The organism is Pseudomonas sp. 7SR1 (assembly GCF_900156465.1).
GTDB lineage: Bacteria > Pseudomonadota > Gammaproteobacteria > Pseudomonadales > Pseudomonadaceae > Aquipseudomonas.
Genome location: NZ_LT707064.1, coordinates 836,583 through 893,093 on the forward strand (window position 1 = coordinate 836,583; position 56,511 = coordinate 893,093).

Annotated in this window: 53 protein-coding genes (2 of these 53 running past the window's edge); 36 read left to right on the forward strand and 17 right to left on the reverse strand. The window is 63.1% G+C overall.

Annotation, left to right across the window (positions count from 1 at the left end; translation table 11 throughout):
• Together BW992_RS03950 and BW992_RS03955 are read left to right on the forward strand one after the other, a co-directional pair.
• On the forward strand, positions 1 to 2,686 hold the 3' portion of the coding sequence (locus BW992_RS03950; protein WP_072397833.1) for a hybrid sensor histidine kinase/response regulator. 86 nt of this gene lie to the left of the window's left edge; only the last 2,686 of its 2,772 coding nucleotides appear in the window; the start codon falls outside the window, past its left edge; it ends in the stop codon at positions 2,684 to 2,686.
• A gap of 62 nt (positions 2,687 to 2,748) precedes the next feature.
• On the forward strand, positions 2,749 to 3,345 hold the full coding sequence (locus tag BW992_RS03955; protein WP_072397834.1) for a MarC family protein: 597 nt from the start codon (positions 2,749 to 2,751) through the stop codon (positions 3,343 to 3,345).
• A gap of 12 nt (positions 3,346 to 3,357) precedes the next feature.
• Here BW992_RS03955 and BW992_RS03960 read toward each other — a convergent pair whose 3' ends face one another.
• Entirely contained in the window at positions 3,358 to 4,176 is an 819-nt protein-coding gene (locus BW992_RS03960; RefSeq protein ID WP_072397835.1) for a hypothetical protein, read from the reverse strand.
• Between the two features lie 214 nt (positions 4,177 to 4,390).
• Here BW992_RS03960 and BW992_RS03965 point away from each other — a divergent pair, with 214 nt between their 5' ends.
• Positions 4,391 to 5,041: a hypothetical protein gene (locus BW992_RS03965; RefSeq protein ID WP_072431723.1), complete on the forward strand. Its 651-nt coding sequence runs from the start codon at positions 4,391 to 4,393 to the stop codon at positions 5,039 to 5,041.
• Between the two features lie 36 nt (positions 5,042 to 5,077).
• On the opposite strand, the gene BW992_RS03970 is transcribed toward BW992_RS03965, so the two are convergent.
• The 5 genes from BW992_RS03970 to cobG all read right to left on the reverse strand — a co-directional run bounded on the left by BW992_RS03970 (position 5,078) and on the right by cobG (position 16,804).
• A complete protein-coding gene (locus BW992_RS03970; RefSeq protein WP_076405642.1) occupies positions 5,078 to 12,148 on the reverse strand; it encodes a TcdA/TcdB pore-forming domain-containing protein in 7,071 nt (2,356 codons plus the stop codon).
• A 289-nt stretch (positions 12,149 to 12,437) separates the two neighbouring features.
• Positions 12,438 to 14,138: a precorrin-3B C(17)-methyltransferase gene (cobJ, locus tag BW992_RS03975; protein ID WP_076405644.1), complete on the reverse strand. Its 1,701-nt coding sequence runs from the start codon at positions 14,136 to 14,138 to the stop codon at positions 12,438 to 12,440.
• Positions 14,135 to 14,866 carry a precorrin-2 C(20)-methyltransferase gene (locus BW992_RS03980; protein ID WP_072397839.1) on the reverse strand — a complete coding sequence of 244 codons (732 nt, stop codon included), beginning with the start codon at positions 14,864 to 14,866 and terminating at the stop codon, positions 14,135 to 14,137. The genes cobJ and BW992_RS03980 overlap by 4 nt, the downstream gene beginning before the upstream one ends.
• Positions 14,866 to 15,492, reverse strand: a complete 627-nt coding sequence (locus tag BW992_RS03985) for a precorrin-8X methylmutase (RefSeq protein WP_072397840.1) — start codon at positions 15,490 to 15,492, stop codon at positions 14,866 to 14,868. The genes BW992_RS03980 and BW992_RS03985 overlap by 1 nt, the downstream gene beginning before the upstream one ends.
• Entirely contained in the window at positions 15,485 to 16,804 is a 1,320-nt protein-coding gene (cobG, locus tag BW992_RS03990) for a precorrin-3B synthase (protein WP_076405646.1), read from the reverse strand. The genes BW992_RS03985 and cobG overlap by 8 nt, the downstream gene beginning before the upstream one ends.
• 331 nt (positions 16,805 to 17,135) lie before the next feature.
• On the opposite strand from cobG, the gene BW992_RS03995 reads away from it, so the two are divergent.
• The 9 genes from BW992_RS03995 to BW992_RS04035 all read left to right on the forward strand — a co-directional run bounded on the left by BW992_RS03995 (position 17,136) and on the right by BW992_RS04035 (position 26,528).
• Positions 17,136 to 18,047 (forward strand): zeta toxin family protein, encoded by a 912-nt coding sequence (locus tag BW992_RS03995; RefSeq protein WP_072397842.1) that lies wholly within the window; start codon positions 17,136 to 17,138, stop codon positions 18,045 to 18,047.
• Between the two features lie 118 nt (positions 18,048 to 18,165).
• Positions 18,166 to 19,377, forward strand: a complete 1,212-nt coding sequence (gene cbiE / locus BW992_RS04000; protein ID WP_076405649.1) for a precorrin-6y C5,15-methyltransferase (decarboxylating) subunit CbiE — start codon at positions 18,166 to 18,168, stop codon at positions 19,375 to 19,377.
• Complete coding sequence (locus BW992_RS04005; protein ID WP_072397844.1) at positions 19,370 to 20,467, forward strand: cobalt-precorrin-5B (C(1))-methyltransferase; 1,098 nt, start codon at positions 19,370 to 19,372, stop codon at positions 20,465 to 20,467. Before cbiE ends, BW992_RS04005 begins: the two co-directional genes overlap by 8 nt.
• Positions 20,464 to 21,192 (forward strand): cobalt-precorrin-6A reductase, encoded by a 729-nt coding sequence (locus BW992_RS04010; protein ID WP_072397845.1) that lies wholly within the window; start codon positions 20,464 to 20,466, stop codon positions 21,190 to 21,192. The genes BW992_RS04005 and BW992_RS04010 overlap by 4 nt, the downstream gene beginning before the upstream one ends.
• Positions 21,193 to 21,361: 169 nt before the next feature.
• On the forward strand, positions 21,362 to 21,760 hold the full coding sequence (locus BW992_RS04015) for a DUF2946 domain-containing protein (protein WP_072397846.1): 399 nt from the start codon (positions 21,362 to 21,364) through the stop codon (positions 21,758 to 21,760).
• A gap of 46 nt (positions 21,761 to 21,806) precedes the next feature.
• Complete coding sequence (locus BW992_RS04020) at positions 21,807 to 22,286, forward strand: copper chaperone PCu(A)C (RefSeq protein ID WP_072397847.1); 480 nt, start codon at positions 21,807 to 21,809, stop codon at positions 22,284 to 22,286.
• 57 nt (positions 22,287 to 22,343) lie between these two features.
• A complete protein-coding gene (locus BW992_RS04025) occupies positions 22,344 to 22,760 on the forward strand; it encodes a DUF2946 domain-containing protein (RefSeq protein ID WP_072397907.1) in 417 nt (138 codons plus the stop codon).
• Between the two features lie 83 nt (positions 22,761 to 22,843).
• Positions 22,844 to 24,958, forward strand: coding sequence for a TonB-dependent copper receptor (locus BW992_RS04030; RefSeq protein WP_072458619.1), 2,115 nt, complete (start codon positions 22,844 to 22,846; stop codon positions 24,956 to 24,958).
• Positions 24,959 to 25,148: 190 nt separating this feature from the next.
• Positions 25,149 to 26,528, forward strand: coding sequence for a PepSY-associated TM helix domain-containing protein (locus BW992_RS04035; RefSeq protein WP_072458620.1), 1,380 nt, complete (start codon positions 25,149 to 25,151; stop codon positions 26,526 to 26,528).
• Positions 26,529 to 26,536: 8 nt separating this feature from the next.
• Here BW992_RS04035 and BW992_RS04040 read toward each other — a convergent pair whose 3' ends face one another.
• Together BW992_RS04040 and BW992_RS04045 are read right to left on the reverse strand one after the other, a co-directional pair.
• The gene (locus BW992_RS04040; protein WP_076405650.1) at positions 26,537 to 26,881 is read right to left on the reverse strand and encodes a hypothetical protein; all 345 of its coding nucleotides are present in this window, start codon (positions 26,879 to 26,881) and stop codon (positions 26,537 to 26,539) included.
• A 178-nt stretch (positions 26,882 to 27,059) separates the two neighbouring features.
• Positions 27,060 to 27,365 (reverse strand): hypothetical protein, encoded by a 306-nt coding sequence (locus BW992_RS04045; protein WP_072397851.1) that lies wholly within the window; start codon positions 27,363 to 27,365, stop codon positions 27,060 to 27,062.
• Between the two features lie 306 nt (positions 27,366 to 27,671).
• Between BW992_RS04045 and BW992_RS04050 the strand changes: the two genes are divergently transcribed.
• From BW992_RS04050 to ureC, 14 genes are all read left to right on the forward strand, one after another.
• The gene (locus BW992_RS04050; RefSeq protein WP_072458621.1) at positions 27,672 to 28,460 is read left to right on the forward strand and encodes an ABC transporter ATP-binding protein; all 789 of its coding nucleotides are present in this window, start codon (positions 27,672 to 27,674) and stop codon (positions 28,458 to 28,460) included.
• The gene (locus tag BW992_RS04055; protein ID WP_072397853.1) at positions 28,457 to 29,404 is read left to right on the forward strand and encodes an ABC transporter substrate-binding protein; all 948 of its coding nucleotides are present in this window, start codon (positions 28,457 to 28,459) and stop codon (positions 29,402 to 29,404) included. The genes BW992_RS04050 and BW992_RS04055 overlap by 4 nt, the downstream gene beginning before the upstream one ends.
• The gene (locus BW992_RS04060) at positions 29,401 to 30,411 is read left to right on the forward strand and encodes a FecCD family ABC transporter permease (protein WP_072397854.1); all 1,011 of its coding nucleotides are present in this window, start codon (positions 29,401 to 29,403) and stop codon (positions 30,409 to 30,411) included. The genes BW992_RS04055 and BW992_RS04060 overlap by 4 nt, the downstream gene beginning before the upstream one ends.
• Positions 30,412 to 30,783: 372 nt before the next feature.
• Positions 30,784 to 32,049 carry an urea ABC transporter substrate-binding protein gene (gene urtA / locus BW992_RS04065; RefSeq protein ID WP_072397855.1) on the forward strand — a complete coding sequence of 422 codons (1,266 nt, stop codon included), beginning with the start codon at positions 30,784 to 30,786 and terminating at the stop codon, positions 32,047 to 32,049.
• A 157-nt stretch (positions 32,050 to 32,206) separates the two neighbouring features.
• Entirely contained in the window at positions 32,207 to 33,709 is a 1,503-nt protein-coding gene (gene urtB, locus BW992_RS04070; RefSeq protein ID WP_072397856.1) for an urea ABC transporter permease subunit UrtB, read from the forward strand.
• Positions 33,709 to 34,788, forward strand: a complete 1,080-nt coding sequence (gene urtC, locus BW992_RS04075; protein WP_072397857.1) for an urea ABC transporter permease subunit UrtC — start codon at positions 33,709 to 33,711, stop codon at positions 34,786 to 34,788. The genes urtB and urtC overlap by 1 nt, the downstream gene beginning before the upstream one ends.
• Entirely contained in the window at positions 34,785 to 35,654 is an 870-nt protein-coding gene (urtD, locus tag BW992_RS04080) for an urea ABC transporter ATP-binding protein UrtD (RefSeq protein ID WP_072431716.1), read from the forward strand. The genes urtC and urtD overlap by 4 nt, the downstream gene beginning before the upstream one ends.
• Positions 35,655 to 35,699: 45 nt before the next feature.
• Positions 35,700 to 36,398, forward strand: a complete 699-nt coding sequence (gene urtE / locus BW992_RS04085; RefSeq protein ID WP_072397859.1) for an urea ABC transporter ATP-binding subunit UrtE — start codon at positions 35,700 to 35,702, stop codon at positions 36,396 to 36,398.
• Between the two features lie 30 nt (positions 36,399 to 36,428).
• Positions 36,429 to 37,280, forward strand: coding sequence for an urease accessory protein UreD (locus BW992_RS04090; RefSeq protein ID WP_072431715.1), 852 nt, complete (start codon positions 36,429 to 36,431; stop codon positions 37,278 to 37,280).
• A gap of 86 nt (positions 37,281 to 37,366) precedes the next feature.
• On the forward strand, positions 37,367 to 37,669 hold the full coding sequence (gene ureA / locus BW992_RS04095; protein WP_003197350.1) for an urease subunit gamma: 303 nt from the start codon (positions 37,367 to 37,369) through the stop codon (positions 37,667 to 37,669).
• A gap of 9 nt (positions 37,670 to 37,678) precedes the next feature.
• Positions 37,679 to 38,209, forward strand: coding sequence for a GNAT family N-acetyltransferase (locus BW992_RS04100; protein WP_072397861.1), 531 nt, complete (start codon positions 37,679 to 37,681; stop codon positions 38,207 to 38,209).
• Between the two features lie 7 nt (positions 38,210 to 38,216).
• Positions 38,217 to 38,750, forward strand: a complete 534-nt coding sequence (locus BW992_RS04105) for a GNAT family N-acetyltransferase (RefSeq protein ID WP_072431714.1) — start codon at positions 38,217 to 38,219, stop codon at positions 38,748 to 38,750.
• Positions 38,747 to 39,052: an urease subunit beta gene (locus BW992_RS04110; protein WP_072397863.1), complete on the forward strand. Its 306-nt coding sequence runs from the start codon at positions 38,747 to 38,749 to the stop codon at positions 39,050 to 39,052. The genes BW992_RS04105 and BW992_RS04110 overlap by 4 nt, the downstream gene beginning before the upstream one ends.
• A gap of 140 nt (positions 39,053 to 39,192) precedes the next feature.
• Positions 39,193 to 40,893 carry an urease subunit alpha gene (gene ureC / locus BW992_RS04115; RefSeq protein ID WP_072397908.1) on the forward strand — a complete coding sequence of 567 codons (1,701 nt, stop codon included), beginning with the start codon at positions 39,193 to 39,195 and terminating at the stop codon, positions 40,891 to 40,893.
• 272 nt (positions 40,894 to 41,165) lie between these two features.
• On the opposite strand, the gene BW992_RS04120 is transcribed toward ureC, so the two are convergent.
• Both BW992_RS04120 and BW992_RS04125 read right to left on the reverse strand, forming a co-directional pair.
• A complete protein-coding gene (locus BW992_RS04120; RefSeq protein WP_072397864.1) occupies positions 41,166 to 41,465 on the reverse strand; it encodes a chaperone modulator CbpM in 300 nt (99 codons plus the stop codon).
• Positions 41,466 to 41,520: 55 nt separating this feature from the next.
• Complete coding sequence (locus BW992_RS04125) at positions 41,521 to 42,459, reverse strand: DnaJ C-terminal domain-containing protein (protein WP_072397865.1); 939 nt, start codon at positions 42,457 to 42,459, stop codon at positions 41,521 to 41,523.
• Between the two features lie 342 nt (positions 42,460 to 42,801).
• Between BW992_RS04125 and BW992_RS04130 the strand changes: the two genes are divergently transcribed.
• Positions 42,802 to 44,067: an Hsp70 family protein gene (locus BW992_RS04130; RefSeq protein ID WP_076405652.1), complete on the forward strand. Its 1,266-nt coding sequence runs from the start codon at positions 42,802 to 42,804 to the stop codon at positions 44,065 to 44,067.
• Between the two features lie 50 nt (positions 44,068 to 44,117).
• On the opposite strand, the gene BW992_RS04135 is transcribed toward BW992_RS04130, so the two are convergent.
• The 6 genes from BW992_RS04135 to BW992_RS04160 form a co-directional block, all read right to left on the reverse strand.
• The gene (locus BW992_RS04135) at positions 44,118 to 44,444 is read right to left on the reverse strand and encodes a thioredoxin family protein (RefSeq protein WP_072431712.1); all 327 of its coding nucleotides are present in this window, start codon (positions 44,442 to 44,444) and stop codon (positions 44,118 to 44,120) included.
• Positions 44,445 to 44,559: 115 nt separating this feature from the next.
• Positions 44,560 to 45,573 carry an AI-2E family transporter gene (locus tag BW992_RS04140; protein WP_072431711.1) on the reverse strand — a complete coding sequence of 338 codons (1,014 nt, stop codon included), beginning with the start codon at positions 45,571 to 45,573 and terminating at the stop codon, positions 44,560 to 44,562.
• Positions 45,574 to 45,749: 176 nt separating this feature from the next.
• A complete protein-coding gene (locus tag BW992_RS04145) occupies positions 45,750 to 46,043 on the reverse strand; it encodes a PsiF family protein (RefSeq protein ID WP_072397868.1) in 294 nt (97 codons plus the stop codon).
• A 75-nt stretch (positions 46,044 to 46,118) separates the two neighbouring features.
• On the reverse strand, positions 46,119 to 47,009 hold the full coding sequence (locus tag BW992_RS04150; RefSeq protein WP_076405654.1) for an esterase/lipase family protein: 891 nt from the start codon (positions 47,007 to 47,009) through the stop codon (positions 46,119 to 46,121).
• A 72-nt stretch (positions 47,010 to 47,081) separates the two neighbouring features.
• The gene (locus tag BW992_RS04155; protein ID WP_072397870.1) at positions 47,082 to 47,387 is read right to left on the reverse strand and encodes a DMT family transporter; all 306 of its coding nucleotides are present in this window, start codon (positions 47,385 to 47,387) and stop codon (positions 47,082 to 47,084) included.
• Positions 47,387 to 48,025 (reverse strand): FMN-dependent NADH-azoreductase, encoded by a 639-nt coding sequence (locus tag BW992_RS04160; RefSeq protein ID WP_072431708.1) that lies wholly within the window; start codon positions 48,023 to 48,025, stop codon positions 47,387 to 47,389. Before BW992_RS04160 ends, BW992_RS04155 begins: the two co-directional genes overlap by 1 nt.
• Before the next feature lie 135 nt (positions 48,026 to 48,160).
• Between BW992_RS04160 and BW992_RS04165 the strand changes: the two genes are divergently transcribed.
• Positions 48,161 to 49,084 carry a LysR substrate-binding domain-containing protein gene (locus BW992_RS04165; protein ID WP_072397872.1) on the forward strand — a complete coding sequence of 308 codons (924 nt, stop codon included), beginning with the start codon at positions 48,161 to 48,163 and terminating at the stop codon, positions 49,082 to 49,084.
• Positions 49,085 to 49,228: 144 nt separating this feature from the next.
• Entirely contained in the window at positions 49,229 to 49,759 is a 531-nt protein-coding gene (locus BW992_RS04170; RefSeq protein WP_072397873.1) for a ferritin-like domain-containing protein, read from the forward strand.
• Positions 49,760 to 49,859: 100 nt separating this feature from the next.
• Here BW992_RS04170 and BW992_RS04175 read toward each other — a convergent pair whose 3' ends face one another.
• The gene (locus BW992_RS04175) at positions 49,860 to 51,935 is read right to left on the reverse strand and encodes an AsmA family protein (RefSeq protein ID WP_072431707.1); all 2,076 of its coding nucleotides are present in this window, start codon (positions 51,933 to 51,935) and stop codon (positions 49,860 to 49,862) included.
• 359 nt (positions 51,936 to 52,294) lie between these two features.
• On the opposite strand from BW992_RS04175, the gene BW992_RS04180 reads away from it, so the two are divergent.
• The 7 genes from BW992_RS04180 to BW992_RS04210 all read left to right on the forward strand — a co-directional run.
• The gene (locus tag BW992_RS04180; protein ID WP_076405656.1) at positions 52,295 to 52,762 is read left to right on the forward strand and encodes a hypothetical protein; all 468 of its coding nucleotides are present in this window, start codon (positions 52,295 to 52,297) and stop codon (positions 52,760 to 52,762) included.
• 154 nt (positions 52,763 to 52,916) lie between these two features.
• Positions 52,917 to 53,549 (forward strand): TetR family transcriptional regulator, encoded by a 633-nt coding sequence (locus BW992_RS04185; RefSeq protein WP_072397875.1) that lies wholly within the window; start codon positions 52,917 to 52,919, stop codon positions 53,547 to 53,549.
• Between the two features lie 209 nt (positions 53,550 to 53,758).
• Positions 53,759 to 54,259 (forward strand): urease accessory protein UreE, encoded by a 501-nt coding sequence (ureE, locus tag BW992_RS04190; RefSeq protein ID WP_072397876.1) that lies wholly within the window; start codon positions 53,759 to 53,761, stop codon positions 54,257 to 54,259.
• Positions 54,256 to 54,930, forward strand: coding sequence for an urease accessory protein UreF (locus BW992_RS04195; RefSeq protein ID WP_076405658.1), 675 nt, complete (start codon positions 54,256 to 54,258; stop codon positions 54,928 to 54,930). The genes ureE and BW992_RS04195 overlap by 4 nt, the downstream gene beginning before the upstream one ends.
• Before the next feature lie 9 nt (positions 54,931 to 54,939).
• On the forward strand, positions 54,940 to 55,554 hold the full coding sequence (gene ureG, locus BW992_RS04200; protein WP_072397878.1) for an urease accessory protein UreG: 615 nt from the start codon (positions 54,940 to 54,942) through the stop codon (positions 55,552 to 55,554).
• Positions 55,555 to 55,600: 46 nt separating this feature from the next.
• Positions 55,601 to 56,173, forward strand: a complete 573-nt coding sequence (locus tag BW992_RS04205; RefSeq protein ID WP_072431704.1) for a HupE/UreJ family protein — start codon at positions 55,601 to 55,603, stop codon at positions 56,171 to 56,173.
• A 130-nt stretch (positions 56,174 to 56,303) separates the two neighbouring features.
• Positions 56,304 to 56,511, forward strand: the beginning of a protein-coding gene (locus BW992_RS04210; protein WP_076405660.1) for an AGE family epimerase/isomerase. It continues 926 nt past the right edge of the window; 208 of the gene's 1,134 nt are visible here — the first part of the coding sequence; it begins with the start codon at positions 56,304 to 56,306; its stop codon lies beyond the right edge, outside the window.

The window sequence follows — 56,511 nt, forward strand, 5'->3', positions numbered from 1 at the left end:
TGGTTGGGCGGTATTGCTCGACGAACAGGGCGACCTGAAGCTGAGCGACATCCGCTCCGCCCGCTACACCAATCAATTCAGCCCCATCGACCTGGACCGCCTCAAGGCGGCCGAACCGGGGGGCGCGCTGTGGTTGCGCTTTCGCCTGGCGCCCGACAAACATGAACAGATCCTGCGTATCTTCGCGCCCGACCTGTCGCGCCTGAACCTCTACGTACTGGACGGCGACGCACTGATCGACCAGCAGATCGGCGGTAATGCCCAGCCTCGCACCGAGCCTTCGGTGCCCAGCAGCGACGTCATGCTGGCCCTGCCCCGCAGCGACAAGCCCCTGGATGTCTACCTCAGGCTGGCATCGCGGCACGAACTGCGTCCCTATATCACACTGCAACCGGCAATCATGGCCGCCGCCGACCAGAACCAGACCCTGATCTATGGGCTGCTGTTCGGCTGCATCGCCATGCTGATCCTGCACAACCTCACCCGCTACGCCTACACCCGCTCACGCAGTTGCCTGTGGCTGGCGGCCTGTGAAGGGCTGCTGATGCTAAGCCTGGTGCTGTTGCTGAACCTTGCGGGAGGCTGGCTACCGGACTGGCCAGCGGTGCAGACGCCTGGCGCCTACCTGGCCCTGCTGCTGACCGCGCCCTGCGGGCTGATGTTCGCCTACCGCTTTTTCGCGCCCCTGGGGCCGCACCCGCTGAATCGGCTGCTGCTGGGGGACATCGTCTTCATCATGCTGTGCTGCCTGTTGCTGCTGTTCGTCAACACGCTGCCGCTCAACATCATGACCTATGCGCTGGTGGCCCTGGCCGGCCTGAGCATGCTGTTCGTCAGCGCCTGGCACTGGCAGAAGGGCTACCGCCCGGCCCGGCTGTTCGTCGCGGCCATGGTGGTCTTCAACCTCGGCACGCTGATCATCCTGCCCGCGCTGCAAGGCCTCACCGAAGTGGCACCCCAGGGCCTGATCGTCACGTTGCTGGTGTTCATCTGCATCAGCGGTCTGCTGATGAGCGTCGCCCTGGGCGAGCGCCAGCGCTCGATCAACGAAAGTCGTTTCAGCATCAGCCGCGACCTGGCTGCCAGCAACGCCGAGATCAATGCCAAGGCGGAATTCCTGGCCAAGATCAGCCACGAGATCCGCACCCCGATGAACGGCGTGCTGGGCATGACCGAACTGTTGCTGGGCACGCCACTGTCGGTCAAGCAACGCGACTACGTGCAGACCATCCACAGCGCCGGTAACGAGCTGCTCACCCTGATCAACGAGATTCTCGACATCTCCCGGCTTGAATCCGGCCAGATCGAGCTGGACGACGTACAGTTCGATCTCAACGCGCTGATCGAGGATTGCCTGAGCATCTTCCGCGCCAAGGCCGAACAGCAGAATGTCGAACTGATCAGTTTCATCCAGCCCCAGGTACCCCGGGTAATCAGCGGCGACCCGACGAGGCTGCGCCAGGCGTTGCTGAGCCTGCTGGAAAATGCCCTGAAGAAGACCGACGAAGGCGAAGTACTGATCGTCGTGGCCCTCGACGAGCGCAGCAAGCAGCCGCGCCTGCGCATCGCGGTGCAGGACAGCGGATCGCCCATGGATGCCGAGGAGCGCGACACGCTGATGCACGCCGAATTGCACAGCAAGAACTTCCTCTCGGCCACGCGCCTGGGTGGAAACCTGGGCCTGGTCATCGCCCGCCAGCTGATCATGCTGATGCACGGCGAGTTCGGCATCAAGAGCGGCAACCAGGGCAGCACCCTGTGGCTGACCCTGCCATTGGACCCGGACCGCCTCGAACACCCGACCTCCGACCTCGACAGCCCACTGCAAGGCGCACGGGTGCTGGTGGTCGACGACAACGAAACCTGCCGCAAGGTACTGGTGCAGCAATGCAGCGCCTGGGGCCTGAACGTCAGCGCGGTGCCATCGGGCAAGGAGGCCCTGGCGCTGCTGCGCACCAAGGCGCACCTGCGCGATTATTTCGACGTGGTCCTGCTGGACCAGAACATGCCAGGCATGACCGGCATGCAACTGGCGGCCAAGATCAAGGAAGATCCGAGCCTGAACCACGATATCCTGCTGATCATGCTCACCGGCATCAGCAACGCGCCGAGCAAGATCGTGGCACGCAACAGCGGGGTCAAGCGCATCCTCGCCAAACCGGTGGCCGGTTATACCCTCAAGACCACCCTGGCCGACGAGCTGAACCAGCGCAACAGGGGCCACGCCCCCAGTTCCCCGGCAAGCGCGGGGCCTACCGCCCCGGTGAAGGTACCCAGCGACTTCCGCATCCTGGTGGCCGAGGACAACAGCATTTCCACCAAGGTCATCCGCGGCATGCTCGGCAAGCTCAACCTGCAACCCGACACCGCCAGCAACGGCGAAGAAGCCCTCAAGGCGATGAAGGAGCAACGCTACGACCTGGTCCTGATGGATTGCGAGATGCCGATCCTCGACGGTTTCTCCGCCACCCAGCAATTGCGTGCATGGGAGATGGGCAACCAGCGGACCCGCACGCCGGTGGTCGCCCTGACGGCGCACATCCTGGCCGAACACAAGGAACGGGCCCGCCAGGCAGGGATGGACGGTCATATGGCCAAGCCGGTGGAACTGTCGCAACTGCGTGAGCTGATCGAACACTGGGTGGCCCAGCGCGAACAGCAGAACCGCACGGCGCAAACGTCCTGAGCCGACAGACGTCCCATCGCCTGATAGACTCCCGTCGTCCTTCTCTGCCTTGAGCCTCGACCATGCTCCATGTGCTGTTCAGCGTTTACCTGAAGATGCTGGTGCTCTACAGCCCCTTCTTCGTGTTGTCCTGTTTCATCAGCCTGACGCGTGGCTATTCGCGCAAGGAACAACGGCGCCTGGCCTGGAAGGTCGCGATCGCAACGCTGGTCTCCAGCGTCTTGCTGTATTTGTTCGGGCGGGTGATTTTCACTGTGTTCGGCATTACCGTGGATGCGTTCCGTATCGGCGCTGGCAGCGTGCTGTTCATCTCGGCGCTGGGGATGGCCCAGGGCAAGTCGGCCGTACAGACCGACAACGTTCAGCAGGACGTGACCATCGTCCCGCTGACCATTCCCCTGACTGTCGGCCCTGGCACCATCGGCGCCTTGCTGGTGATGGGCGTGAGCCAGCCGCACTGGGACGACAAACTCACCGCCATCGTCAGCATCGCCCTGGCCAGCTTCACTGTCGGCGTCGTGCTCTACCTGTCCAGCCGCATCGAGCGGATCCTGGGTGACCAGGGCTTGCAGATCGTCAGTCGCTTGATGGGGCTGTTTGTCTGCGCGCTGGCGGCGCAGATCATCTTCACAGGGGTGAAAGGCTATCTGGGGCCATAGCCCGACGCCCCTTCACCCCAGCCTGCGACGGTTGAATCGCTGGCGCAGGACTTCCCTGCGGTGCTCGCCCAGGTACTCTTCGATGTCCTGCCGGAACTCTTCGTAGCGCGCCGGATTGAAGGTCACCAACGATTTGCCGCGAAAGATTTCCCGCGCCGAGGACTGCCAGTTCACGAACAGTACGCCGCCGTTACTCGAAGTACCGACCTGCCTGATCGAGGCAGACGAAGCGATCAGGGTACCGTTGGCCAACTGCTCGCAAGGGATGACCGACAGGCGCGCCCCTTCGGGCGTCTTGACCTGGCTGTTGAACAGGTTGAGGGTGTTGTTGTCCTGCTTCAGGCCGTCGATCGTGGTGTTCACCACGGCACCGAGCACCGAAGCCGCCGGCACGCTGGCCTTCACCCCGTCGATGATCCCCTTGACGATATCGCTGATGACATTGTCCATGTCCACCCGCTGGGAGCTTTCGGAGTAGCGGGTGTAGCCATCATCGGCCACGAAACACCCCAGGTCCCGCAGACAGTGAATAAAGGCGTCGTACCAGGCCAGGGTGTTCTTGCCGCGAGGCACTTCGTAGTTGGCCTCCATGATCGCCATGGTCATCAGGTTTTCCATGATCGCCATGTTGGTGAGCGACATGTTCGTGCCGTAGCCCAGCAACGCATCCCCCAGCATCAGTGCATCCAGGGCCTTGGTAGGGCTGTCATGCATTTCTGCGGAACGACGCACGCGTCGATGGGCAGAAGCCAGCGCCTTGCGCCTGTCGATACGGGCGCCGATCAGTTCAATACTTTGTTCAACGCTGATTTTACTTTCAAACTGTTCCATATAACTTTCCTTGGTTATTCAATGACCGCTCCTGCGGACCAGCGTCAATCTAATTTATTATTCAAACGCACTACAACTCCGCCCCATTACAGCGTATGTAGTTACAACCGCTCATTACAATAAAATATTCAGCCTCAAAATAAGCGGCGTTAGCCATACACACTTTTCTCCTTGCACTGTATTTATAAAAAAACATTCCCAAGGAGAATCTTCCATGAACGACGAATCATTGACCGGACTGGTCACAGGCCCCAATCTGCTGTCTTATATCGAAACGCTGTCCCTGCAGGACCACAACGATATTGCCGATTGCAACAACATCGCCACCCAATCGGCGGACCTCGGCCATGACCGCTACACCGACGCCAAGGGCTGGTTCGAAGAATATGCCCGCACCCTGAACTTCCTCGGCTGGGCGCTACATGGCGACTCCATCTTCACCCGCACGCAACATCTCGTATCGGGCTCCGTGGCCGACTTCCTGGTCCAAAGCGCCTGGTCCATGAGGGATTCGCGGCAGGCGAACGCCATGATCGACACCCTCGACGCGTTGAAGATCGAGCGCCTGGCCATGCTTTCATTCGACAATGAAACCCGGGAGGGGGAATCGTTCCAGATCATTCCGGCTCGCTACGACACCCAAAACAATCTGAACATCGCCGTGTATAAACTCCAATTGAACGTGAACATCAAGAAGCGTGGTTTTCTGTTCTGGAACTGGGAACAGCGCTCGGCCACAATCACCCAGCAACGCATCTTTTTAAGATTGGACAGGAGCGAACTGGAGCGCAAGCGCGGACTGATCAGGAACAAACTGAACGAGCAATCCATGCGGCGATTCAATTTAAGGAGAATCGCCTCATGAATGGCAGAATGATCTAATTCAGCACTTTAGGCCGTCTCAACCCACCAGGTTGCTCTCTAATACTTGCGGGACGCTCAGCAACTCTTTCAGCGTTATGCTGTCCTGAGACTTCTGCCGAGCGTCCATTCGCTTGACCAGCGTCGAAACAGCATAACGCCGATGTTCTTCAAAGCTGAGCAGCACTTCTCCACGCAGATTGATATCCGCGGCATAGGCTTCTCGGAATATCACACTGTGCCCATTGTCCGGGTCGATGATTACCAGGTGTTCATCGACAAGACTCAGCAGCAGCTTTTCCGGTTCGTCCAATTCCCAGATCAGCTTGCCCGGCTCTGTCGCTGCGTTGTCCAGGGTATGCCGGCAGTTGAGAATGACCGACTCGAGCCTCAACCAGGCCGCTTTCGACAATCGGTAGCTCTGCGTGCCTTGCCCCATGCGCAGGACCAGGGTCGTGATGCCGTCGGGCATGAGCGGCAGGAAATCGTCGATCTTGGTCTGCCCTTCCATGACCATGACCTCGCCAACGCGCTGCACATAACTGAGGGGCCCCGCATGCCCGATGTCCGGATAGGTCAGCAGTTTTCCATGGCGGCCTTCGTGAATCAGCAGGTTGGTTTGCTTCTTCGTCCCAAGCACTTCGAAGGACTCGGGAATCGCGGTCCGTGGAACCCGTATCAGGCGTTTGCTCTGGGTGACGAACCATTTCAGGTTATCGGGATCCTCCACCGACAACAGCGGGCCATGGAAAGGATACTCCAGCAATCGCTTGAGTCCTTCATGCTCGCGCCCCCCCTGAGCGATGCTCCACTCCAGCGTGACACCGGTGATGAACGCCGGCTCCGGCTCTCGCAACGAGACCACCACGCCTTCGAATGTCACGCCACGCAAGCCAGCCCCTTCGACCGTCAGTTCGGCGAACTGCCAGGGCGCCCATACGCGTTGCGGGACGGGCAGGGCGTCAGCCTGCAACAATTGCGAGCCTTCGCCAAAGGCCGGCTCCAGGCGTTGCGGATCGATGAACGCCTGGCGATAGACTTCACCATTTGAAACATTGAACAGCCAGGCCGCCTCGCCGTCCGGAGTCGTCCTGAGCAGTCGCAACTCCTTGCCATGCCCCGGGTCGATCAACAGCAATCTGTTGTCGATGTACCAGGCCCCCAGCTTCGCATCCCCCTTGAAGTTGGCCAGGCCGATCAAGGCGAGGGGCCTGCCCGGATAGCGCCGGGCCAACGGGTCCAGTGCCGACCACCAGTACGCGCGGTCCTTGAACCAATGTTCGGTCACACCGCCCAGTTCCTGGCGTCCCTGGTCCGTCAGGTTGTAGAACAGGCCATCGGACATCAGTGCCAGATAGCCGTCCTCGACGGCGATGATATTGTCCAGTTTCTCGGAGCGTAGCCATCGGTTGGACCACTGCCCTTTTCCCTCCACCAGGGTGCGCTGCCTGCGGCACAGCTCCTGCCTGGTCCTGTCGTAGATGACGAACACATCGCTCCCCTGCGCCGGTGTGAGCAGCGTCAGATCGGTGAGGTTCTTGATCGAGTCCGGCCACCCACGGTAATGATTGCGTCTCGGCGAGGGGCGGATGATCAACTGATCGCTGCGGCGAACCCAGGCCATGTCTCGCAACGTCTCGTCGATCTTCCAGCAGACCGAAACAAAGGGGGCCGGCTGCCAGTTGACGGTGGCATAGGTACGGTCAGCGACGTACGGTGTAAAGGGGTAGCCAGCACCCAGTACCTGCGACCAGTCGGCCAGCGTTTCGCTGGCGCTGAACACCGATTCAAGCGTCGGATCGAGATCCCGGGTCACGGAACTCAGCAGCAGTTGCCCATCGTGGATGACATAGACCAGCACCTCGGTGGTCTGGTCCTCGCGGGTGATTTCCTGCGCCACATGCACCACCCCCTGGGCATCCGCCTCGACACTTTTGATGATCGTCTGCCTGTCTTTCGCAGGCCATAGCCAATAACGGTGGCTCAGCAGCCCGGTGACCGCATCGACTTGCCAGACGATCAGGTTCGCCGGCTCGAAAAAGTAGGCGTAGCCGCCCACCACGGTCCCCAGGATCGCATCCTCGGCACCCGGTACATCGTCGCGGATATACAGGAAACGATCTTCCCGGGCGTCATACCAGGCCGTGAGATAACGGGGCTCGTCCGGCTTTTCGAACGGAACCAGATAGTGGTGCACAGGCGTGTAGGGCATCACCAGGCGATGCTCGCGGGCCAGAGCCTTGAGGTGCGCCTGCAACACCTGCCGATCCATGCCTGGCGGCACGTCCTGCTCGATGAGGGCCAGCTTGAGCTGCGTCATCTCGACCTGGAACACCTGATTCCCGCTGATGCGCAGCAATATGGCGTGGCGGCGCGTCCCCGTGAAGTTCACCTGGACATCGCCAACGAACATCCTGGTGTAGCGCTCGAGGCGGATATCGTCCTCGCTGGCCCAAGGAGCGTCCAGCACCCAACTGGCCTCCTGCAGGCTCAACGACTCCAGGGTGAGGCTCACGCCAGGATTGAGCGTTACCGCACAGCGTTTGCCGGCGCTGCGGATCTGATAGGCGATCTTCCCGCGCCAGTCCGTGGGGATGGCAGGCACCACCAGTGAACGCTCGTGGTCGTCGAGCAGCACATCGATGACCGTTGGCCGGTAATCCGGGACCAGGCGGTACAGGATGTAGTCGCTGGGAAACGAATAGAACGAAAACAGGAACAGCCAGCCGCCATCGGCTTTCCTCTTCTCCAGGCGCCGTGCCGTGTCGAACCCGGCATCATGGCGCAGGCTGGCGAATGGCAGCGCCTTGTACTCATAGCGATAGCAGGCTTGCGGCGTGCCGGGCAGCATGATGGCCTGCCCGGCGGGCGGTGTGAACATGACCCGACCGGGCAGGCGCAATTCGCTGCGGATGTCGATCGAACGGTCATAGTCGAGATCGAACGTCGGCACACCGAAATGATCCCGCAACGGGTACAACCTGGGACTGTCCAGCTGAAGTTGGCCGCGCGCCAGGTCCAGTGTCCGGACAATCAACGAGGCGTTCGGGAGCCACGCGTTGCCATGGGCGTCAAACCGATAGGGCTGCAGATGCGCCTTTGTCATCTCGTCGAAGAACAGCCCGACCTGCTTGGCTTCTTCGGCAATGGTCGCGAACCCCTGGGCCAACGCCGCCACCCCCACCGCCAACCCGCCCAGGATCACCCCCGCCCCGCCTAGAAAAGCCCCTGCGGTGGCGGAGCCCGCAGCGAGTGCTCCGGCCGACAACACCAGGCCGGCCGAGTCGAACGCCAATTGAGTACCGAACTGGGCACGTGCGACTTCGTTGGTCGCGGTGGCCAACTGATAGATGTCGAACCCGACATTCGCCAGTTGCAGCAGGCCGCCGGTCGCTTCGCTCAAGCCAGACCCCACGGCCGCCTTGACCACGGGAGCGACGGTGCGGGCGATCAGTTTCTCTTCTGCCAGCGCCTGGCGGACCAGCCCGACCAGGCCCGCCACATCGGACACGACGCCATGCACCAATTGCGCGTAATTGACATAGGCGTGCAGCCGGACTGCCAGGGACAGCGGTCGATCAGGCCCTTCATGCGCGGTCAGCGCCATCATCAGCGCCTGGATGGCGAAGCCGGCATTGAGGGTGTGGACACTGCCCACCTCGGCAGGATCGCTGGGCAGGGAAGGCTTGTTGGCCAAGGCCAGGAAGCGTTCCGACAGGTAGCTCTTGATCCGCAGGAGCCGGTGGTCATCCGACGTGACCCGCACCAGGTGCTCGGGCTCTTCAGGATCGATCAGGCTCACCCGGTACGTGCCATCCGACATGATCTCCAGGGTCTCGAACAAAGGCACGAGCCGGGGGGCCAACTGATCCTGCTGACGCAGGCCGGTAGTCACTTGCGCGATCTGTTGTCCCCACCAATGACCATCCAGCGCCAGCAGGCAACTGCCGAGTCGGGGATTGCTCATCAGCGACTGCCCACGGGCAGAGGCCAGCCGCTGTTGGACAGGATGTTGCGCCTGTCCTGGCAAGGCACCGGGATGCAGCAGGTCCGAGACCTTGATCGCACCCGGTAACGCAATTTTCGACACGCGCGTACCGTCCAGTTCAAGCAGATCGAAGGTGGGACGCGTCGCGTCGCCGTAGGCGGCGTAATAGCCGGCCATTCCCTGATCGAGGAAAAACCGCTCCAGCGCTTGCCTGAACCGCGTGGCGTGCTCGAACTCGAAGACACCGAAATTCGGATCGTAGAAATGATAGGTACTGCGCTCGCCTTCGACAGTCCTGGCCACCAGCATGGCGTGGTTGTCGGAGCTGAGCATCAACGTGCTGGTGGTGGTCCTGGCCTGCAACGCCTCCACGACCTGCTTCAGGTCCGAGCGCGCCAGCGCGCTGCCGACGTCACCGACCTGCACCTCACGCAATGCTTCCACCCCTTGCAGGAAGGTCACGCAATCGCTTGCCTCGGGCTCGATGGCTCCCAAGTAGAAGCGCTCGCGCAAGGTGTTGACCGCCGCTTTTCCCGTCGACAAGGCCGCCGCCATGGCCAGGGTCAATGGATAGCAACGTCCGCCCACCCTGTCCCCTTCGCCCTGCAGCAGCAGATCCTGGGGCACAGGCTTGGTCACGTCGGCCTCGAAACCATCCAGTACGACTCCGACACGCTCGGTGACCCGGATACGGAACTCGAGCTGCGCCAGTCGCTGGATCCGGGCCACTTGGCGCCCCCACTGGCGCAATGTCAGCGGCCGCTCCAAGGCGTCTTTCTTCAGGCCCAGGGCAGTGTCCGAATGCAGGAGCGAATATTCGACCGGGTCAGCCAGTCCGGCCAGGAATGCCGGCGCCTGCTGTCGGTACAACGCCTGCTCGATCATGGCGTAGCTGCCCACGGTCCCCCGCTCGCCAAGGTTGTTGGCCAGGTTGTCCAGGTGCGGGCGAAGTGCATCGAAGTTGCGGTTGTCCAGGGACTTCGCGCCGATCAAGGTACCCAACAGCAGGCGTTGCAAGGGGCTCAACTGGACCACGTCGAGATCGCCATCGGCGAGCTGGCCCAGCACTTCGGCAACAGAAAGCCGCTGCGTCTGCGGATCGCCCAACGAGGCAGGCGCCAACAGGCTGGAACCTTGGGCGCGAATTGCCTGGCGCGCATCGAAACTCAGCGGTATGGGCTGGTCGAAGGCCACCACGCCGGTATGGCTGCGCCCCATCATCGCCATGAAAGGCTCGCCCAACTGATCGGCCAGATGCTGCAGCAAGTCGGTGGACAGCACGTGACGCCCTTCAACCACCGGCCAGCCTTCATCGAACTGAAGCGTGCGGTATTTGAGCAGTTCCGCCAGCTCACCGGCGTAACGCGCCTGGAAGAGGCCCTGTTGCCAGCGTTTTTTCTCATTGCCCAGCCATTGCACGACGTCGCTTTCGTTTTCTTTCCAGGAATGGTCCAGTTCTTCCTCGGTGGCCCGGTTCACCGTTGCGACAGCAGGTATGGCGAGCTCGCTACTCCATCCTTCGGCACTTCGAGGGGTGAAATTGGCCTTCTGATAATCCAGCATGGCGGCGCGCATGGCTCCGGGCCCGGTCAGGTAGATGGTCACTTCGCTCTGGGGGCGGATGCCGTCGCTGTAGTAAGTGGCGGCGGCCTGAGCCAGGAAAGAAATCGCCATCTCCTCTTCCGGAGGTAGCTCGTGCAAGTTGCCGAAGATCGCTGTCGCGGCCTGGGAAGCAAGCTGTTCCATGGTGCGGATATCGGTGAAGGCAACGTTTTGCTCATCGGCCAGGTGCGCGGTGGCATCGACGAGTTCATAGTTGAGCCTGAAGCGGTCGATGACGGTCTTGAGCATCGCCGCCCCTGGATGAGCCATCAGGAACGCGTTGCTCATCGAATGCTGCTCGGCTACAGCGCGCAGTTCGTAAGGCCGGGCGAGACGCTGCGCCGGTATGCGAAATACCTGCTTGAGCCCGGGCTTGCTGTCGGCGAAACGCTCGAGGGCCTCACGACTTTGCAATGGGACCTGGTCCTGATAGTCCTTGTATCGGCTGCGTAATGCCTGGCGACCCGGCATCCACTCAGGGTTGCGATCGAGCAACAGTTGCAGCACACCCAGGCGGGCGTCCGTCTGGAAGGCGCTGATATCCACAGCGCCCAGTTTATCCAGCAAAGGCGGTAGGTTATCGACGTCAGCGTAGAACCCGCCTTCGCCGAAAAGCGCTTCGACACGCACGACATCCGAGCCGGAAGCCAGGTTGCAACGCAGGTTGATCTCCCGCTCGTAGATATCCTGCAACTGCAAGGGGGCCTCGCCCCGGGCAAGATCGCGCAATGTCAGGCTCCCTTCGGCCACTGCCGAAAGGCTGAGCAGGTTGGCCGCCTTCAAGGCCGTCAGCCGAGCCTTGTCCTGGCCATAGGCTCGGACCAGCAGATCGATCCTCGCGTCATCGGCGCTACCGCCGCTTTCCACCACATCCTTGATATGCGCAAACATCTGCTGCTTCAGGACAATCACCCGCTCTTCGTAGCGGTCGCCCAATTCAAATGCATCGGTAATGTCCAATGCACCATTGAGCATGGCATCGGCCTTGGCGGCTTCGACAATGATCCGATTGGTTTCATAAGCCAACAACGCATCGCTGTCATACCAGAGATTAAGTTGATAACCATCGTCGACCATCACCTTTTGCCAGATATTTATATAGTCGCGCTGAATAGCGCCAATGCCGCCTCCCAGCCAGACGAAATGCAACTTTTTCGGAACTTCGAGCGCCGCTGCCCTCAACTTTTCGACGCTGTTTTGCAGACGCGCCTCAAAACTTTCGACGGCAGTGCAGATGTGCGCCAGGTCCATCGACTCGGCAGCGCCGGACGGCGCCGGTTCCGCCGTGCGCCGATGACGTCCGACGCCCTGGAATGCCTTCAACGCCTGCTTGAGCAACCCGAGCGGCTCCAACATCGATGGCGAATCCAGCGAGGCGATACAGCCAAAGTAATAACGCAGCACCGCCTCGTATCGATCAGTGCCTTTATGCGGCATCAATGCCTGTTCAAGATCCTTGAGTTTCAATAAACCCATGAAATCGACGTAACCCTGCGTCGATTTTATTCCGCTCTCACTCATCACCAATAATTCCATTTATTGCATACGAACATGCCGAAGCCGGTTTTCGGCAACAGCAAACTGCACGTGCATCCAGGCACGTGGACATAAACTTTCAGAACGCAGTACGCCCGATAAGGTGGCGCAAAACTAACTCACCACTCTTCGTCGTTCAAACCGAATGAATTACCAAATAAAAACCGAACAGCATGTAACCAGCCAAACTTATCGACAACTTGCTGTTTTACCGACCGCATGCAACCAAGCAGACCTCGGGGTGATGGCAGCCCGAGCGGGCTGCCGAGTTGCATCAAAGAGGCTTTTCGCCGTACCAGCGTGGGGTATATACCCAGTCGCCACCTTCGGCGCGAGGAAAGACACAGGTGGTGGAAGAGCCCACCAGCACCATGGTGCGCATATCCACCTGGTCCGGCGTCAATTGGCCCAGTGTGGTGACCCGCAGCGTCTGGCCCGGGCGCGCGATGTCGCGCCCCAGGACCACCGGCGTCTCAGGGCTGCGATGGTGCGCGACGATTTCCAACGCTCGTCCCAGTTGCCAGGGCCGCGACCGGGAAATCGGGTTATAGAACGCCAGGGCCAGGTCTGCCTGTGCGGCCAGGTCCAGGCGCTTCTCGATGACCGACCAGGGTTTGAGGTTGTCCGACAGCGACATCACGCAGAAATCGTGCCCCAGGGGCGCACCGGCCTGGGCGGCCGTAGCCAGGGAGGCCGAGACGCCCGGCAGGATCTGCAGATCGACGTTGTGCCAGTGGACATCCGGCGACTCATGGAGCGCTTCCAGCACCGCTGCCGCCATGGCGAACACGCCTGGATCGCCGGACGATACCACCACCACGCGTCGGCCCTGGGCGGCCAGCTCGAAGGCATGCCGGGCACGCTGCATTTCTTCACGGTTGTCGGTGCAATGCTGCACCTGATCGGCCCGGAACGGCCCCGCCATCCGCACATAGGTTTCATAGCCCAGCACATCGGTGGCCAGGTCGAGTTCGGCGCGTACCGCCGGCACCATCAACTGCGCCGCTCCAGGCCCCAGGCCGATCACCGCCAGACGCCCCCGGGGACGGCCGATCCGTTGCGGGTCGACGGGGTGCTTGGCCACAGCGATGGCCAGGTCAGCGGTGACCCGTAGCGATGCCGGTTGGCCGAGGGACTCGCTCATCCACCGGGCAATATCGTTACCGGCCGGGGCGAAGCGCAGCGGCACCTCCAGTGCCGAGGCCGCCTGATGCAACCCGGGACGCGCCATGTCGGTGTCAGGGGCCAGCAGGCACGCCAGCGATTGCACCGCCAGGCCCTCCTGGCGCAAGGCATCTGCGACGACAGTGGCAACCTCCGACCTGCCTGTCCTTATCGCCACCACCACCTGGCGCGGGTAGATGCGCAACTCGTCAGGCGACGGCGGGGCCGCACTGCAATCGATACGGATCGCCAGGCGCGCCTGAGCGTCCTGGGGCAACTGCGCCTGGTCCAGCCAGGATGCGGCGCCTTCGATGCGCACCGTCTCGCCGGCCAGCAGGTCGGAGACAAAGCGCTTGCCCTGTTCAAGGTCGCCAAGGCGATAGCCGCCCGGCGGATTCAACAGGCAAGTGCCGAAACGCAATTCGCCGCTGGTGGTGATCGCCGCAGCGACCTGCAGGGTATCGGCAATCTCCCGGGCCAGGACATTGACGCCGCCCAGGCCGCCCAGCAGCGGCACCACGGCACTGCCGTCTTCCGCCACTGCCAGCACCGGCGGCTCCGCGCCTTTTTCCAGCAACAGCGGCGCCAGGGTACGGATGACGATGCCGGCCGCGCACAGGGCGATGATCGGCGTGTCTTGTTGATAAAGCTCGCGCAGCGTCGCGCCAAACTCGGTGTAGGAGCGATCCACACCCTCGACCCGCCCGGCCAGACCGTGAATCAACGCGTCGGGATAGCGCTGCTGGATCCGCCGGGCCGTTGCGAGGCTGCCCGGGCCGAGGATGACGATTGCCGCAGTCCTGGACGTCATCCTTGCCACCGCTCGCCCGGCACGATGATCAGCGAGAAGTACGGCGAGGACATCGGCTCGACTTCATCCAGCGGCACGATCTTCTGATTGGCCATGGTAGCCCGCTCGACGTAGAGCGCCCGCCCGTCCAGGCCCAGCTCACCGAGCACCTGGCGGACCTTGGGGAAGTTGCGCCCCAGCTTCATGATCACCGCCGCATCGGCATCGGCCAGGCGGCGCTTGAGTTCCTCATGGGGCAGCACACCGGACAGCACCGACAGGCTCTGGTTGCGATACACCAGCGGCGCTCCCAGTACCGAGGCCCCGCCCAGCATCGAACAGACGCCGGGAATGACTTCGGCCACATAGCGCTCGGCCAGGCGATCGTGCAGGTACATGTAGGAGCCATAGAAGAACGGATCGCCTTCGCAGATCACCGCCACGTCGCGACCGGCATCCAGATGCACCGCCAATTGCTGGGCGGCGGTATCGTAGAAATCGGCGATCACCTGTTCATAGGACAACGGCGCCGGCAGCGCCTCGGTAGTGACCGGGTAGACCAGTGGCAGCAACGTCTGCTCGGCTTGCAGATGGCTTTCGATGATGCCGAAGGCATTGCCTTTCTTGCCCTTGGCAACGAAGTACGCCACCACCGGCGACTCCCGCAGCAGGCGCAGCGCCTTGAGCGTGATCAGTTCAGGATCACCGGGGCCCACGCCGAGGCCGATCAGACGTCCAGGCTGCTGCATCATTCAATCTCCGTGGCGAGGGCGTTGACAGCGGCGGCGGCCATGGCGCTGCCGCCAAGCCGGCCTTGCATGATCACGAACGGCACGCCACGACTGTCGGCCGCCAGCATCGCCTTGGACTCGGCGGCACCGACGAAGCCCACCGGGAATCCCAGGATCAACGCTGGTTTCGGCGCGCCGGCATCGAGCATCTCCAACAGGTAGAACAGCGCGGTCGGCGCGTTGCCGATCACCACGACACTGCCTTCCAGGTGCGGGCGCCACAGCTCCAGGGCCGCTGCCGAACGGGTATTGCCCAGCTCATGGGCCAGTTGCGGCACGCGCTCGTCACGCAATGTGCAGATCACCGGATTGTTGGCAGGCAGCCGGGCCCGGGTCACCCCCTCGGACACCATGCGCGCATCGCAAAGGATCGGCGCACCGGCGGCCAGCGCCTGGCGCCCGGCGGTACCCGCGCCCTCGGAAAACTGCAGGCCATCCACGGCCTCGACCATGCCGCAGGCGTGTATGACCCGCACGGCGAGTTTTTCCAGGTCGGCCGGGATACGCGCCAGGTTCGCCTCGGCGCGAATGATCGCGAAGGAGTTGCGATAGATCTCCTGACCGTCGCGGATGTAATCAAGCATCAAGGGGACTCCGGGGGTGAGCGTCGAGCCAGTGGCCGACCGACTCGATTGTCAGGTTGTGCGCCTGCAACGCGCCGAAACCCGGCAGCGCGGCATCGCGAAGATAGAGGTCGTAACGACCGGGGGCGACCGCCAGCAGGGTGACGGGCGCGATATGGGCCGCCGCGCAGGAACGCGGGCAGCCGGACAAATGGACTTTCAAGGCGCGGCCCTGGCCATGCAGCCGTTCAGCCAATTGCCAGGCATCGGCCTTGGTGTCGGCCAGGGCCTTGCCGCAACCACTGGAGCCGGTGCAGGCGATAAGGTGCGCCAGGGGGCGGGCGAGCGAGCCCACCAGGCCCAGCTCTTCGAGCCGCGCCAGCACTTCGTCCGCGTCCTGGCGGTCGATGTTGGGCAACAACAGGCTTTGCCAGGGGGTCAGGCGCAGGCTGCCATCGCCCTTGTCCCGAGCCAGTTGCGCCGCGCCGCGCAGCATGGCGGCGTCGAGCCGCCCCAAGGGGGGCGCGGCGCCGACGTAGAATCGCTCGTCGTGCTGAGAATGGATGCCGATGTGCAATCCATCCTCGGACGGGAGACGTCGCCAGTCACCGCATGGTTGCAGGGGGACGCGTTGAGCCAATCGAGCGATGAACGCATCCACCGTGATTTGCGCCAGCAGGTGGCGCATGCGCGTCTGGTCCGGGCGGGCCAGGTCGAGAAACAGTTCCAGCACCGCCACCACCAGGGCGTGCCCCTGTCCCAGCGGCACCCTCCCGGCCGGCTTATCCAGTGGCGAGCCGGCCAACCCGAAAGCCAGCCAAGGCTCACCGTCCTGGACCAGGGCTGACAGCCACAGGTCGTGAGGGTGTTCGAGCATCGCCATGGCCTCTGCGCCGTCCAGTTGCACGGCGAACTTGGCCGACAGCTCATGAAAACGTTCATGGGTCTGCAGGGTGAGCAGGATCCGCGCGGCCAGCGGCCGGGTGTCGATCAGCATCTGCCGGTCGATCCCGGCCGACGGGCTGAGCATCAGGTTACGGACATCGTCACCGGCCGGTTTATGAGGGCCGAGGCCGACGGCCAGCAGTTGGGCGATCAGGGCCTCCTGCTCGAGGCCGATCCCGCGGATCTGCAGGTTGGCACGATTGGTCGCCTCGATGACGCCACCGGCAAACCGCTCGGCCGCCGACGCCACGGCTTCAGCCTGGACTGCCAGGATGGACCCGCCGTCGAGCTTGATCCGACAGATCCCGCCGTCCAGCGCCTGGACGACACGCAGCAACCCCGGACAACCCGAGGGGCGGATGACGCAGGAGGATGGACGTTCGTTCAAGGGAAACCGGTCAATGAGGCACGCCACGGCGGCGAAGGACGGCCATTATGCCTGCTTTGCCGGGGGTCATGAAAAGCTTGCCGGTCGGATTGCGCAACCCCCTTGCCAATCGCGTCCCTCACGGCCTGGCCGACGACCTCGCCAGCGAGTTTCTGCCGAAGGCAGACAAGCCCCCGGAGCGTGGGATCCCGTCGCCTGCCTCGTAGTACTTTTTACCTTTAAAAACAGTGACATGAATTGAAACCAGGACTGGTTTGAACAAGTCGGAAAACACCGCTTTATTCAAAGGGCAGGCGATTACTTCAACCAATCCTCGATAAGGAAATCAGGGATGTCACACGCTCCGAACCACACCTACACCTACACATCGGCGCAGGTCACCGCCGCGTACGAGGAAATCATTGCCACGCTGCTGAGTGGCATCACGGCCGAGGCGGTTCCCAGGATGCTGGTCACTGCCGGAGCGCAAGGCTCGGGCAAAACCTATCTGCTGGAAAAGAACCTCCTGCCCTCCCGGCGCTACGACAACTACGTACGCCTGTACCTGCCCGAGTACCGGGAAAAACATCCGCAGTACCCACAGATGATCAAGCACGGCGCATCGCACGCCTATGAGCATACGGAGGCGTTTGTCCGGGAAGTCAGCACGAAAATCTTCGAGAAGGCCTTCCAGTGCAGGTACAACATCATCATGGAATGCGCCTTCGACAGCATCGACTTCGTTACCTTCCCCCCCATGGCGACAGCCGCCGGGTACCAGTTCGAAACCCACATCGTTGCCTGCAAGAAAGAATTCGCGCACCTGTCGAGCATTCACCGGGCACTCAGGAGCCTGGAAAAAAACGAGATGGAAAGGTTCGTCCCGCTGTCGGCGCTCAATGCCAGCCTGGCTAACGCCCAGGCGACGATCCTCGCTCTCGAGACCGCTGCCAAAGCAGTCGACGGCTCTCGGATGTTCCTCTACGAGCGCGGGCTCGGCCAGCTCCGGGAGCGCTTGCTGCGCGTCCAGAATACCTATACCCGGGGCTCGAACGGGGCCCTGGTCATAGACGGGCCCAAGGTGGCCTACGCAAGTGTCTTTGAAGCCATTGTCAACAATCGACTCCAGCTCATTGGCGATCGCGAGGAAATGGTCAGGCAATGCCACCTGGCGCTCCACGAGGCACGAGTACACGCCGAACACGTGCCCGACGCCGTTTTCAACGACCTATACGCCTATATCCTCAGGTACGTCTGTCGATAAGGCTGGCATCGACTTGTCGCGCGGATCCTGCTTCCACGGGTTTCGGCGCGTTATGATGGCGGCCCGGTTCGCGAACGCAACGGTTCGCCAATCAAACAACCCCATTCGAGGAACAAAGATGACCCCCTGGCTGACCATCGTGGGCATCGGCGAAGACGGCTTCAAAGGCCTGGGCCGCACGGCTCGCCACGCCCTGCTGCAGGCCCCGCGTATCGTCGGCAGTGCCCGTCAGTTGGCGTTGCTGCCGGCTTGCATCCGCAGCGAGCGGGAGCCATGGCCCAGTCCGTTTTCCCTCGAACCGCTGCTGGCACGCCGCGGCGAGCCGGTGTGCGTACTGGCCAGCGGCGATCCGATGTTCTACGGCGTGGGGGCCAGCCTGGCCAAGCAGGTGGCTGCGGAGCAGATGCGGGTCATCCCGGCACCCTCGTCCTGTTCGCTGGCGGCGGCACGCATGGGCTGGCCGTTGCAGGAAGTGCTCACCCTGTCGCTGGTGGCACGCCCCCTGGCGGCGCTCAACGCCTGTCTGTCCACGGGCGTCAGGCTGGTGCTGCTGAGCAATGACCGTCATAGCCCGGCGGCAGTGGCGGCGCTGCTGCGCGAGCGCGGCTTCGGCCCCAGCCCCATGACCGTGCTGGAGCATCTCGGCGGCCCGGCGGAACGGCGAATCCAGGGCAGCGCGGCCCAGTGGGCCGATCCGGCCGTCGCCGACCTGAACCTGATCGCCATCGAGTGCCGGGCCGACCCCACGGCGTTGCGCCTGTCACGCCTGGCCGGCTTGCCCGATCACGCATTCGAACATGACGGCCAGTTGACCAAGCGCGATGTCCGAGCCATCACCCTGGCCCGCCTCGCCCCGACGCCCGGCGAACTGCTCTGGGACGTTGGCGCCGGCAGCGGATCCATCGGTATCGAATGGATGCGCTCCCATCGAAGCTGCCGCGCCCTGGCCATCGAAGCGGACGAGCAACGCCAGGACCTGATCGAGCGCAATCGCGACGCCCTCGGTGTGCCCGGCCTGCAATTGATCCGTGGGCGAGCCCCAGAGGCGCTGGAGGGGCTGGACGCTCCGGATGCCGTATTCATCGGTGGCGGAGTCACCCGTGAAGGCGTGTTCGAGACCTGCTGGAGCCGGCTCAAGCCCGGCGGACGCCTGGTGGCCAACGCCGTGACCCTGCAAAGCGAGGTGGCGCTCATGGCCTGGCGCGAACGTCATGGCGGCGAGCTGACCCGCATTCATGTCGCCCAGGCCCAGCCACTGGGCGGATTCGACACCTGGCGCCAGGCGCTGCCGATCACGTTGCTGGAATTGGTAAAACCCCTCGATGCGTGACGAAACCGCCGAGCAACCCGCCCCCCTGCGCAGCGGCCTGACCACCGGCAGCTGCGCCACCGCCACCAGCCTCGCGGCGGCGCGCCTGTTGCTGTGCGGCATCAGTGCCGACGCCGTGGAGATCGTCCTGCCCAAGGGCAAGCACGTGCAGATGCGCCTGGAGTTCTGTCGACTGACCGAACTGGGGGCCGAGGCCGGGACACTCAAGGACGCCGGCGACGATCCGGATGTCACCCACGGGGCGCTGCTGTTTTCCCAGGTCCGACTGATGCCCGAGCCCGGGGTCCGCTTCCTGGCCGGGCGCGGCGTGGGCACCGTGACGCGGCCGGGACTGGTCCTGGAGGTCGGCGAGCCGGCGATCAATCCGGTACCACGAAAGATGATCGGCGATCACCTCGGCCGCCTGGCCGGGGAGACCGGCTACACCGGGGGCTTCGAGGTCACCGTCAACGTCGAGGGCGGCGAGGCCCTGGCGCTGAAGACCATGAACCCACGGCTCGGCATTCTCGGCGGCCTGTCGATCCTGGGCACCAGCGGCATCGTCCGGCCCTTTTCCTGCGCGGCCTATATCGCGTCGATCCACCAGGGCATCGACGTGGCGAAGACCAACGGCTACCTGCACATCGCCGCCTGCACCGGCAACGCCAGTGAGGACACCATGCGCCGGGTCTACGACCTGCCGGAAATCGCCCTGATCGAAATGGGCGACTTCGTTGGCGCCGTACTCAAGCATGTCCGCAAGGTTGCGGTGGAAAAGCTCAGCCTCTGCGGCGGCTTCGGCAAAATCAGCAAGCTCGCCGCCGGGCACATGGACCTGCACAGCCGTCATTCGAGCATCGACCTGCCACAACTGGCGGCATGGGCGGCCGCTGTCGGTGCCGATGAAGCTCTGCAAGATGACATCCGCCATGCCAACACCAGCCAGCAAGCCCTGGCAATGGCCAGCGCCGCCGGCATCGCCCTGGGCGACGCGGTGTGCGGGCACGCCCTGGCCTTCGCCCGGAGCATCGTACCGGCCCAGGTTCAGGTCGAAGTCTTCGCCATCGACCGCCAGGGCGGGATCGTCGGTCATGCCGGAGCCCTGCAATGAATCGAATCCTGTTGTTGGGCGGCGTCACCGAAGCCCTGGCCATCGCCCGTACGCTGGGGCCTGACCATATCTACAGCCTGGCGGGCATCGGCCGTGTTCCCACGGACCTGGCGTGCCAGGTTCGCGTGGGCGGTTACGGCGGCGCGCAAGGGCTGGCGCAATTCATCCGCGAGCACCACGTCGACCTGTTGCTGGATGCCACTCATCCCTACGCCGCCCGGATCAGCCATAACGCCGCCCAGGCGGCCCGCGCCTGTGGCCTCCCCTGCTGGGCCCTGCGCCGTCCGGCATGGCACCCCCTGGCCGGTGACGACTGGCGCGAGGTGGCCGACTGGGACGCGCTGATCCAGGCCCTGCAGCCGTTCCGCCGCCCCTTGTTCACCTTGGGCCGCGAACCGTTGCAGCACCTGCACGAAATTCCCCCCGAACAGTTCTGGACCCTGCGTGCCCTGGACGTTTACCCCGGCAATGAACGCTGCGAAGTCATCGGCGCCCGCGGGCCGTTCAATATCGAAGACGAACGCGAACTGTTCGAGCGACGGCGGATCGATGTGCTTATCAGCAAGAACAGCGGTAGTACGGCCACCGAGCCGAAGCTGGAAGTGGCTCGCGAACGCGGGATACCGGTGCTGGTATTGAAGCGCCCCCCATTGCCGGAAGTGGACCGGGAATTCGGGACGCTCGACGAGCTATTGGCAGCGCTGTCCACGTCGCGCGGATCCTGAGATCAAGCGCCATGGATTTTGTCGCCACCACGACAGAACGCTCCCTTGCGAATCTGTTGCTACTGTTAATACGAGCCCTGCGACCCTACACCGCACATGGCTTTTTTACTTCTGCCCCTCGATCAGGCTAAATACCGCCACCTGATCGCCCAACCGAGCGGATTGCCCCATGTCCCGACAACGGCTTGCATTTGCCTGGATCGCCTGCTTCGCAGTGCTGTTCAACATGCTCGCCATGCCGCTTTCCGGGAACGCTTCAGCGACTGCAAACGCGCCGGCCGAGCAACTGCTCTGGGGCAGTTTCTGTTCGTCCAGCGGCACGAAGATGGTGGCGATTTCCCTGGGCAAGTTCGAACAGAATACGCCGCAGAACGACGATCACTCGACGATGCAGCATTGCTGGTGCTGTTCCGGTTCCGCGCCGCTGGTGGCGCTGGCCGGGCAACCTGCGCAATTGTACGTGGATGCGCGACTGGCCCACGCCGGCGCCGTCCCTCCGACGCTCGACAGCCTCACTGCGCGCCAGCAATGGCCAAGTCTCAACCCCCGCGCCTCGCCTCTGGTCTGATTCCTTTCGCACATACCTGCGCCCTGAATCACTTCGGAGAACTGCCATGTTGAACAGACTCATCCTGCTGGCCGCCCTGTTGCTTCCCGTCGGCTTCGCCCACGCACATCAGTACAAAGCGGGGGAACTGGAGATCGGCCACCCGTGGTCCCAGGAACTGCCACCCAACGCGCCCACCGTGGCTGCGTACTTCGTGCTTCACAACACCGGCAAGAGTGCCGACAGACTGCTCAGCGTCGAATCGCCGATTGCCGCCAAGGCCGAGCTCCACGAGCACGTGAAGCAAGACGACCTGATGAAGATGCAGCCGGTGCCCGTGGTGGATATCGCCCCCGGCGCTACCGTCACCTTCGCGCCGATGGCTTATCACGTGATGTTGCTGGAGCTCAAGGACCGCAGCCTTTTGAGCGACGGCAAGCGTTTCCCCATGACACTGCATTTCGAAAAAGCCGGGGATATCACCGTCGACGTCGCGGTGCAGAAAAAAGCCCCCGACGGCAGCAAGCCGTCGATGCACGCACACTGATCGAGCTTGTCCATGGGTAACCCCCGCAGCAGCCCGGCCCGTCCCCGTCGCCAGCCCATGAGCCTGGCACGTGGCAGCTGGATCAGCCTGTTCGCGATGCTGATGATCTTCATCGGTCCACTGATTTCTCAGTCGATGCCGATGGATCGGCCTATGCCTGCGTCCATGAATATGGACATGAGCATGGGCATGATGGGCATGGACACGATGGACATGTCGACGAGTGCCCAAGCCGAGCACGACGCGACAGCCGCCGAGCACTGTGCCCCCCAGAGCCAGCACCATGCGCTGTGGGAAAAGTGCGGCTACTGCAGCCTGTTGTTCAATTGCCCTGCCCTGCCGGGCGGACAATCCTTCGCCGTTTTCGACACGCCAACGGCCAACACCCACACCAGCCCGTCCCCACGCCTGGGCCATGTCCGGCCCTCCTTCTTCCCGGGTGCCCGCACCCGCGCACCGCCCTTCGCCGCGTAAGCCCGACACTTACTTCACCCGGTCGCACAAGACAGCCCCAGGCTGCCCGACCGTGTCGTTTACGTCTGTTCGATGGAATCCTCATGTCCAGGTTTTCTGCCGGCATCGCTTTGGTTCGATGCCTCCCGAACGAGCCACGGGTTCGTTTACGCCCTATGGTCGCTGCGCTGTGCGGCCTGTTGCTGGCCCAACACACGCTGGCCGATGAGCACGATCATCACGAAGGCCAGCTCGAAGAGCTGAGCCCGACGGTCATCACCGCCATCGCCCCCAGTTCACCCCTGACCGTCGTCACCGATCCCAAGGATCCGCGCCAGCCGGTGCCGGCCAGTGACGGCGGCGATTACCTCAAGACCATTCCCGGCTTTGCCCTGGTACGCAACGGCGGCACCAATGGCGATCCGGTGCTGCGGGGCATGTTCGGCTCGCGACTGAATATCCTCACCAACGGCAGCATGCTGCTGGGCGCCTGCCCGGGCCGCATGGATGCGCCGACCTCCTACATTTCGCCGGAAACCTACGACAAGCTCACCGTCATCAAGGGCCCGCAAACGGTGCTCTGGGGCCCTGGCGCATCGGCCGGGACCGTCCTGTTCGAACGCGAGCCGGAGCAGTTCGGCGAACTGGGCACCCGGGTCAACGCCAGTGTGCTGGCCGGCTCCAACGGTCGCTTCGACAAGGTGCTGGATGCCGCCGCCGGCGGCCCACTGGGTTATGTACGGGTGATCGGCAATACGGCCCACTCGGACGATTACCGTGACGGCAACAACGACACCGTGCCATCGCGCTACGACAAGTGGAACGGCGACGTCACCCTTGGCTGGACGCCGGACGCCGACACCCTGCTGGAACTGACCGCGGGCAAGGGCGATGGTGAAGCGCGCTACGCAGGGCGAGGCATGGACGGTTCGCAATTCAAGCGCGAAAGCCTCGGGCTGCGTTTCGAGCGATCGAACATCGGTGACGTGCTGGACAAGGTCGAGGCCCAGGTTTACTACAACTATGCCGACCACGTCATGGACAACTACACCCTGCGCACGCCATCCGGCACCGGGATGATGGCCGGGCCCATGGCTTCCAATGTCGACCGCCGCACCCTGGGCGCACGTATCAAGGCCACCTGGCGCTGGGCCGACGTGCAGTTGATCAGCGGACTGGACGCCCAGACCAACGAGCATCGCCAGCGCAGCGGCATGGGCATCGATACCTACAAGGATCTGCCGTACACCAAGGACGCCGACTTCCACAACTATGGCGTTTTCGGCGAAATGACCTGGTACGTCGCCGACCGCGACCGGCTGGTGAGCGGCGCCCGGCTCGACCGCGCCTCGGCCAAGGACTATCGCCAGAGCATCGGTTCCGGCATGTCGGCCCGCCCCAACCCCACCGCCGACGAGACCCGGGCCGACACCCTGCCCAGCGGTTTTGTCCGCTATGAACATGACTTGGCCGACAGCCCGACCACTCTTTATGCGGGCCTGGGCCACGCCCAACGCTTCCCGGATTACTGGGAGCTATTCTCGCCGAACGCGGGCCCCAGCGGTTCGCTGAATGCCTTCGACTCGATCAAGCCGGAAAAGACCACCCAGCTCGACTTCGGCCTGCAATACAAGAGCGAAACCCTCGAAGCCTGGGCCTCGGGTTATGTCGGGCAGATTCGCGACTACATCCTGTTCGACTACACGCCCGGCATGATGGGGACCACCTCCCGTGCCGAGAACATCGATGCGCGAATCATGGGTGGCGAACTGGGCGCGGCCTACCCGTTGACCGACCACTGGAAGACCGATGCGACCCTGGCCTACGCCTGGGGCAAGAACAGCAGCGATGGCAGCGCCCTGGCGCAGATGCCACCGCTCGATGCCCGCCTCGGGCTGACCTACAGCGAAGACCGCTGGAGCGCCGGCGCCTTGTGGCGTGTGGTGGCGGCGCAGCATCGGGTCGACGAGAACAGGGGCAACGTGGTGGGCAAGGACTATGGCAAGAGCTCGGGCTTCGGCGTGTTCTCGCTCAACGGTGCCTACCGCATCAACAAACACTGGAAGGTCAGCAGCGGCGTCGACAACCTGTTCGGCAAAGCCTATGCCGAACACCTGAACCTGGCCGGCAATGCCGGGTTCGGCTACCCGGCAAGCGACCCGCAGGCCATCAACGAACCGGGGCGCACGCTCTGGACCAAGGTGGACATGAGTTTCTAACCGGCACCGGAGATCCGTCAGCAAGGACACAAACTGTGGGAGCGAGCTTGCTCGCGATGGCGAAGGCGCATTCAACATCGATGCAGGCTGAACCATTGCTATCGCGAGCAAGCTCGCTCCCACAGGGTTCGATCCCACCTTGACTGACGGCACAACATAACGACCTATTTGCCCTGCGGAGCGCTTTGCAATGAGCCAACCGAAACCGAATTTCTACAACCTGGCCTGGCGCTGGCATTTTTATGCCGGGCTGTTCGTGGCGCCGTTCATGGTGATGCTGGCCCTGACCGGTATCATCTACCTGTTCAAGCCACAGCTCGACCCATTGATGTACGGCAGCCTGCTGAACGTACCCGCCGGGCATCACACCCTGGCGGCGGACGACCTGCTCAAGCAGGTTCGCCAGGCCTACCCCGAAGGCCAGGTCACCCAGTACCTGCCGCCGCCCGACGCCGGGCGCAGCGCGCAATTCGTGGTGATCGAAAAGGGCCGGGAATTGAATGTGTACATCGATCCGTACCATGGCGACGTGCTCGGCGAACAGGATGCGAAGAACAACCTCCAGGCCATGGCCCGGGCCATCCACGGCGAGTTGCTGATCGGCACCATCGGTGACCGGCTGGTGGAAATGGCCGCCGGCTGGGGCGTGGTGCTGGTGGTGTCGGGGCTGTACCTGTGGTGGCCGCGCGGGCAATCGACGGCCGGTGTACTCTGGCCCCGATGGCACGTTCGCGGCCGGCTGTTCTGGCGCGACTTGCATGTCGTCATGGGTTTCTGGGGCGCGGCTTTGCTGCTGGTGATGCTGCTCAGTGGCATGACCTGGACCGGCTTCTGGGGCAAGCAGTACGCCGACCTCTGGAACCGCTTTCCGGCGGCGATGTGGAACGACGTACCCAAGTCCGACGTGGAGGCCCGCAGCCTCAACAACGCTCATCGCCAGACCGTGCCCTGGGCCGTGGAAAACACTCCGATGCCGATGTCCGGCGACCATGCCGAACACATGGGCCATGGCCGCCAGCATGAAGGCCCCGCCGCCCCGACGGTCAGCCTGCAGGCTGTGCAGGACATCGCCAGCGAACGCAACGTGACGCCCGGCTACAGCATCACCCTGCCGAAGACCGCCAGCGGCGTATTCACCATTGCCGTCTTCGCCGACGACCCGCGCAACGACGCCACCCTGCATATCGATCAATACACCGGCAAGGTCCTGGCGGACGTGCGCTGGGAGCAGTACAGCATCGTCGCCCGCGCCACCGAAACCGGCGTAATGCTGCATGAAGGCAAGATGTTCGGCCCGCTGAACCAGATCATCGTGCTGCTGATCTGCCTGATGATTCTGCTCAGTGCCGTCAGCGGTCTGGTGATCTGGTGGAAACGCCGGCCCCAGGGCAAGTTCGGCGTGCCGCCGTTGCGTCACGACTTGCCGACCTGGAAGACCGGGGTGTTCATCATGCTGGCCCTGGCGGTGGTGTTTCCGTTGGTGGGCGCGTCGCTGGTGGTGATCTGGATCGTCGACCGCGTGTTGGTTTCGCGCTGGGCGCCAGGCACCAACAGCGATGCCGTACGCTGAAAAAACGATCAGGGTCGAAACAGGTCCCCACAGGACTCCCGTTGAAGGATGCCGTTGCAGATGTGAAGACTTTTCACCTCGATGACGCTGACCCCTTCGACCTCGTTGGGCGTGCCTCCACCGTAGGCGTTTCTGCACGTCACGGTGATCCGGCATTGCCCGTTGCCCTGAGGCTCGATCATCGCGGGAGGTGGGCGCCCCTCCACGGCGCTCACCGTCGCCTTGCAGCTGGAGCTGATGGGGTTGGCTCCCCATGCCTGCTCGCAGGAAAGCTCGGAAGTAGCAGCAGGGCGGATGAACAGACACCAGAAGGTCAGCACGCCGACAAACACCCGAAACCTGGACATTGTCATGGCTTTCAACCTCGCTTGAGGAGAAGCAGGCCGACCCGCATCCAACAGGCCTTGCGGTCATTCTCGATACCAATGCCGCTTCAGACCACTTCGGTCGCAAGCGACAGCACTCGGGGCAAAACGGCAAGCGCGGAGTCGACGCTGATTCCGCGCTGCCCGACCTCGACGCCTTTCAAAGTCATGGAGCGACCTTGAGCACTCCGTTGATATTTTGCAGCTTGGACAGCGTATCGGGCGTGCCACGGAAGGAGTTTGGCATGCCATTGTGGGTTGGGCCTACCGTGCACCAGGTATGAAGCAAGCACTGCCCGTTGCCTTCATCCTTGATATCGGCCCAGCCGCCCCCTATTCCTTGGCCTTGCGCCCCGCAACTCTGGGCGGCCGAGCTTTTGCGCCACCCCTCGGTGCAGTCATCCGCCAGCGCGATTTGATGAATACCTGCCAGCAATGCTGCCAGGGTAAGTCCATTTATCAATCGGTTCATCGATTCATCCTCATGATGAGTAGTGGAGACTCCAGAGTAAAAGCCAACCGCAACCAGATAAACTGTAATAAATGACAGTGCATTTAACTGATTAGGAATTACCTCGCTCTTTTTTAGACGGCAAAGCTACAACGCAATCACTGCCCCGGTTGCGGGATGAGCTGTCAACCGGAGCCAATCTAATCCTGCGGTTGAAGACGGCGCGTTAACGGAAAGCGGCGTGAACCATTACAATCGCGCCCGCTATTGGAAAAACGCGAACACAACCCTGTGGGATGCGCGCGCCACCATGACTTGAGTAGATGCATGACCTCCCTGTCCCTCACCCATCTCGCCTGGACGCCCCTGGGCCACGGTCACTGCCACCATCAGTTCCAGCTGCGGGACGTCACGCTGCAGGTGGCGGCCGGTGAATTCGTCGGGTTGATCGGGCCCAACGGCAGTGGCAAGACCAGCCTGTTGCGCTGCGCCTATCGTTTCAGCCGACCGGAACATGGCGAGGTGAAGCTGGCCCATTACAACGTCTGGCAACAATCCTCGCGCTGGTGCGCTCAACGCATCGCCGTGGTGCTGCAGGAGTTTCCCGACGCCTTCGGCCTGACGGTGGAAGAAGTAGTCGCCATGGGCCGCACTCCTCATAAAGGCCTGTTCGATGGCGACGATCACGAGGATCGGCGGCTTGTGCGCCAGGCACTGGCATCGGCCGGTCTGGAAGGCTTTGGCGACCATGCATTCGCGACCCTCTCGGGCGGTGAAAAACAACGGGTTATCCTTGCCCGCGCACTGGCCCAGCAGCCACAACTGCTGATCCTCGACGAGCCGACCAACCACCTCGATCCCCGCTATCAGCTGCAACTGCTGCAACTGATCAAGGGCCTCGGCATCGGTACCCTCGCCAGCCTCCATGACCTGAACCTCGCCGCTGCCTTCTGCGACCGGCTGTACGTGATCGACCACGGCCAGATCGTCGCCAGCGGCACGCCGGCAGAAGTCCTGACCGCCGCGCTGCTGCGCGAAGTGTTCGGTATCGAAGCCCTGGTGGACGAACATCCCCTGGCCGGCTACCCACGAATCACCTGGATAACCCAACAATGACCCTGCGCTCCCTGCTGCTTCTGCCCATGCTGCTGTGCAGTGCCCACGCCCTGGCCGAAGCCACCCGCTACCCGCTGACGATCGAAAGCTGCAACCGCCAGGTCGTGTTCGACCAGGCCCCCCGGCACGCCGTCAGCCATGACATCAACATGACCCAGATGATGCTCGCCCTCGGGCTCAAGCCACGCATGGTGGGCTACAGCGGCATCAGTGGCTGGAAGTCGGTGACTCCCGAGATGGCGAAGATCCTCGAAGGCCTGCCGGAGCTGGCGGCCAAGTACCCCTCCGTGGAAACCCTGCTCGATGCCAACGTGGACTTCTTCTTCGCCGGCTGGGACTACGGCATGCGCGTGGGCGGCGACCTGACACCGCAGACCCTGCAACCCCTGGGGGTCAATGTGTATGAGCTGACCGAGTCCTGCGCGTTCGTGATGAAACGTCCGGCGGCGTCCCTGGAAGATACCTATAACGACCTGCGCAACCTCGGCAAGATCTTCGACGTCCAGGATCGCGCCAATGAACTCATCGCCACGATGCAGGCGCAAGTGGCCGAAGTCCGCGAACAGTTGCCCGCCGATCGACCGCGGGTGTTCCTGTATGACAGCGGCGAAGACCGGGCCATGACCTCCGGGCGCCTGGGCATGCCCCAGGCGCTGATCGAGGCGGCGGGCGGACGCAACATTCTCGACGACGTGGAGACCAGCTGGACCCGGGTGAACTGGGAGAACGTGGTGGAGCGCAACCCCCAGGTCATCGTGATCGTCGACTACGGTGAAGTCAGCGCCGAGCAGAAAAAGCAGTTCCTGTTGAGCAATCCGGCCCTGCAGTCGGTGGAGGCGATCAGGCAGCGGCGCTTCATCGTGATCCCTTATGTCCAGGCCACGCCGGGCATCGATAACGTACTGGCGGTGCAAACCCTGGCGAAGGGATTCCACGCCCGATGACCACACGTCGCTATGGCGCGCTGCTGGTGCTGCTCGGCGCGTTGCTGCTGGTGTCATGCGTGGTGTCCCTGGGCTTCGGGCCGGCGCGGGTGCCGGTGGGGGTGGTCTGGGACATCCTGCTGAACAAGGCTTTCGGGGCAGGCCAAGTCCACTGGACACCCGGCCAGGAACACATCGTGTGGCTGATCCGCGTCCCGCGCCTGCTCCTCGGCGCCCTGGTTGGAGCGGGACTGGCGCTGATCGGTGCGGTGCTGCAAGCGGTGACTCGTAACCCACTGGCGGATCCACATCTGTTGGGCGTCACTTCCGGCGCGACCCTGGGCGCGGTGATCGTGGTGCTGCATGTCGGCGAAATCGTCGGCCTGCTGACCCTGCCCCTGGCGGCGTTCATCGGCGCCTTGCTGAGCATGCTGCTGGTGTTGGCGATTGCCAGCCGCCAGGGCCGCCTGGAAAGCGATCGTCTGCTGCTGTGCGGCGTGGCGGTATCCTTCGTGATGATGGCGGTGGCCAATCTGCTGCTGTTTGTCGGTGACCATCGCGCCAGCTCCGCGGTGATGTTCTGGATGCTGGGCGGTCTGGGCCTGGCGCGCTGGGAATTGCTGGCGGTGCCGGCTGCCAGTGTGCTGCTGGGGCTGGTGTTGCTGCTGGGTATGGCTCGCCCGTTGAATGCATTGATGGCCGGCGAGCAGACCGCCGTGACCCTGGGCCTGAATGCGCCGAAAGTGCGAGTATGGATCTTCCTGATCGCCTCGCTGATGACCGGCGTGCTGGTGTCCATCAGTGGCTCGATCGGGTTCGTCGGGCTGATGGTGCCGCACATCGCCCGGCGCCTGGTGGGTGCCGAACATCGACGACTGCTGCCGGCCTGCGTACTGCTGGGCAGCCTGTTCCTGGTGTGGGTGGACGTGGCCGCCCGGACCTTGATCGCACCGGAGGACTTGCCGATCGGTGTGGCCACCGCTGCCATTGGCGGGTTGTTTTTCATCGGCCTGATGCGCCGCCGCTGACTTGTCACCGACTCGCCCTGTGGCGAGGGGATTGAGCGAAACGTCGCACCGCCCCGTCGGGCTGCGCAGAAGTCCCAGGAACCTGCCGTCGCCATCTATCTGGTTGGGCTGCTTTGCAGCCCAGCGGGGATGAATCCCCTCGCCATAGCTGGCTTGTTCCCGGAGGGCACTTGCCCCACTGCGCGCCAATGTGGCGCATCCCTTCGCACCAATACCCATGACGCGTTCGCTGATGGTGCAGAAGTTCTGCTCCCGTCATTGCCAACTCCCTGTTTACGGGTGTTTTTCCGACCGGGCACACCCCTTGCAAAAGCGCCTTCAGCGTCTGCATCTGCCTTCGAAAAAAATTCATAAGTCCACGGAGATCGCACCATGAAGCGTCGTAGCTTGATCAAGGCTTTTACACTCTCGGCCAGCATTGCCGCGATGGGCATGGCCTGGACCGTCCAGGCCGCCGAGACCATCAAGGTCGGCATCCTGCATTCGCTGTCCGGCACCATGGCGATCTCCGAGACGTCCCTCAAGGACATGGCGCTGATGACCATTGACGAGATCAACGCCAAGGGCGGAGTCAACGGTAAGAAGCTTGAAGCGGTGGTCGTGGACCCAGCGTCGAACTGGCCGCTGTTCGCGGAAAAAGGTCGTCAGCTGCTGACCCAGGACAAAGTCGCGGTGGTGTTCGGCTGCTGGACCTCGGTGTCGCGTAAATCCGTACTGCCGGTCTTCGAAGAACTCAACGGCCTGCTGTTCTACCCGGTGCAGTACGAAGGCGAAGAAATGTCGCCGAACGTGTTCTACACCGGCGCGGCGCCGAACCAGCAGGCGATCCCGGCGGTGGAATACCTGATGAGCGAAGAAGGCGGCAGCGCCAAGCGCTACTTCCTGCTGGGCACCGACTATGTCTACCCACGCACCACCAACAAGATCCTGCGCGCATTCCTGCATTCCAAAGGCGTGGCGGACAAGGACATCGAAGAGGTCTACACCCCGTTCGGCCACAGCGACTACCAGACCATCGTCGCCAACATCAAGAAATTCTCGGCCGGTGGCAAGACTGCCGTGATCTCCACGGTCAACGGCGACTCCAACGTGCCGTTCTACAAGGAACTGGCGAACCAGGGCCTCAAGGCCACCGACGTGCCGGTGGTGGCGTTCTCGGTGGGCGAAGAGGAACTGCGCGGCATCGACACCAAACCGTTGATCGGCAACCTCGCCGCTTGGAACTACTTCGAATCCGTGGATAACCCGACGAACAAGAAATTCGTCGAAGCCTGGAAAGCCTACGCCAAGGCCAAGAACCTGCCGGGCGCCGACAAGGCCGTGACCAACGACCCGATGGAGGCCACCTACGTGGGTATCCACATGTGGGCGCAAGCGGTGGAAAAAGCCAAGTCCACCGACGTCGACAAGGTTCGCGAAGCCCTGGCCGGCCAGACCTTCGCGGCACCGTCGGGCTACACGTTGACCATGGACAAGACCAACCACCACCTGCACAAGCCGGTGATGATCGGCGAGATCCAGGCCGACGGCCAGTTCAACGTGGTCTGGCAGACCGAAGGCCCGATCCGTGCCCAACCGTGGAGCCCGTTCATCGCCGGCAACGACAAGAAGCCTGACTATGCGGTGAAGAGCAACTGAGTCCATGGGTGTCGGCCCGGATCCCCGGGCCGATACACAACCCTGTGGGAGCGAGCTTGCTCGCGATAGCGGTGGATCAGCCAGAAGAACAGTGACTGAGACTGCGCTATCGCGAGCAAGCTCGCTCCCACAAAAAGCACTGCGCAAGGCCTAGCATATGCCCACTGCCCTTTACCGCCTCATTCTCGCCCTGGTGCTACTGCTGCCACTGGAGGCCCACGCCGGTGACGCCGAAGACTTCGTCGCCGCCAACCCGACCCAGCAGGCCAGGTTGCTTGAAACCTGGGCCGCGCAACCTGAGCCCGAGCGTGTCGAACTGATCGACGCCTTGCAGCAGGGCCAACTGACCATCGATGGCCAGCCGAAGACCCTGCGCCTGAACAACCGCTTGCGAGGGCTGGTGGAAACCGCCCTGGCCAGCCATCAACTGCTCGCCGCGGATGCCCGCGTACGCCTGGGCGCCGCGCAGCAATTGCAAAAAAGCGCCCGCCCGGCGCAACTGGCATTCCTCGACCGGCAACTGGCCGGCGAACAGGACGAAGATGTGCACGCCGCCCTGAGCCTGGCCCTGGCGAACCTGCAACTGGTGGACAGCAACCCGAGCGTGCGCCTGAACGCCGTCCGGCTGCTGGGTGAAACCGGCGACCCACTGGCTCGCACACGCCTGGAAGGCCTGCTCGAACCCGGCGTCGAAACCGATGCCGGCGTGCGCACCGCCGCCGAAACCAGCCTCGGCCAGGTCAAGCGCAAGCTCCTGGTGGGCGAACTGCTGGGCCAGGCCTTCAGCGGCATGTCCCTGGGTTCGATCCTGCTGCTGGCGGCGCTGGGCCTGGCGATCACCTTCGGCCTGCTGGGTGTGATCAACATGGCCCACGGCGAGATGCTCATGCTGGGGGCCTACTCCACGTATGTCGTGCAGATGCTGTTCCAGCGCTTCGCGCCGGGTGCCATCGAGTTCTATCCGCTGATCGCCCTGCCAGTGGCGTTCTTCATCACCGCCGCCATCGGCATGGCCCTGGAGCGCACGGTGATCCGTCACCTCTACGGGCGCCCGCTGGAAACCCTGCTCGCCACCTGGGGCATCAGCCTGATGCTGATCCAGCTGGTGCGCCTGGTGTTCGGCGCGCAGAACGTCGAGGTCGCCAACCCGGCCTGGCTGTCGGGTGGGATCCAGGTATTGCCGAACCTGGTGCTGCCGTACAACCGTATCGTGATCATCGCCTTCGCGCTGTTCGTGGTGGTGTTGACCTGGCTGTTGCTGAACAAGACCCGCCTGGGCCTGAACGTGCGCGCCGTCACCCAGAACCGCAACATGGCCGCCTGCTGCGGCGTGCCCACCGGTCGCGTGGACATGCTCGCCTTCGGCCTCGGCTCGGGCATTGCCGGGCTCGGTGGCGTGGCCCTGAGCCAGATCGGCAACGTCGGCCCGGACCTGGGCCAGAGCTACATCATCGACTCGTTCCTGGTGGTGGTCCTGGGCGGCGTCGGCCAGTTGGCCGGCAGCGTGTCCGCCGCGTTCGGCCTGGGCATCGCCAACAAGATTCTCGAGCCGCAGATCGGCGCGGTGCTCGGCAAGATCCTGATCCTCGCGCTGATCATTCTGTTCATCCAGAAGCGTCCGCAAGGCCTCTTCGCCCTCAAAGGACGGGTAATCGACTGATGAACCAGCCCCTGATGCTCACGGCCGCGCAAAAGGCCGGTCCCAAAACCACCTTCATCGTTGGCGCGGTGATCCTGGCACTGTTGCTGAGCCTGCCGCTGCTGTCGCTGCTGCCACCGGACAACACACTGCACGTGTCGGCCTATACCCTGACACTGGTGGGCAAGATCCTCTGCTATGCCATCGTCGCCCTGGCGCTGGACCTGGTCTGGGGCTACGCCGGGTTGTTGTCCCTGGGCCACGGCCTGTTCTTCGCCCTGGGCGGCTACGCCATGGGCATGTACCTGATGCGCCAGGCCGCCGGGGATGGCTTGCCGGCCTTCATGACCTTCCTGTCGTGGAGCGAACTGCCCTGGTACTGGACCGGCACCGACAGCTTCCTCTGGGCCCTGTGCCTGGTGGTGCTGGCGCCGGGGCTGCTGGCGCTGGTTTTCGGGTTCTTCGCCTTTCGCTCGCGGATCAAGGGCGTGTATTTCTCGATCATGACCCAGGCCCTGACATTCGCCGGGATGCTGCTGTTCTTTCGCAACGAAACCGGTTTCGGTGGCAACAACGGCTTCACCAATTTCCGCTCGATCCTGGGCTTCGGCATCACCGAACCCGGCACCCGCGCCGTACTGTTCCTGCTCACCGTGCTGTTGCTGGTGGCCAGCCTGTTCATCGGCTGGCGACTGGCCCGCAGCAAGTTCGGCCGGGTACTGACCGCCCTGCGGGACGCGGAAAACCGCCTGATGTTCTGCGGCTACGATCCACGGGGCTTCAAGCTCTTCGTCTGGGTATTGAGCGCCATCCTGTGCGGCCTGGCCGGCGCGCTGTATGTGCCCCAGGTAGGCATCATCAACCCCAGCGAAATGTCGCCGACCAATTCCATCGAGGCCGCCGTGTGGGTGGCACTCGGCGGGCGCGGCACGTTGATCGGCCCCCTGCTGGGCGCCGGCGTGGTCAACGGCATGAAGAGCTGGTTCACCGTGGCCTTCCCGGAATACTGGCTGTTTTTCCTCGGTGCGCTGTTCATCGTCGTGACCCTGTACCTGCCCAGGGGCGTGATCGGCCTGCTGAAGAAAAGGGCTGAACAATGAGAATCACAGCGAGTGTCGAATTCATGCTCGAACCTGCTTTCTTCCCCACGGAGCCCAACAAGGACGCCGGTAGCAGCCGCGACGCCATCGGCCTCGGCCAGGCGGCGGGCGTCGGCCTGAACACCCGCCATGGCACCATCCTGACCCTGGAAGACATCAGCGTCAGCTTCGACGGCTTCAAGGCCCTGAACGACCTGAACCTGTACATCGGCGTCGGCGAGCTGCGCTGCATCATCGGCCCCAACGGCGCGGGCAAGACCACCTTGATGGACGTGATCACCGGCAAGACCCGCCCCAGCCATGGCAAGGCCTGGTTCGGCGAGACCCTGGACCTGACCAGCATGAGCGAGGTGCAGATTGCCCAGGCCGGTATCGGTCGCAAGTTCCAGAAGCCCACGGTATTCGAGGCCCTGAGCGTGTTCGAAAACCTGGAGCTGGCATTGAAGGCCGACAAATCGGTCTGGGCCAGCCTGCGGGCCAGACTCACCGGCGAGCAGCGCGACCGCATCGACGAAGTGCTGGAGACCATCCGCCTCACGCCGTCGGTCAACCGCGCGGCAGGGTTGTTGTCCCACGGGCAGAAGCAGTTCCTGGAGATCGGCATGCTGCTGGTACAGGACCCGCAATTGCTGCTGCTCGACGAGCCGGTGGCGGGCATGACCGACGCCGAAACCGACTTCACCGCCGAACTGTTCAAGACCCTGGCGGGCAAGCATTCGCTGATGGTGGTGGAACACGACATGGGCTTCGTCGGCACCATCGCCGACCACGTCACCGTGCTGCACCAGGGCAGCGTACTGGCCGAAGGGTCACTGGCGCAGGTACAGGACAACGAACGGGTGATCGAGGTGTATCTCGGTCGCTGAGCGGCAAATGCTGCTCCCACAGGGAACTTCAGGAGAATCTGGAACATGCTGCAAGTCGACAAGCTGCACCAGTACTACGGCGGTAGCCACATCCTGCGAGGCCTGTCGTTCGACGCCAAGGTGGGCGAGGTGACCTGCCTGCTGGGGCGCAACGGCGTGGGCAAGACCACGCTGCTCAAATGTCTGATGGGCCTGTTGCCAGCCAGGGAAGGCGCGGTGAATTGGGAAGGCAAGGCCATCACAGCGTTCAAGCCGCACCAGCGGGTCCACGCGGGCATCGCCTATGTGCCCCAGGGCCGGGAAATCTTCGGACGGTTGACCGTGGAAGAAAACCTGCTGATGGGCCTGTCGCGCTTTCCGGGGTCCGAAGCCCGGGAGGTACCGGCGTTCATCTATGAACTGTTCCCGGTGTTGCTGCAGATGAAACAGCGCCGCGGCGGCGACCTCTCCGGTGGGCAGCAACAACAGCTTGCCATCGGCCGGGCCCTGGCCAGTCGCCCGCGGCTGCTGATCCTCGACGAACCCACCGAAGGCATCCAGCCGTCGGTGATCAAGGAAATCGGGGCGGTGATCAAGAAACTGGCGGCCCGGGGTGACATGGCGATTCTGTTGGTGGAGCAGTTCTACGACTTCGCCGCCGAACTGGCCGATCAATACCTGGTGATGTCCCGGGGCGAGATCGTGCAGCAGGGGCGCGGAGAAAATATGGAAGCCGAGGGTGTGCGCGGGCTGGTTACGATCTAGTCTGTAGCGTCCTGACGATAATCAGAAATCATGAATCTACCTGTCTGTTCATTGGCGCCTCCGGCCCTGTTCACTCCCAGCTGGCACGCCGAGCTGGAATTGGGCTACGCCCGATTCGGTGAGTGCACACGCCCGGTACAGCGCCGTCACAAAGGCCCGCTGCGGGTGCAGAAGCACTTGTACGCCGAAGGTCCCGAGGTGTGCCAGCACATCATCGTCCACCCGCCCGGCGGGATTGCCGGCGGTGACCGGCTGGACATATCGGCCCACGTCGGCCCTGGCGCCTGGACGCAACTGACCAGCCCGGGCGCGGCCAAGTGGTACCGCGCAGCGGGGCCCGCCTATCAGCAACTGAACCTGAGCGTGGCGGCCGGCGCGACACTGGAATGGTTGCCCCAGGAAACCATCGTCTTCAGCGCGGCCCAGGCCGAACTCAGCACGCGTATCGATCTGCAGGGCGACGCACGCCTGTTCTACTGGGACATGGTCGCCCTCGGCCGACCGGCCAGCGGCGAGCGGTTCGACCTGGGACACTTTCAATCGCGACTGGACATTCGCCGCAACGGCCAGTTGCTGTGGCATGAGCGCCAGCGCATCACGGGCGGTGACGGGCTGCTGGATTCGCCCATCGGGCTGGGTGGCGACCCGGTGTTTGCCACGATGCTGGTGACCGGCGAGATCGACAGCCAGCTGCTGGAGCGATGCCGATCCCTGGGCCAAGCGGTGCGCGGCGACCTGACCCAGCTGCCGGGCCTGGTCGTGGCCCGCTGCCTGGCGAGCGAGGCGCTGCTGGCGCGGGGATGGTTGATTGAATTATGGCGCTTGCTCAGGCCCGCATTGCTCGGAAGAGAGGCCGTACCACCGAGAATCTGGAGCACTTGATCTGCTTTCTGTGGGAGCGAGCTTGCTCGCTCCCACAGGGGGCGTGTTTACAGCGCAAACTATTTATCTGCCCTTATGGATTGCACATGGACCTGACCCCACGCGAAAAAGACAAGCTGCTGATCTTCACCGCCGGCCTCGTCGCCGAACGACGGTTGGCCCGTGGTCTGAAGCTCAACTATCCGGAGGCCATGGCCTACATTTCCGCGGCCCTGCTCGAAGGCGCCCGGGACGGCCAGACGGTGGCTGAACTGATGCACTACGGCACCACCCTGCTGAGCCGCGAGCAAGTGATGGAAGGCATCCCGGAAATGATCCCTGAAATCCAGGTCGAGGCGACGTTTCCCGACGGCACCAAGCTGGTCACCGTCCACCAGCCCATCGCCTGAGGCCACCTCATGACCTACCAGATTCGCGACGCTCGCCCCGCAGACCTGCCGGCCTTGCGCGACATCTACAACGACGCGGTGCTCAACACCACGGCCATCTGGAACGAACAGGCCGTGGACCTGGACAACCGCCAGGCCTGGCTCGACGGCCGGCAGGCCCAGGGATATCCGGTCCTGGTGATCGAAGGCCAAGGGCATGTGCTCGGCTACGCTTCGTTCGGTGACTGGCGTCCCTTCGACGGCTTCCGGCACACCGTGGAGCATTCGGTGTACGTGCGCAGCGACCAACGCGGCCATGGCCTCGGCCCACGGCTGATGGCGGCGCTGATCGAACGTGCCAGGGCCTGCGGCAAGCATGTCATGGTCGCGGCTATCGAAAGCGGCAACGCGGCCTCGATCCGCCTGCATGAGCGGGCCGGGTTCGTCGTCACCGGACAGATGCCCCAGGTGGGCGTCAAGTTCGGTCGCTGGCTCGACCTGACCTTCATGCAGTTGATCCTCAACCCCGGTGCGCCAGCGCCAGCCTTGCACAAGGAGTGAAAAGCCGATGAATCCCGCCCAGTTGCGTCGAGTCCACGCTGAAAGCTTTGCGCATTACCGCCAGGGCCTGATCGACCTGTTGCTCGACGCCGTCGAAAACGGCGCCAGCGTGGGGTTCATGGCCGACCTCGATGCGACCCAGGCCCGCGCCTATTTCGACGAGGTCCAGGCCAGCCTCAACCAGGGCCACCTGCTGCTGTGGGTGGTGGTCAAGGATGAACAGGTCCAGGCCAGTGTCCAGCTTGCCCTGTGCCAGAAGCCCAACGGCCTCAACCGTGCCGAAGTGCAGAAGTTGCTGGTGCGCGGCGATGCCCGGCGCCGGGGCCTGGGCCAGCAATTGATGAGCGCCCTGGAACTCGGCGCTCGCCAGCACAAGCGCGGCCTGTTGTACCTCGACACCGAGGCCGGCTCCGAGGCCGAAGCGTTCTACCGCGCCATGGGCTACACCCGCGTCGGCGAACTGCCCGACTACTGCCAGAGCCCGGACGGCACCTACAGCCCGACCGCCATCTACTACAAGACTTTGGGGCAACCGCAATGATTCCAGGCCAATACCAGGTCCAGCCCGGCGACATCGAACTCAACGCCGGTCGCCGCACCTTGACGCTCACCGTCGCCAACCAGGGCGACCGGCCGATCCAGGTCGGCTCGCACTTTCACTTTTTCGAGACCAACGATGCCTTGAGCTTCGACCGCGCCGCCAGTCGCGGCATGCGCCTGAACATCCCCGCCGGCACCGCCGTGCGCTTCGAGCCGGGTCAGAGCCGGGAAGTGGAGTTGGTGGACCTGGCCGGGCATCGCCGGGTGTTCGGGTTTGCCGGGCGGGTCATGGGCGACCTGTAAGTCATGGGTGCCTGCACCCGCCTCATCGCGAGCGGGCTCGCTCCCACAGGGGAACGCGATCAAATGTGGCAGCGAGCTTGCTCGCGATGAGTGAGCGCAGCGAACGGTTTCAACATCCAATCGAATTCCAAGGCAAGCACATGAAGATTTCGAGACAAGCCTATGCCGACATGTTCGGCCCCACTGTCGGCGACAAGGTCCGCCTGGCCGACACCGAGTTGTGGATCGAAGTGGAGAAAGACTTCACCACCTATGGCGAAGAAGTGAAATTCGGCGGCGGCAAGGTGATCCGCGACGGCATGGGCCAGGGTCAACTGCTGGCCGCCGAAGTGGTCGACACGCTGATCACCAACGCACTGATCATCGACCACTGGGGGATCGTCAAGGCCGATGTGGGCCTCAAGGACGGCCGCATCGCCGCCATCGGCAAGGCCGGCAACCCGGACATCCAGCCCGACGTGACCATCGCCATCGGCGCCAGCACCGAAGTGATCGCCGGCGAGGGCATGATCCTCACGGCCGGCGGCATCGACACCCATATTCACTTCATCTGCCCGCAGCAGATCGAAGAAGCCCTGATGAGCGGCGTCACCACCATGATCGGCGGCGGCACGGGCCCGGCCACCGGAACCAACGCCACCACTTGCACCTCCGGCCCGTGGCACCTGGCGCGCATGCTCCAGGCAGCGGATGCATTCGCGATGAACATCGGCCTGACCGGCAAGGGCAACGCCAGCCTGCCGGAGCCGTTGATCGAGCAGGTCAAGGCCGGGGCCATCGGCCTGAAGCTGCACGAAGACTGGGGCACCACGCCCGCGGCCATCGACAACTGCCTGAGCGTGGCCGACCAATACGATGTGCAGGTGGCGATCCACACCGACACCCTCAACGAGTCGGGCTTCGTGGAAACCACCCTCGCCGCGTTCAAGGGCCGCACCATCCACACCTACCACACCGAAGGTGCCGGTGGCGGGCATGCGCCGGACATCATCAGGGCCTGCGGTTTCCCCAACGTATTGCCCAGTTCCACCAACCCGACCCGGCCGTTCACCCGCAATACCATCGACGAACACCTGGACATGTTGATGGTCTGTCATCACCTGGACCCGAGCATCGCCGAGGACGTGGCCTTCGCCGAGAGCCGCATCCGCCGCGAGACCATCGCCGCCGAGGACATTCTCCATGACCTGGGCGCGTTCTCGATGATCAGCTCCGACAGCCAGGCCATGGGCCGCGTCGGCGAAGTCATCACGCGTACCTGGCAGACCGCCGACAAGATGAAGAAGCAACGCGGCGCCCTGCCTGGGGATGGCGAGGGCAACGACAACTTCCGCATCAAGCGCTACATAGCCAAGTACACCATCAATCCGGCGATCACCCATGGCATCAGCCATGAGGTGGGCTCCATCGAAGTGGGCAAGTGGGCCGACCTGGTGCTGTGGCGCCCGGCGTTCTTCGGCGTCAAGCCGACGCTGATCCTCAAGGGCGGCGCGATTGCCGCCAGCCTGATGGGCGACGCCAACGCCTCGATTCCGACGCCGCAACCGGTGCACTACCGACCGATGTTCGCAAGCTTTGGCGGCTCGCGTCACGCCACCAGCCTGACCTTCATCAGCCAGGCCGCTGCCGAGGCCGGGTTGCCGGAACAACTGGGGCTGAAGAAAAGAATCGCCGTGGTCAAAGGTTGCCGCGACGTGCAGAAGACCGACCTGATCCACAACGACTACCTGCCGAGCATCGACGTCGATCCACAGACTTACCAGGTCAAGGCCGACGGGGTGTTGCTGTGGTGCGAACCGGCTGAGGTGCTGCCGATGGCGCAGCGCTATTTTCTGTTTTGATGGTCGACTGACACTGGCCGACTACACATTTGGTAGGGAGCAATTGGGCGATCCGGGGGTGAAGGAATCCAACCTGTGGTGAGGCGGTAGAGTCTGTGGCGAGGGGATTTAGCGAAACGTCGCCCCGCTGGGCTGCGCAGCAGCCCAAGACTCAGCACCTCGGTGTGTCAGGCCGATTGCGTCCAACCCTTCTCTGGGGCTGATGCGCAGCCCAGCGGGGCGGTGCGACGTTTCCCCTCGCCACAGGGCCTGCATTTAGCTCAAGGGCTGCGTCACTCCACCAGCCGCCCCAACCGCTGCTTGAGCATGCGGTTTTCGCTGCGCAGTTGCTGCACTTCCTCCAGCAGGTCCAGCGCCAGGGCGACGCCGTCCCATTCCAGTTCCAATTCACGCCGCAACTTGGCGGCGCGGCGCGCCAGGACCAGTTCGTAGTCGGTGAAACGCCAGTCGGATGGGGCCTTGCCGTGGGGTTCGAGAATGCCATGGGCGACGATTTCTATCACATGGACATCCGCCAGCGCGGCGGCCTCGCAGAATTCCTTCAGGTTCAGTTCAATGATCGGGTTGTTCATGGTCTGCTTCTCCCAATGCTCTAACCGTGCAGCAGCGGTGTGATGACCTGGGCCGTCAGAAATTCGCCCGTGGATCGAACGCAGCTTTCTTCGCCAGCTCCGCCCACAATGCCTTGACCGACTCGTCGTTGGCCTTGGGCATCACGGCCTTGAGTTGCACGAACAGGTAACCCCGTTCGCCCGCCTTGTTGCGCAAGCCGTGCCCCTTGGCGCGCATGCGCTGGCCGTTCTGGCTGCCGGCCGGCACTTTGAGGTTGATCTTGCCGGTGAGGGTCGGGACAGCCACTTCGGTGCCCAGGGCCAATTCCCAGGGCGCCAGGGGCAAGGTGATGATCAGGTCCTGGCCTTCGACATCGAACTTGGGGTGCGGGGCGAAGCGAATGGTCAGGTACAGGTCGCCATTGGCGCCGCCACCGATGCCTGGCGCGCCCTGGCCCTTGAGGCGGATGCGCTCGCCGTCGGTCACCCCCAGAGGGATCTTCACGTTCAGGCTCTTGGTGGTGTTGCTCACGTGCTGGCCTGCGGCGTTGTGCTGCGGCACCTGGTAACTGATCTTCTTCGATTCGTTGGACAGGGTCTCTTCCAGGAAGATCGGTAATTCCAGTTCCACGTCCTGCCCCCGACGGCCGGCGCTGCGACCCGATTGCCCGCCACCGAAACCTGATCCGCGATTTCCGAAGATCGAACTGAAGAAGTCCGAGAAGTCCCCGGTGTCCTGGCCGCCAAAACCGCCACGGCTCTGCCAGCCCGGCGGCCCCTGGAACGGTTGACCGTGCTGACCGTAGCGCCGCAGGTCATCGTACTCGGCGCGCTTGTCGGCGCTTTTCAGCGCTTCATAGGCCTCGGAGACGTCCTTGAACTTGGTCTCGGCGTCTTTTTCCTTGCTGACATCCGGGTGGTATTTGCGCGCCAGCTTGCGGTAGGCAGCCTTGATCGTGCTGTCGTCAGCCGTCGGCTCGACACCCAGAATCTTGTAGTAGTCTTTGAAGTCCATCGAAGCATCACCATCCGTTATCGACGTCGCACCGCCACGCACAGCATGCCCGGATGAGCGGACAGCGGGTTGACCAACCTCAAGGTTGTGACCGGGCGGCGTATCAGAAGTTTATCGGCAGTCGGTGGCGATTCTTGCGCTCGCCCTGTGACCACCCGTTGATGCATACAAGATTGGGGATAAAACCGGCCCTTTCAAGGCTGGACTGGCGCACAGGCCGTTTTTTCAGCGCACTATGTACATCCTGCGATTCTTTTCATGCCTGCCGGATAGCCGGCCTTCGAATCCGCTGCGTACTGGCATACACTGCGCGGCCGTTTTTTCAACCGGAACCTGGAAGACATGAAAAACGCATCCTCGGCCCGTGCCTGCGGCATCGACTTCGGCACGTCCAACTCCACCGTCGGCTGGCTGCGCCCCGGCATGGAAACGCTGATCGCGCTGGAGGACGACAAGATCACCCTGCCTTCGGTGGTTTTTTTCAATCAGGAGGAGCGCCGCCCGGTCTACGGCCGCCTGGCCCTGCACGAATACCTGGAAGGCTACGAAGGCCGCCTGATGCGCTCGCTCAAGAGCCTGCTGGGTTCCAAGCTGATCAAGCACGATACCAGCGTGCTGGGCACGGCAATGCCATTCAAGGACCTGCTGGGGCTGTACATCGGCCAGTTGAAGAAACGCGCCGAAGCCACTGCCGGCCGCGAGTTCGAAGAAGTCGTGCTGGGACGTCCGGTGTTTTTCGTCGATGACGACGAACTGGCCGACCAGGAAGCGCAAAACACCCTGGCAGACGTGGCCCGAGCCATCGGTTTCAAGGAGGTCTCGTTCCAGTACGAGCCCATTGCGGCGGCGTTCGATTATGAATCGACCATCGAGAGAGAAGAGCTGGTGCTGATCGTCGACATTGGCGGCGGTACCTCGGACTTCTCTCTCGTGCGACTGTCACCGGAGCGCCGCACCCACGACAACCGTCATGCCGACATCCTCGCCACCGGCGGCGTGCACATCGGCGGGACCGACTTCGACAAGCAGCTCTCCCTGGCCGGCCTGATGCCACTGTTCGGCTATGGCAGCCGGATGAAAAGCGGCGCCTACATGCCCACCAGTCACCACATGAACCTGGCGACCTGGCACACCATCAACGCGGTGTATTCGCAGAAGTCCACCCTGGCCCTGGGCAGCATGCGCTACGACATCGAGGACACCGGTGGCATCGACCGGCTGTTCAAGCTGATCGAACAGCGCGCCGGGCATTGGCTGGCAATGGAAGTGGAAGAAACCAAGATCCAGCTGACCCAGGCCGACCATCGGCATGTGGCGCTGGATCGGATCGAGCCGGGCCTGAGCGTGGACTTGAGCCGGGCCCTGTTCGAGTCGGCCATCGACGGGTTGCTGGAGCGGGTGCGCACCAGCGTCACGCAATTGCTGGGCGATGCCGACGTCGGCGTCGATCAGGTCGACACGGTGTTCTTCACCGGTGGTTCCAGCGGCATCCCGGCGCTGCGCAACAGCGTCTCGGCCATGCTGCCCAAGGCGCGGCATGTGGAAGGCAACATCTTCGGCAGCATCGGCAGCGGGTTGGCGATCGAGGCGATGAAGCGCTATGGCTGACACCCGGAGTCGCCTCGTGACCTGCACGAGGCGACTCCTCGCCCTCATGTTCAGAGTTCTTCGACCCAGGTCTTGAAGACACCTTCGTATTTATAAAAACCGACAACCGTGCGTTGCAACTCGCCGCCCTTGAAGAAAAGCGTGGTGGGCGCGGACTGGACATCGTAGTCCGGGTCTTTTTCGATGCTGCCTTCCTTCTCGAAAGCTTTCTCGAGAAAGGTAATACGGCCGGCGTTTGAGCTGGCTGCCTCTTCCAGGCTGGCGGTCATGTTATCGGAGCTTTTCTTGCCCTTCGTGCCAAACAGCACGATCACCGGCAGCGTTGATTTGAGGACCAGTTCTTCGAAATTGGTCGTGGTGACAGTTTTCAAAGTCATGATGCAGCTCCCATGGGGCTCGCTGCGAAGCGGATTCTTCGCTCAAGGAGCTAAGCAATCCCGATGTCCGCCATCTACTGTCGGAAATAACAGTGCGGATGAACGGACATGGCGTTCAAACCATCCCGATCTGCTTCAACTCACTCTTGAGATACGCATAGTAGATCGGCCCCGCCACCACCCCTGGCAAGCCGAACGCGGCTTCGAACACCAGCATCGCCATGAGCAGTTCCCAGGACTTGGCACTGATCTGCCCGCCAACGATCCGCGCATTGAGGAAATATTCCAGCTTGTGGATCACGATCAGGTAACCCAGCGCCGCCATCGCCACCCAGATCGACAGGGACAGGCCGACGATGGTGATCAGGGTGTTGGAGATGAGATTGCCGATGACCGGCAACAACCCCAGCAGGAACGTCATCACGATCAGAGTCTTGGTCAGCGGCAGCTTGATTCCGAACAACGGCAGTACCACCGCCAGGAAGATCCCGGTGAAGAAAGTGTTGAGCAGGGAGATCTTGATCTGGGCGAAGACGATGTTGCGAAACGCCTTGACCAGCAGGTTCAGGCGGTCGAACAGCGCGGCGGCCAGGGGCTTGCGCTTGGTCAGGTCGGGGATGCGCTGCAGGGCGACGATGGCCCCCAGCACCATGCCGATCAGCAGCGTCACGAACATGTGAGCCGCATCCTTGCCCACCAGTTGCAGGTCGCTCAGGTGCTTGCTCATCCAATCGCCGATCGCTACCCGGAACTCGGCGGCGCTGGCCGGCAGGTAGGCATCGATGAACGGTGGCAGTTGCCCGCGGGCGCGGTCGACCACTGCCATGAACTTGTCCAGGGACGCACCGGGATTCTCCGCTTCATGCAGGAGAAAGCTGAAGGCGCCGGCGAAGATCAGAGTCAGTACGCTGACCACCAGCGTGCCCAGCAACGCCACTGCCAGCCAGCGTGCGCGCCGGCCTTCGATCAACCGCTGCAACTGCGGGGTCAACATGTTGACCAGCTCGAACACCAGCAACCCGGCCAGCAGGCTGGGCAACAGGCGCAGCGGCAACACCAGCAACAACCCACCAAAAATGATCACCCAACTGATCACCAACAACACATGACGCTGAGAAAACGTTGGCATACAGCCTCAGAACGAAACGGCGTGAAAGGATTGGCAGTCTGCCAGCGATCCACGGGCAGCACTAGGCTCTGTATGAAAAGCCCAAGGATTGTATCGGCCGACCCCAGTCGCAGGTGCAGGTATTTTTTTCCAGGCGCCAGTGGGGCCTGCTCGCGATGAGGCCCCACTGGCCCGGGTTATTTTTTCTTCAGGCAATCGCTCATGAATGCCTTGCGGGCATCGCCCTTCAATGCCTGGGCCGTGGCCGTGGCATTGCAGCTCGTCATACGTTCCTGAGGCGTGACCGGCCCTTCAGGTGGCTTGGTCTTGAGGCAGGCCCCCATGAATTCCCGTCGTGCATCGCCCTTCAGGCCCTGGGCCGTGGCGTCGGCATTGCAGGTGACCATCAGGGTCTGTTGAGAGTTGGCGGCAAAACCTTCGGTACACAGCAGTAAACCGACCACCAGCAAAGGCACACGCAACCGGTTCATGATGCTTCTCCTTGTAGCCGCGCAAGAGGCGGCGGTACAGAGCAGTGTAGACATCCCCGTTACATCCACGGCCTCTCATACCCCGGCCGCCTTCAAGCGCTGGGCATGCTCGACAAACAAGCGGACCGGCTCGGCTCCCCGCCCCACCAACCCCAACGACTGGTTGACGATGTCGAAATGGTCCAATGGATAGTCGTTGCCGATCACCGTACCCAGGTGTGAACTGAATCGCCCGACCATGCCATCGCACTGCCCCGCCTCGCGGACGAAGGTGCGGGCGAACAGCCGGCAGCTGCGGTTCGTGCCATCGAACAGATTGCGCCCCCTGTCGGTCCTGCCTGGCTGCAGGATCCCGGACCAGGAGTAATAACGTACGCCGTCGACCTCTTCCGGCCCCTGCCCGCCCCAGGTGTCAGGCAGGCCCTGTGGATAACGCTCGTTGAACAGCGCCACACCGGCGGTGGTCAGGGATTCATGGGACGCCTGGATATCCACCGGCAGCTTCGGCCCGCGATAGCCGGTCTCCAGCAGGTTCATCACGGCATTGATCAGCCACAGCAGGGCTTTGAGCAGGCGGCCCTTGGCACGGTCGGATGGGTAATGGATGCGCAGGTAGTCGGCCAGCTCCGAGCCGTGGTTGGGCCCGGCCACCGAGGTGACCGAGGCCACCAGGTCCGGGCGCCTGGCCGCTGCGTAACGGGCCGTCAGGGCGCCCTGGCTATGGCCGATCAGGTTGACCTTGCCGGCCCCGGTCTGGCGCAGGATGTCCTGGATCTGCACCAGCAGTTGCTCGCCACGCACCTCGGATGAATGCAGCGGCGACACTTTCACCGCCACCACTACCGCCCCTCTTCGACGCAGCGCCGAGACGATCCCATACCAGTACGGATACAGCACCAGGCGAATGAACCCGAGCATTCCCGGAACCAGCACCAACGGATAGCGGGTGGCACATTGTTGCGACATGGGTGGACGTCCTTGTGATCGGAGGGGGGTGCCAGCATCGGCATCGATGATGACCAGTCTATGACACCCCCGTCACTTCAGCCCGCTCACCCCCGCCACGATCAGCCCCACCGAGACCAGCTTGACCAGCGTCAGGCTTTCCCCCAGCAGCACGAATCCCAGCAATACGGTGCCCAGGGAGCCGATAGCCGTCCAGATCGGATACGCCACGCTCACCGGCAGTTCGCGCATTGACAGTGTCAGGAACCAGATTCCGCCGACCGCGGCCACCACCGTGATCAGCGAGGGCCATGGACGGGTGAAGCCTTCGGCGTATTTCATGCCCATGGCGAACGTGACCTCGAAGCCGGCCGCCACCAGCAGATAGACCCAGGCCATCAGAAGGTCCGCGCCAACGCCAGCAGGCGCTGCTCGGCCTCAGCGCAGGACTGGGCAAAGCTGCGCTCGGCCGATTCTTCGCCTTCGGCGGCAACCACGGTCACATCGGTGATGCCGATAAACCCCAGGACCGTGCGCAACAGGGTGTCGGCATGGTTCATCGCCTCCAGCTGTCCGCCGGGACCGAAGCCGAAGTCGCCACGGCTGGTCACGATCAGGGCTTTCTTGCCCAGCACCAGCGGCTCGTAATGCGAGACACCGTTGTCCAGGCTGTGGTTGAAGGTCAGGCCGATCCGCACGATTTGATCGATCCACGCCTTCACCCCGCCCGGCACGCTGAAGTTGTGCATGGGCGCGGAAATCACCAGCCGGTCGTGGGCCCGCAGCTCCGCGACCAGAGTGTCGCTCAATGCCAGGTCCGCCTGAATGGTCAGCGGCCGTGCCTGGGGCTCGGGATAGAAGGCGGCGGCAATGAAGGCTTCGTTGACCGGTGGTATCAAGGTGCGCCCCACTTCACGACGAGTCGTCAGGGCGTCGGGATGGACGGCCTGCCAGGCCGACAGAAAGGTTTCGGCCAGACGCCGGGAATGGGAACGTTCACCACGCGGACTGCCATGCACCACAAGAACACTGCTCATCTGAAGCTCCTTTGATTCATCTACAATGAAAACTGCCTGGAGCCTCAAAATGCGGTCTTTCAAAGCCCCCATGCAAATGAGCGCTTATCAACCTGGATGAATAAATCTCATCCATCCAGCCAATCTGGAGCCTCGATGTTCGCCAACCTGCCCCTCAACGCCCTGCGCGCCTTCGAATCCGCCGCGCGGTTGCTCAGCTTCAAGGCCGCTGCCGAGGAGCTGGCCGTGACGCCCACGGCGATTTCCCATCAGGTCCGCGCCCTGGAAACCTGGCTCGGCGTGCAATTGTTCGAACGCTTGCCACGCCAGGTGCGACTGACCGACGGCGGCCAACGCCTGTTCCACAGCCTGCACGGCGCCCTGCTGGACGTGGCGCAAAGTGTCGATACCTTGCGCCCGCAACGCAGCGGCACCCACCTGACACTTTCCACCACCGCCGCGTTCGCCGCACTCTGGCTGGTGCCGCGACTGGGGCGCTTCTATGCGCGGCATCCGGACATCAAGGTGCGCCTGGACACCCATTGCGAAGTGATCGACCTGCATCAGGACGCCAGCGTCGACCTGGTGGTGCGCTACAGCCTCGATGACTACCCGAACCTGTACGGTTTGTGTCTGTTCGACGAGCGCTTCGGCGTGTATGGCTCGCCCGGGCAAGTAGCCCTCGCGGCCGAGCAGACGCCAACGTTGATCAGCGTGCGCTGGCACAACTCCAAGCTGTACGCCCATGGCTGGGATGCCTGGTGCGCCCAGGCCGGGGAAAACTGGCTCACCCGGCAGCCCTGCATACGCGAATACGACGAGGAGCACTACGCCTTGCAAGCGGCGATCGCCGGGCAAGGCCTGGTGCTGGCAAGCAACATCCTGGTGTCCGAAAGCGTCGCCAGCGGCCTGCTGGTGGGCTACCGCCCGCAGGTCCAGGTCGATGGCGCCGGTTACAGCGCCCTGTGCGTACCGGGTCGCGAACGCCATCCACCGGTGCGTGCGTTCTTCAAATGGCTGGAGGAGGAGGTACGCCTGTCCGGCTCGCAGCACTTGCCGGTCGCTCGGACAGTTTCATAAAACTTTTCCTTTCGCTCATGACTCCCACCATAGGCGTTGTACGAAAAGTCGCCGAGCGGCGACAGGCATCGTTCGTACAACGCCCAGAAATGATCACGCCGACAGAGCGCGACATACAACCGGATCAGCCTCCAGGAGAACGAGATGAGCGACATGCACTTGACCGATGTAACCACCCTGCGCGAGCGGGCGCGCCAAAACGTGCAGAACGGCGCAGTGACCGAGGGCTACAACGCCGATCGACAGGAAGTCGTGCGCCTGCTCAACGAAGCGCTGGCCACCGAGCTGGTGTGCGTGCTGCGCTACAAGCGCCACTACTTCATGGCCACCGGCCTCAAGGCCAGCGTGGCCGCCAGCGAGTTCCTCGAGCACGCGAACCAGGAAGCCGAACACGCCGACAAACTGGCCGAACGCATCGTCCAGCTGGGTGGCGAGCCGGAGTTCAACCCTGACCTGCTGACCCGCAATTCCCACGCCCAGTACGTCGCGGGCAATACGCTCAAGGAAATGGTCTATGAAGACCTGGTGGCCGAGCGCATCGCCATCGACAGCTACCGGGAAATCATCCAGTACATCGGTGAGAAAGACCCGACCACCCGGCGTATTTTCGAGGACATCCTGGCCCAGGAAGAAGAACACGCCGATGACATGGCCGATATTCTGGCCGATCTGTAATCCCGCTGACGTGGACAGGCTCGCTCCCCCGGGCACCGGCCAGATGAAGGGGCGAGCCTGCTCGCGATCCGGGCCCTGAGCCGGCCCATGAGCCCGGCGTTCAACGGGTAGGCTTGACCGTGACCGGTGCCTTGCCGGCCTTCATCTGCTCCAGCAACGGTGCGCACTGGTTAGGTTCGCCGCCGCTGGGCGCCACCAGCGCCAGCAACCCGGCCGCTGGCGCGGCGATCACTCCCAGCGCCACCATGCCGGCTCCGCGCAGCATCAGCGGCACGGCCTTGACGCCCGCCGACGGCTTGGCGAATGGGCCCCGGACATAGAGTGGCGAGCGCAGGGAAATCAGCCGCCAGCCCTTGGACTCCGGCGTGACGGTCAGGTCCAGTTGTTCGGTGGCCATGTTCGCCGTGCCATCGACGTAGATGATCGCGTTTTCGGTGTCGAAGACAAACAGGCGGGTGGTCGCCAGGCCGCTCTTGATGTCGAAATCCGCCGCCGCGCAGTTGATCTTCACCTCCTTGTCGCCAAAGATTTTCCCCACCACGTAGTTGCCGACGTTCAATCCCGCCAACTCCATCAATTCGCGACTGATGGCACCGTCGTTGATGAGCATCTTCAACGTGCCATTGGACGTGCCCAGCAAGGCAGCCACCGAGTTTCCTCGCCCGGCGATATCGGCATCGCCGTTCAGCTCGCCGAAACTGGTTTTCATCGGCTCGAACCCTGGAAACAGTTGCTTGAGCTTGAAACCGCGAGCCGTGAGCCGAGCCCTTCCCTCCAAAGGCTGGGTATGGCCGTTGAGGCGGATCTGCGCGTCGAGCCGACCACCCGCTACCCCGAACCGCAGGGGCTCGAGGCTCAACTGGCCATCGGTGAGCACCAGGTGGGTATAAAGATCGTTGAAGGGCAACTGCTCACTGTGGACGATGCGTTTACCGGTGAACTCCACGTCGGCATCCATTGCGCTCCAACGCTCGGTACGGAACTCCTCCACGGGCAAGACCTTGTCCGAAGGTTGTTTGCTGGCCGCGCCGCGGGCCTTCTGTTCGGTGTTGGAGTCTGCGCCGATCAGGGGGGCCAGGTCGCTGAACAGCAGCTGATCGGACACCAGCGCGCCACTGAGCTTGGGGCGCGGCTCACCGGCAGCATAGGCCAGGTCGCCATGGATATCACTGTCGCCGATCCTGCCGTTGAACGCCTCATAGCGAAACAACGCACCAGCCGGCTCATGGAGCTTGGCAACCAGGTGACCGTCGGTGGCATAAGGCGGCGAATCGGGCAGCGTTACCCCCGTCAGCGGGTAAAGATGGGCCAGGTTGCTGCCGGCCAGTTTCAGGCGCAGGTCCAGGGCACCCAGGTTCTTCGGGTCGGTGAGGGTCCCGGCCAGCTCGATGCGGGTCTCGGCGATCTTCGCCTGGGCCTGCAATGGGAAGGGCTGTGTCGCATCCTGCAGAGCCAGCAGGCCGCCGACCTTGCCGGAACCGCTGAGGCCCTGGCCGTGATATTGCCCGTCGACCTTGAAGGCGAATGCGTAGTCCTGGGGCAGTGCCCCCTGGTCACGGGCTTTGCTGGCGGTCTTTTCACCGACGATATCGCTGAACGGGACAGGCTTGCCCAGCAGCTCGATCACCAGGTCGAGACGGGTTTTCAATGTCTGGTCGTCCAGGGTGACATGCCCCTTGTCGAAGCCGATGGCCCCAATGTCCACCGTCCAGCTCGACGGCTCGGCGTCCGGGTCTTTCGGATCGAACTGGAACGCCCAGTTCGCACGGCCGTCCGCCAGGCGTTGCAGATTGGCGTTGGGACCGGTCAGGTCGATACGGGGGATCGCCACGCGCCGGGCCAGCAAGGCCAAGGGCGAGATGCGCAGCTCCACGCGCTCGAGCGTGGCCATCTGCGGGCTTTTCGACCAGTCGGGATTGCCCAGGGTCAGGTCCTCGGCCACCACATGAGGCCACGGCACCCACCCTCGCCAGCCACCCTCCTGTTGCTCGCGTTGCCAGAGCACGGCCAGGTTGCCGTTGATGGCGAACGGGCGATGCAACTCTTCGGAAACCTTGGCATTGAGTGCCGGCTTGATCCGGTTCCAGTCGAAAAAGGCTATGACCAGCACCAGCGCCGCCAGCAGCACAACGAGGCTGGCAAAGCTCCAGGCAAGGATTTTTGAAGTGCGCGTCATGCACAAGGCTCCTGATGAAAGACCGGCGCCCGGACCGCGACGCCTGAAAGTCGAACCTGTCGTCGGTTCGTTGATAGTGAGACTGGCGAAACACCCAACAGGTTTAACGCCCAAGGGCGAAAACCTGACCGATCCGCCAGGCATCTGTTACCGCCCCCGCACATTTGCGTGGCACCAGTGAGTACAAAATACCCACCACGGTGCAAAAGCGCACCTCGGAAACCCGCGATCTAGAGCCTCCCGCCCGAACAATCAATTCCGTTGATTATTACCATTGCGTTTATGAACTTTTATATCGACTTATCGAGAGTAGCATTGCCTCCGTACCCACTTTATCGCCCTCCCAAGGAGCAACGATCATGAAACGCCAATTACTGATGAGCCTTTCCCTTTCACTGCTGGCTTCCACTGCTTTTGCACTGCCAGCCTCCGAGCAAGCCACCCCACAGGTCAAGGACAGTCATTCTGTCTACAGCCAGACGGTAGCTGAAGGTGGATCCGACCGCACCCCACTGGGCGAATCCCTGGCCGAAGGTGGTTCCGACCGCACCCCACTGGGCGAGTCCCTGGCCGAAGGTGGTTCCGACCGCACCCCACTGGGCGAGTCCCTGGCCGAAGGTGGTTCCGACCGTACCCCACTGGGCGAGTCCCTGGCCGAAGGTGGTTCCGACCGTACCCCGCTGGGCGAATCCCTGGCCGAAGGCGGTCGTGACCGGCTGGAAGAGAAAGGCCTGGTCGAAGGTGGCTCTGATCGCACCCCACAAGGCCAGCTTTTCGCAGCAGACGGTGGCGACCGCGTCATCGATCGTCGTGACCAAGTGAGCTGAGCCCATGGTGGCCCGGAAAAAAGCCCGATTCCTTCAATCGGGCTTTTGACTTTCAAGACCCCGTGTTTCCCGCCCCTTTCCTTCTACCGTTCGACGCCGGCAAAGCCGATTTGCTAGAGTGCATCGCTCCCCAGAATCAGAAGCCAGCCCTGCGATGCTGCCCCGTGCCGAACAGAAACAACAGACTCGAAATGCCCTGATGGACGCAGCCCGTCATCTGATGGAGTGTGGCCGTGGGTTCGGCAGCCTGAGCCTGAGGGAAGTCGCCAGGACAGCGGGCATCGTGCCCACCGGCTTCTACCGGCACTTCGATGACATGGACCAACTGGGCCTGGCGCTGGTCAGCGAGGTTGGCCAGACCTTTCGCGAAACCATCCGTCTGGTGCGCCATAACGAGTTCGTCATGGGCGGCATCATCGATGCCTCGGTGCGGATTTTTCTCGATGTCGTGCAAGCCAACCGTTCACAGTTCCTGTTCCTTGCCCGCGAGCAGTACGGCGGCTCCCTGCCCGTACGCCAGGCCATCGCACAACTGCGCGAAGGTATCAGCTCGGACCTGGCCGCCGACCTCGCGCTCATGCCCAAGCTCCAGCATCTGGACCTTGCCGGGCTGAGCGTGATGGCCGATCTCATCGTCAAGAGCGTGTTCGCCACCCTCCCCGATATCATCGACCCTCCCGCCGAAGCCCTGCCTGACCATCTCACCCCCCAGGTGAAGATCACCCAGCAATTGCGCTTCATTTTCATCGGCCTCAAGCACTGGCGCGGACTGGGCAGCACGGAGTGACTGCCGACGGACGCTCTTGAGCGTTCCCTTTGCGGGCACACCCCACTTCACAAAATGGTGCACCCGCCAGTATCGCGCACCAAATCAATGCGCCCACCTTCATTCACTGAAGCGCCATCCGCCCATTCCCATTGCTTTTTCCTACACCGGCATCCCTTGGCAAGCCCCTTGCTCTAAACACCGCACCGTTCATTGCTGGAAGCACTCCGATGCTGGTGATTCATCGCAGAATCGACATTCAATCCTGCTGGGATGCAGAGCTGCACCTGACTTTCGACGCCCGCAGCAAAAGCCGCCTGCGCTGTTTCAGTGCCGAGGGTGAAGATGTGGGGTTGTTTTTGGAACGGGGCCAGCCACCGCTGTACGACGGCGAATGCCTGCAGGCCGAGGACGGTCGTGTCGTGCGGGTGTGCGCTCGTCCCGAACAGTTGCTGCATGTCACCTGCACCAACGCCTTCGAATTGACCCGGGCGGCTTATCACCTGGGCAACCGTCATGTCGCCCTGCAAGTGGGGGATGGCTGGCTGCGCCTGCTGGACGACTACGTGCTCAAGGCGATGCTCGAACAACTGGGTGCCCGCGCCGAATCCATCGAAGCGCCGTTCCAGCCCGAACATGGCGCCTACGGCGGCGGCCATCATCATTCGCGACACGGCGACGAGGATTTCAATTACGCGCCGCGCCTGCATCAGTTCGGCGTGCGTCCATGAATCCGGCCTGGGCGCTGCTGCGTCTGGCCAGCCCGCAATTGCCGATCGGCGGCTACAGCTATTCCCAGGGCCTGGAAATGGCAGTGGACAACGGCTGGATCAAGCATCCCGATGATGCGCGTCGCTGGATCGGCGATCAATTGCTGCTGAACCTGGCACGCTTCGAGGCCCCCTTGCTACTGGCACACTGCACAGCCGCCGCGGCCGACGATTGGGATGCCCTGCGGCAACACTGTGAAACCCATCGCGCCAGCCGGGAAACCCGCGAGCTGCACCAGGAAAGCCGGCAGATGGGGTATTCGCTGCAACAACTGCTGGGCGGCCTGCCGGAACTCGACGTCGCGGCCCAGGGTTTCTTCGAACAATGCACCGAGCCACACCTGGCACTGGCCTGGGCCCTGGCGGCCCGCGCCTGGCACATCACCCCCCAGGATGCCCTCGCCGCCTGGCTATGGAGCTGGCTGGAAAACCAGCTGGCGGTGCTGATGAAAACCCTGCCCCTGGGCCAGCAAGCGGCCCAGCGCCTGACCAGCGAACTGCTGCCGCTGTTGCAACAGGCCCAGCACAACGCATCGAACATCGACCCCGAGCACTACGGCAGCGCCGCGTTTGGCCTGTCCCTGGCGTGCATGGCCCATGAGCGCCAGTACAGCCGTCTGTTCCGTTCCTAGGAGACCCACATGAATACACAACCTTTGCGCGTCGGTATCGGCGGCCCGGTCGGTTCCGGCAAAACCGCGCTGACCCTGGCCCTGTGCCTGGCCCTGCGCGAACGCTACAACCTGGCAGTGGTCACCAACGACATCTACACCCGCGAAGATGCCGATTTCCTGGTGCGCAACCAGGCCCTGGCGCCGGAGCGAATCATTGGCGTGGAGACCGGCGGTTGCCCCCATACCGCCATCCGCGAGGATGCGTCGATCAACCTGGAAGCGGTGGACCAGCTGAACCGACGCTTCCCCGGGCTGGACCTGATCCTGGTGGAATCCGGCGGCGACAACCTCTCGGCCACCTTCAGCCCGGAGCTGTCGGACCTGACCCTCTATGTGATCGACGTATCGGCTGGCGACAAACTGCCGCGCAAGGGCGGGCCGGGCATCTGCAAATCCGATTTGCTGGTGATCAACAAGATCGACCTGGCACCGCTGGTGGGGGCATCCCTGGAAATGATGGACAGCGACACCCGGCGGATGCGCAACGGCAAGCCCTTCGTCTTCAGCAACCAGAAAACCGGCCAGGGCCTGGACGAAATCATCGCCTTCATCGAGCGCCAGGGCCTGCTGACAGCCGCCTGACAGCCGGAACTCCCGCCTTTTCCACAATCAACAAGGAAGCTTATCCATGACACTCAAACGCCTCTTTGGCGCCCTGGCCCTGCTGCTGACTCCGGCCCTGGCATTCGCCCACCCCGGCCACGGCGACAATGGCCTGACCGCCGGCCTCGGCCATCCCATCGGCGGGCTCGACCATTTGCTGGCGATGCTGGCGGTCGGTTTGTGGGCTGCGCAACAACAAGGCGCCGCGCGCTGGGCATTGCCATGCACCTTCGTCGGTACGATGCTGCTTGGCGGCCTGCTGGGCTTTGAAGGCCTGGACCTGCCGGCGCTGGAAAGCGGCATCGCCGCCTCGGTGCTCGCCCTGGGCCTGGCCGTGGCACTGGCGGTGCGTCCGCCGCTGGGCCTGGCGGTCGGTGCAACCGCCCTGTTTGCGCTGTTCCATGGCATCGCCCATGGCTTGGAATTGCCGGACATGTCGACCCCGTGGGCTTATGCGACAGGCTTTGTCGCAGCCACGGCGGCGCTGCATGGTGCAGGTTTCGCGCTGGTGCGGGTGTTGCCTCGGGCAGCGGCGCCGTTGATTCGATTGGCCGGGGCAGCTTCGGCGGCGACTGGGGTTTGGTTGCTGGCGGGCTGATTCTTTAGCGCCTGCCAGGCCGTCATCGCGCGCTTGCTCGCGATGACGGACTTGCAGGCGCCATCTCTCTGGAGTCGGTCACTCTGCTACCATGTCGCGCAATCGCCCCCAGCCGTGACGACTTCCACCGATGCCTGATGCTTCCCGCCCCGCTCCCCAGCCTGAATTGATCGCCCTGTTCGCAACAGTGCGTCAGCATTTTCACGACGTGATCGTGCCGATGTGGCAAGGCCCGGGTTGGAACGCCGAACTGGCACTGCCCTATGAAGCCCTGGATGCCGGACATGCGCCGCTGCCACCCCAGCGCTACCGCGCCATGGCCTGTGCGCGACAGTTGT

What these genes read in the sequence shown, in the direction of transcription:
- BW992_RS04105 (WP_072431714.1), top strand. Translation starts at nt 38,217, where the DNA reads ATGAATCCCGCCCAGTTGCGTCGAGTCCACGCTGAAAGCTTTGCGCAT.
- BW992_RS03970 (WP_076405642.1), bottom strand. Translation starts at nt 12,148, where the DNA reads ATGAGTGAGAGCGGAATAAAATCGACGCAGGGTTACGTCGATTTCATG.
- ureC (WP_072397908.1), top strand. Translation starts at nt 39,193, where the DNA reads ATGAAGATTTCGAGACAAGCCTATGCCGACATGTTCGGCCCCACTGTC.
- BW992_RS04010 (WP_072397845.1), top strand. Translation starts at nt 20,464, where the DNA reads ATGAATCGAATCCTGTTGTTGGGCGGCGTCACCGAAGCCCTGGCCATC.
- BW992_RS04025 (WP_072397907.1), top strand. Translation starts at nt 22,344, where the DNA reads ATGAGCCTGGCACGTGGCAGCTGGATCAGCCTGTTCGCGATGCTGATG.
- BW992_RS04050 (WP_072458621.1), top strand. Translation starts at nt 27,672, where the DNA reads ATGACCTCCCTGTCCCTCACCCATCTCGCCTGGACGCCCCTGGGCCAC.
- BW992_RS04110 (WP_072397863.1), top strand. Translation starts at nt 38,747, where the DNA reads ATGATTCCAGGCCAATACCAGGTCCAGCCCGGCGACATCGAACTCAAC.
- BW992_RS03965 (WP_072431723.1), top strand. Translation starts at nt 4,391, where the DNA reads ATGAACGACGAATCATTGACCGGACTGGTCACAGGCCCCAATCTGCTG.
- BW992_RS04060 (WP_072397854.1), top strand. Translation starts at nt 29,401, where the DNA reads ATGACCACACGTCGCTATGGCGCGCTGCTGGTGCTGCTCGGCGCGTTG.
- BW992_RS04135 (WP_072431712.1), bottom strand. Translation starts at nt 44,444, where the DNA reads ATGACTTTGAAAACTGTCACCACGACCAATTTCGAAGAACTGGTCCTC.
- ureE (WP_072397876.1), top strand. Translation starts at nt 53,759, where the DNA reads ATGCTGGTGATTCATCGCAGAATCGACATTCAATCCTGCTGGGATGCA.
- cbiE (WP_076405649.1), top strand. Translation starts at nt 18,166, where the DNA reads ATGACCCCCTGGCTGACCATCGTGGGCATCGGCGAAGACGGCTTCAAA.
- ureG (WP_072397878.1), top strand. Translation starts at nt 54,940, where the DNA reads ATGAATACACAACCTTTGCGCGTCGGTATCGGCGGCCCGGTCGGTTCC.
- BW992_RS04090 (WP_072431715.1), top strand. Translation starts at nt 36,429, where the DNA reads ATGAATCTACCTGTCTGTTCATTGGCGCCTCCGGCCCTGTTCACTCCC.
- urtA (WP_072397855.1), top strand. Translation starts at nt 30,784, where the DNA reads ATGAAGCGTCGTAGCTTGATCAAGGCTTTTACACTCTCGGCCAGCATT.
- BW992_RS04030 (WP_072458619.1), top strand. Translation starts at nt 22,844, where the DNA reads ATGTCCAGGTTTTCTGCCGGCATCGCTTTGGTTCGATGCCTCCCGAAC.
- BW992_RS04100 (WP_072397861.1), top strand. Translation starts at nt 37,679, where the DNA reads ATGACCTACCAGATTCGCGACGCTCGCCCCGCAGACCTGCCGGCCTTG.
- BW992_RS04170 (WP_072397873.1), top strand. Translation starts at nt 49,229, where the DNA reads ATGAGCGACATGCACTTGACCGATGTAACCACCCTGCGCGAGCGGGCG.
- BW992_RS03960 (WP_072397835.1), bottom strand. Translation starts at nt 4,176, where the DNA reads ATGGAACAGTTTGAAAGTAAAATCAGCGTTGAACAAAGTATTGAACTG.
- BW992_RS04005 (WP_072397844.1), top strand. Translation starts at nt 19,370, where the DNA reads ATGCGTGACGAAACCGCCGAGCAACCCGCCCCCCTGCGCAGCGGCCTG.
- urtD (WP_072431716.1), top strand. Translation starts at nt 34,785, where the DNA reads ATGAGAATCACAGCGAGTGTCGAATTCATGCTCGAACCTGCTTTCTTC.
- BW992_RS04160 (WP_072431708.1), bottom strand. Translation starts at nt 48,025, where the DNA reads ATGAGCAGTGTTCTTGTGGTGCATGGCAGTCCGCGTGGTGAACGTTCC.
- BW992_RS04020 (WP_072397847.1), top strand. Translation starts at nt 21,807, where the DNA reads ATGTTGAACAGACTCATCCTGCTGGCCGCCCTGTTGCTTCCCGTCGGC.
- BW992_RS04145 (WP_072397868.1), bottom strand. Translation starts at nt 46,043, where the DNA reads ATGAACCGGTTGCGTGTGCCTTTGCTGGTGGTCGGTTTACTGCTGTGT.
- BW992_RS04120 (WP_072397864.1), bottom strand. Translation starts at nt 41,465, where the DNA reads ATGAACAACCCGATCATTGAACTGAACCTGAAGGAATTCTGCGAGGCC.
- BW992_RS04165 (WP_072397872.1), top strand. Translation starts at nt 48,161, where the DNA reads ATGTTCGCCAACCTGCCCCTCAACGCCCTGCGCGCCTTCGAATCCGCC.
- BW992_RS04155 (WP_072397870.1), bottom strand. Translation starts at nt 47,387, where the DNA reads ATGGCCTGGGTCTATCTGCTGGTGGCGGCCGGCTTCGAGGTCACGTTC.
- BW992_RS03980 (WP_072397839.1), bottom strand. Translation starts at nt 14,866, where the DNA reads ATGCAGCAGCCTGGACGTCTGATCGGCCTCGGCGTGGGCCCCGGTGAT.
- urtE (WP_072397859.1), top strand. Translation starts at nt 35,700, where the DNA reads ATGCTGCAAGTCGACAAGCTGCACCAGTACTACGGCGGTAGCCACATC.
- BW992_RS04125 (WP_072397865.1), bottom strand. Translation starts at nt 42,459, where the DNA reads ATGGACTTCAAAGACTACTACAAGATTCTGGGTGTCGAGCCGACGGCT.
- BW992_RS04140 (WP_072431711.1), bottom strand. Translation starts at nt 45,573, where the DNA reads ATGCCAACGTTTTCTCAGCGTCATGTGTTGTTGGTGATCAGTTGGGTG.
- cobJ (WP_076405644.1), bottom strand. Translation starts at nt 14,138, where the DNA reads ATGACGTCCAGGACTGCGGCAATCGTCATCCTCGGCCCGGGCAGCCTC.
- BW992_RS04045 (WP_072397851.1), bottom strand. Translation starts at nt 27,365, where the DNA reads ATGAACCGATTGATAAATGGACTTACCCTGGCAGCATTGCTGGCAGGT.
- BW992_RS03955 (WP_072397834.1), top strand. Translation starts at nt 2,749, where the DNA reads ATGCTCCATGTGCTGTTCAGCGTTTACCTGAAGATGCTGGTGCTCTAC.
- ureA (WP_003197350.1), top strand. Translation starts at nt 37,367, where the DNA reads ATGGACCTGACCCCACGCGAAAAAGACAAGCTGCTGATCTTCACCGCC.
- BW992_RS04130 (WP_076405652.1), top strand. Translation starts at nt 42,802, where the DNA reads ATGAAAAACGCATCCTCGGCCCGTGCCTGCGGCATCGACTTCGGCACG.
- BW992_RS04035 (WP_072458620.1), top strand. Translation starts at nt 25,149, where the DNA reads ATGAGCCAACCGAAACCGAATTTCTACAACCTGGCCTGGCGCTGGCAT.
- BW992_RS03985 (WP_072397840.1), bottom strand. Translation starts at nt 15,492, where the DNA reads ATGCTTGATTACATCCGCGACGGTCAGGAGATCTATCGCAACTCCTTC.
- BW992_RS04175 (WP_072431707.1), bottom strand. Translation starts at nt 51,935, where the DNA reads ATGACGCGCACTTCAAAAATCCTTGCCTGGAGCTTTGCCAGCCTCGTT.
- BW992_RS04015 (WP_072397846.1), top strand. Translation starts at nt 21,362, where the DNA reads ATGTCCCGACAACGGCTTGCATTTGCCTGGATCGCCTGCTTCGCAGTG.
- BW992_RS04040 (WP_076405650.1), bottom strand. Translation starts at nt 26,881, where the DNA reads ATGACAATGTCCAGGTTTCGGGTGTTTGTCGGCGTGCTGACCTTCTGG.
- BW992_RS04195 (WP_076405658.1), top strand. Translation starts at nt 54,256, where the DNA reads ATGAATCCGGCCTGGGCGCTGCTGCGTCTGGCCAGCCCGCAATTGCCG.
- BW992_RS04150 (WP_076405654.1), bottom strand. Translation starts at nt 47,009, where the DNA reads ATGTCGCAACAATGTGCCACCCGCTATCCGTTGGTGCTGGTTCCGGGA.
- BW992_RS04180 (WP_076405656.1), top strand. Translation starts at nt 52,295, where the DNA reads ATGAAACGCCAATTACTGATGAGCCTTTCCCTTTCACTGCTGGCTTCC.
- BW992_RS04185 (WP_072397875.1), top strand. Translation starts at nt 52,917, where the DNA reads ATGCTGCCCCGTGCCGAACAGAAACAACAGACTCGAAATGCCCTGATG.
- BW992_RS03995 (WP_072397842.1), top strand. Translation starts at nt 17,136, where the DNA reads ATGTCACACGCTCCGAACCACACCTACACCTACACATCGGCGCAGGTC.
- urtC (WP_072397857.1), top strand. Translation starts at nt 33,709, where the DNA reads ATGAACCAGCCCCTGATGCTCACGGCCGCGCAAAAGGCCGGTCCCAAA.
- BW992_RS04055 (WP_072397853.1), top strand. Translation starts at nt 28,457, where the DNA reads ATGACCCTGCGCTCCCTGCTGCTTCTGCCCATGCTGCTGTGCAGTGCC.
- urtB (WP_072397856.1), top strand. Translation starts at nt 32,207, where the DNA reads ATGCCCACTGCCCTTTACCGCCTCATTCTCGCCCTGGTGCTACTGCTG.
- BW992_RS04205 (WP_072431704.1), top strand. Translation starts at nt 55,601, where the DNA reads ATGACACTCAAACGCCTCTTTGGCGCCCTGGCCCTGCTGCTGACTCCG.